Origin of the sequence: Burkholderia sp. IMCC1007, assembly GCF_027257875.1 — a bacterium.
In the GTDB taxonomy this organism is placed as follows: Bacteria; Pseudomonadota; Gammaproteobacteria; order Burkholderiales; family Burkholderiaceae; genus Burkholderia.
In genome coordinates this window covers 1-57,671 of sequence record NZ_JAPVQY010000017.1, presented here as the reverse complement: position 1 = coordinate 57,671, position 57,671 = coordinate 1, and the positions used below count along the sequence as shown (strand labels likewise).

Here is a 57,671-nt window from a genome sequence, read left to right as displayed (position 1 = left end):
ACGTCCGGCGCAATCCGCTCGAACTCGTTCAACAGCGCCGGAAGGATCCCCGAGTAGGCCATCGAGCTCGCATAGCTCACCTCGATGTGACCAACTTCGCCGCGCTGGGCGCGTATGGCCACGAGCGCCGCCCTTTCGACCTGGGCGAGCACCCCCCGTGCTTCGACGAGAAACTGACTACCCACGTGCGTCAGGCTGACGTTGCGCGGACCGCGCTCCAGAAGGCGTACTCCCAGTTCTTTTTCGAGCCGCTGGATGTGCTGCGTCAAAGCGGGTTGCGCGAGATGCAGCCGCTCTGCTGCACGGCCGAAATGGAGCGTGTCGGCAAGCATCACGAAGGAGCGCAGGCAGCGAAGGTCCATGGTCAATCCTCGGCTATCGATCACGATATCTTATCACTGAGCAGCATATTAATTATTGGACGCAATCGAACCGCTATCACATACTCGAATCATCAAAGAGGAAACGAACGCCATGCAAACTACGCAGGAGACACTGGCGGCCCAGAACGGCCGGCTCGCCAGCGACGATCATAGTGTTGCGGCGGCTGCCGTAGCAGCGAATCCAATGGAAACAGCACGTGCGCTCGATCGCAGGATCGCCTGGCGTATCGTGCCGCTCGCCGTGATCGGTTATGTGATCGCCCAGATCGACCGCACGAACGTCGCGTTTGCCAAGCTGCAGTTCATGAGTGATCTCGCGTTCGGGGAGGCAGTCTACGGGATGGGCGCAGGCTTGTTCTTTGCCGGCTATTTTTTGTTCGAGATGCCAAGCAATCTGCTGCTGGCTCGCATCGGCGCGCGTCTCACGTTCACCCGCATCATGGTTCTCTGGGGCGCGCTCTCGGTCGGGATGGCGTTCATTTCCACGCCGACCCAATTCTATGTAATGCGCTTTCTGCTGGGCGTGGCGGAGGCGGGTTTTTTTCCGGGCATCATCCTTTACTTCAGCTTTTGGCTGCCGAAGGAGATTCGTGGGCGCGCCACCTCGTTCTTCGCAATGGGCGCGTCGATAGCGGGCGTCATAGGCAGTCCCATCTCCGGCTGGCTGATGTCGCTCGACGGCTTGCACGCGTTGCGCGGCTGGCAGTTGATCTTCATCTATGAAGGCGTGCCGGCCATTCTCCTTGGCCTCTTCTGCTTCTTCTACGTCGACGACAAGCCGGAACATGCCCGCTGGCTTTCGCGTGACGAAAAGGATCTTCTGCTCGCCCGCCTCGCATCGGAGGCTCCGTCGCACCGCGGCGAGCATCGCTCGCTCGCGCAATTGTTCCGCGATCCGAACGTGCTTTTGCTCGCGCTCGCCTACCTATCGATCCTCGCAGGCACCCAGGCGGTCTCGCTCTGGACACCCACGCTGCTCAAGCACCTCGGTGTAGGCGTGACCATCATCGGCGCGCTCGCCGCGATTCCGCCCGCTGTTGCGATCGCTGCCGTCTTCTTCATCGGCCGTAGTTCCGATCGTCATCAGGAGCGCCGCTGGCACTTTGCCGTTTCGATGCTCGCGGCGAGCGCGAGCCTGGTTCTGCTCCCGCTAGCTTCGTCGAGCATGTTCTGGACGATGGCTTCGATGTCGGTTGTCGCGGGCGGCACGTGGGCCGCGCTCGCTGTGTTCTGGACCATTCCCCCCGCGTATCTCTCTCCTGCCGCGAAAGCAGGTGGAATCGCGTTCATCAGCAGCGCTGGCGCAATTGGCGGCTTTCTGAGCCCTGTCATCGTTGGCTGGTCCGGCGCGCTGACGGGCAGCCTCTTTGGCGGACTGGCCGTGATCGGACTCATGCTCGCCCTGTCCGCGCTCGCACTCGTCATCAGCGTCGGCCGCACCCGTGTGAAATCCGCTTGAACGTTGAATGCTGCAGGCGGCACAACATCCATTGAAGGTGATTACATGAATATCGTTTCGATCGAATCCATCATCGTCGATCTGCCGACCGTGCGTCCGCACAAACTGGCAATGGCGACGATCAACAGCCAGAGCCTCGTGGTGGTGCGCGTGCGGGATGCTGACGGCAACGAGGGCGCCGGCGAGGCCTCCGTCATTCCGCACTACGGCGGCGAAACCGTGGAAGCGATCAAAGCCGTGATCGACGGATACCTCGCTCCCGCCGTCATGGGCGCCAATCCCGCGGACTTCGGGCTGCTTCATCAGAAGATGAACGCATCGCTGAAGGACAATCACTACGCGAAAGCCGCAGTCGAGATGGCCTGCGTCGACCTCGCGGCACGCCGTCTCGGCGTGCCGGCCGCGATGCTGTTCGGCGGCGCCGTGCGCGATCGTCTGCGGGTGCTGCTCGTGCTCGGCAACGGCGAGACCGCGCGTGACATCGAGCTGGCCGAAGAAAAGCTTACGGCCCGAGAACACGATCTCTTTCTGGTGAAGCTCGGAAAAGGCGAACCTCGCGACGACGTGGCGCGCGCCGTGGCTATCAAGGCCGCGCTCGGCGATCGCGCCCGCGTGCATGTCGATGCGAACCAGTGCTGGGACGAAGCAGTCGCCACATGGGCGATCGAGCGGCTCGAAGCCGGGGGAATCGCCGTGGTCGAGCAGCCACTGCCTCGCGCGGATCTGGAAGGGATGCGCCGACTGACCGAGAGGTTTGCGATCCCGATCATGGCCGACGAAGCCATCGATACCGTGGAAAGCGCGCTTGATTTCGCGCGCTGCCGCGGGGCCGACGCATTCTCGATCAAACTGACCAAGCACGGCGGCATGCTGCCGACGCGCAAGGTCGCAACGATCGCCGAGGCCGCCGGCATCTCGCTTTTCGGCGGAACGATGCTCGAAAGCGGCATTGGCACGGCCGCTTACGCTCAGCTTTTCGCCACCGTTCAGAAGCTCGACTGGGGCTGCCAGCTATTCGGACCACTGCTGTTTGCCGATTCGATCACGATCGAGCAACCCCAATATCGCGATTTCCATCTCATCGTGCCGCAAGGCCCTGGCTTCGGCGTGCGGATCGACGAGGACAAACTCGGCTACTACCGGCGCGACGGCGGCCAATATCGCCGCGCGGCCTGACTGGAGGACACAACATGCCATATGTAATCGAAACGTGGGACAAGGCCGATTGCCTGCCGCTGCGGATGAAAGCGCGTCCCGATCATCTCGCGTTTCTCGCAGACAATGCGGCCATGCTGCTCGCTTGCGGCGCGAAGCTGAACGATGATGGAAAGGACTTAGGCGGCGGTCTCTATGTCGTGGACACGGACATACGAAGCGAAGCGCAGGCATTCATCGAATCGGACCCGTTCTTCAAGGCGGGGCTCTTCGCCAGGGTGCAAATTACGCGGTGGCGCAAGGCCTATGTGGCGGGGGAATGCTTTCTTATTTGATGCGGAAGCGGCTATGCGGCGCAGAAGAGCCCCAAGTTAAACTACGAAGGCACTATCTCGCTGCCACGTCCATCCCGACGCAGGGATCTGCACGCGACAGCGAATGGCGGTTTGGGGCGACGCGAACGACTCTGAACGGCCCAGAGCGCCCCTTCAAATGGATGTCCGGCCGACGGCCGCGTCGATGCACATAGCGGCCGTTCCCCATCTCATTCGTGGATGGTCGCCATGGGACTGCGCGAGACCGACTTCTTTCGGACAATCTAGGGAATCGCTGATTAATAGGCGATCGCGCGAGGTGGACGGCGACGCCGACGCGGAATGGCCGGATACCGGAGCGAAGCGCCGCCCATTCGGAGAAGTTTGACGGGCGGATGCGCCTCATTTCTCGCATTTCTCACACGCATGACGGACTTCTCCCATGAATCGACCGCAGCCGGTTTCGCGCGATCACCAGATTCGCCAAGGCGAACAGACTGAACAGTTGCGCCGTGTTCTTGGCCAGCCCCTTGTAGCGCACCTTGCGATGACGGAACAGATTCTTGACGACATGAAACGGATGCTCGACCCGCGCACGGATTTGCGCCTTGGTTCGCTCCAGCGCGATCACCAGATCCTTCAGCGGGCCGTCCTGCATCGCCTTGATCTTTCCGCGCTTGGCCGCCACGCGCCACTTCACCGACTTGCTCTTCATTTCGTCGCGTTTGTCTACGCCGATGTAGCCCGCATCGCCGAACGCTTCCTCTTCAAGCCCGTGCAGCAGCGCATGGGCTTGCGAAACATCCGACACGTTGGCAGACGTGCCGACCACGCTATGAACCAGTCCCGAATCTGCATCGACGCCGATGTGCGCCTTCATGCCGAAGTGCCACGCGTTACCTTTCTTTGTCTGATGCATTTCGGGGTCGCGACTCTGCTCGGCGTTCTTGGTCGACGGCGGTGCTTCGATGATCGTCGCATCGACCAGCGTGCCTTCCTTCATCATCAGTCCGCGTTCGCACAGCGAGATGCCAATCTCGTCGAACAGCTTGCGCGTCAGGTCATGTTCGAGAAGCAGGCGTCGGAACTTCAGCAGCGTGGTCGCATCCGGCACGTTTTCGACGGCCAGATCAATCCCGGCAAACGCCCGCATCGCGATGCTGTCGTACAGCGCGTCCTCCAGCCCTTCGTCCGACAGGCTGTACCACTGCTGCAGGAAGTAGATTCGAAGCATCCGTTCCAGACCGATCGGCGGGCGGCCGCGCTCACCCTTCGGGTAGTACGGCTCGATTGCCGTCAGCAATCGCGACCACGGCACCAGCTTCTCCATCTCGTCCAGGAAACGCTGGCGCCTGGTCACGCGCTTCTTGCCCGCGCTTTCCGCTTCCGCAAAGCTCATTTGCCGTTTCATCATCGTGGGCTCGTTCCGTGAACTGTCTTCTACAACGTCCTCGGCTGCGTCAGCGATGACCGCCGAGCCGGATAAATCAGTGTTTCCCTAGATCAGACATGTACCGGGCAATGGCGTCCGGATCGGCGGTCATTCCTTCAATGACGTGAGCATTGATAGCGAAAGCAGTCAGTCCCGATTGCGTACCCGCCCTAACCGGCGCAGACACCGCCCAGAAGCGGCCCGATCTTACGCAGGCTTCTGGCAGATCACGCCATACCAACCCAACCCGCGATACGTCTCGTAGCCTGGCGTCGCGGCGAACGAGACAATCGCTCCGTCTGCTGCCCGATAGAAGCCTGTCCGCCTGCCCTCGGCCTGCAGGCGGAAGCGCTCGGTCAGGAGTCCTCGTCCGTCCGAGGCGGCGATCACGCGAAAAGCCGAATCGACGATCATGCAGCGAGTGCGTGTCCATTCATCGTCGCTCAGGCGTACACCCTTGACGACAGCGCCAGCTTGCGGTGCCCAGTCGAAGAAAATAACGAGTGCGCCGAGCACGCGGCCGCTCGCACGACCGCCCTCGCGGATCGCCGTCGCGTAGGTCGCCACTTGGGCATCATGCATCAAAGGGAGCGCCTCGACGTCGCACGCGACATAGTCCGCGCCCGAGCTGGTTTTCATCGCGGCCTTGAACCAGGCCGCTCCAACTACGTTCTGCCCGCGCACGGAATACAGACCAGGCCGGCCGTTCGTGACGACGAAGCCGCGTTCGTCGACTACCCAAATATCACGGTAAACCGTATAGCTGTCGAGAATCACCGATAGCCGCTCGCCGGCATGCTTCACCGAAGCAGCGTCGTTGCTCTGGAGACAGTCCACGACGGCCGAGTCGGTTGCCCACCAGCGCACGTCACACGAACGCTCGTAGAGGTTGCGGTCGATGACATCGATCATGTTGAGCGCGAGATCGGCACAGCGCTGGCCGTCGTGGGAGCGCAGGCGTTCGATCATGCTGTCGCCGAGCTGCGTAAGCGTGGACAGCGAGCCAGCGAGATCCTTGTTCAGAGCCGTGGTGATTTCCGAGATGCGGCTGGAAACGTGCTTGACCTGGTTTGCGACTACGGCAAAGCCTTTGCCCGCGTTGCCGGCGCGCGCTGCTTCGATGCGTGCATTCAGTGCGAGAAACGTGGTCTCGCGATTGATGTCGTTGATGTCGCTGATCTTGCTCGTTGCGATTCGTTTGACTTCATGCGTGAGATCGACGATAGCCTGGGGATTCGACATGCAGCAGTTCCTGTGAACGTTGCCCGATCTGCGGGTTATGCAAACTTTGGGCCAGTTCGAAAGGTGCGATGGCTCCTGAACGCAAACGTTGTCTTCCCGCCAATGGGGCAGCGCGGCCTGTGGATATGACTCATGTTGGCGTCCCGACGCACCGGATGCGGGCATGGGAAGTCGCGCGCAGCATTGGCGCTTTTCCGGTACATCCGAGACTCACGGCTGAAGTTGGGTGGTTACGACGGCTGCGTCATCGAATACGAGGTTCACGGGACCATCCTCGCGACGGGCGCGAAGTACAGCAATCGATTCTGCTCAATTATCAAGATCGAAAACCGAAAGATCGTGCACTGGAGAGACTACATGGACTCGCTTGCGGGTAACGAACGCACTTCAGACGGGATTGAAGCGGGCCCCGCCACGCTCTTAGACTCGGCTCAAATCTCGAGCGAGGTCCACATGTCCAGTCAAACACCGGAGGAGATCCAGGCGCAAGTCACTCGCGCCTCGCTCCCGCAAGCACTTTGCAGCAACCTCAAGCAGAGGCCGCGTCACGCGTACCACGCTACGCCGCCGCGCCATCATTCGCACGCAGCGTGATACCGGTCCACGTGCCGTTTTCCGCCAGCTCGCCGATCAGCTCGACGATCGTTTGCCGCACGGCGAGCGTCGCGGAATTGACGGGCGACGTATTCGACCAGCACAGGCTCGCGGGCCGTCGAATCTCGGGATCGACGATCCGGCGCATTTTCGGCCGGTTCGACGGTTCGCGCAGCGCCAGCGCGGACGCAGGCAGAATCGTGCACGCATGGCCCGACTGCGCGAGCGAGATCATCGTCGGCAGCGAGTCGACATCCGCGATGATGTTCAGCGGCACCTCCTCGCGCGCGAACGTGCGCTCGAGCAACAGGCGCAGCCCGTTCTGCACGCCCGGCGCGACGAGCGGCACGCCGGCCAGCGACGCGAGGCGGCACGTACGGCTGCGCGGCGACACCGCGCCGCCCGGCTCGCCGAGCAGATGCAGCACTTCGTCGAACAGCGGCAGCGCGGTCACGCCCGTGGTGTTCGATTCGCGGAACAGGATCGCGAGGTCGAGCCGCCCGTTCGCCAGCAGCTCGCTGATGAAGCCGCTCATGCTTTCGATGTACTGCAGGCGGATGCCCGGATAGCGCGCTCGCACACGCTCGAACAGCGGCACCGCGAGGATCGACGTCATCGTCGTCGGGAAACCCACCGCAACGGTGCCCGACTCGCTGCCCGCGCCTTCGCGCACCTCCTGGCGCAGTTGCTCCATCTGACGGAGCACGAGCCGCGCATGCCGGTAAAGCGCCTGCCCGGCCGCCGTCGGCTTCACGCCCTGCGGGCTGCGCACCAGCAGCGTGACGCCGACGTCGGCTTCGAGCTTCGCGATCTGCTGGCTCAGCGACGGTTGCGCGACGAACAGTTTTTCGGCCGCTTTCCCGAGGCTCCCGTATTCAACGATGCTGACGAAATAACGGAGCTGGCGGACGTCCATGGCGGGGCGATTGACGGGAAAGTCATAGGATACCCCTATGGCCGGCACATTCAAACGGTATTTCCGCTGCGGGTGCGCTTCACCTAAAGTCACTTCAATCGAAGTCGAATCAGCCGGCTTGACCGGCGATGGAGGTGACAATGAATGCAACCGGGTCGCAGGCCAGCAACGATGTCAAACAGGTCCAGACCGATCTGATCAGCGCCGAACGTGCGGTGGCCTTCGCCGCCGCGCTCGATCATCCGATCGTTCCCGCCGCCGGCGACGCGCTGCTGCCCGCATGGCACTGGCTCTATTTCTGGTCGATTGCACGGCAATCCGAACTCGGCCCGGACGGCCATCCGCGCAAGGGCAGCTTCCTGCCCGATCTCGGGTTGCCGCGGCGCATGTGGGCCGGCGGCCGGCTGACGTTCGAGCGCCCGCTGATCATCGGCGCGCACGCGACGCGCACGTCGAGCGTGCTGTCGATCGAACGCAAGGAAGGACGCAGCGGCACGCTCGGCTTCGTCACCGTCGAGCACATGATCGAATCCGCCGGTGAAATCGCGATCCGCGAGGAACACGACATCGTCTATCGCGGCGCGCCCGCACCCGGCGCGGCCGAGCCCGCACCGAAAGCGGCGCCTGGCGACGCGCAATGGCAACGCGACATCACGCCGGACGAAGTGCTGCTGTTCCGCTATTCCGCGCTGACCTTCAACGGCCATCGCATCCATTACGACCGCACCTACGTGCGCGACGTCGAAGGCTATCCGGACCTCGTCGTGCACGGCCCGCTGATCTCCACGCTGCTGCTCGATCTCGTGACGCGCTCGCTGCCGGGCGCGACTGTCGCCGAATACGCGTATCGCGCCGTGCGGCCGACCTTCGTCGGCAACACGTTCAGCGTGTGCGGCCGCGTCGCCGACGACGGCAAGACCATCGATCTCTGGGCGCAGGACCACGACGGCTGGCTGACCATGACCGCTCGCGCGACCCTCGCCTGACCCATCCGACGCTTTCCCCGATACGTACCATGACCCCTACCGACGCGTACCAAGACATCCGCGAAGCCGTTCGCGACCTGTGCGGCCAGTTTTCCGCGGAATATTTCCGCAAGATCGACGAGGAACGCGGCTATCCCGAAGCGTTCGTCGATGCACTGACCAAGGCCGGCTGGCTCGCCGCGCTGATTCCGCAGGAATACGGCGGCTCGGGCCTCGGCCTGACCGAGGCGTCGGTGATCATGGAGGAAATCAACCGCGCGGGCGGCAACTCCGGCGCGTGTCACGGCCAGATGTACAACATGGGCACGCTGCTGCGCCACGGTTCGGCCGAGCAGAAGCAGCGTTATCTGCCGAAGATCGCGAGCGGCGAGCTGCGCCTGCAGTCGATGGGCGTGACCGAGCCGACCACCGGCACCGATACGACCAAGATCAAGACCACGGCCGTCCGCAACGGCGACCGCTACGTGATCAACGGCCAGAAGGTGTGGATCTCCCGCGTCCAGCACTCCGACCTGATGATCCTGCTCGCGCGCACGACGCCGCTGTCGGACGTCAAGAAGAAGTCCGAAGGGATGTCGATCTTCATCGTCGACCTGCATCACGCGATCGGCAACGGGATGACGGTTCGCCCGATCCCGAACATGGTCAACCACGAGACCAACGAGCTGTTCTTCGACAACCTCGAAATCCCCGCGGAAAACCTGATCGGCGAAGAAGGCCAGGGCTTCAAGTACATCCTCGACGGGCTCAATGCCGAACGCACGCTGATCGCCGCCGAATGCATCGGCGACGGCTACTGGTTCGTCGACAAGGTGTCGCAGTACGTGAAGGATCGCGTCGTGTTCGGCCGTCCGATCGGCCAGAACCAGGGCGTGCAGTTTCCGATCGCGCGCTCGTTCATCAACGTCGAGGCCGCGAGCCTGATGCGCTTCGAGGCCGCGCGCCGGTTCGACGCGCACGAGCCGTGCGGTGCGCAGGCGAACATGGCGAAGCTGCTCGCCGCCGATGCGTCATGGGAAGCCGCGAATGCGTGCCTGCAGTTCCACGGCGGCTTCGGCTTCGCGTGCGAATACGACGTCGAACGCAAGTTCCGCGAAACGCGCCTGTATCAGGTCGCGCCGATCTCGACGAACCTGATCCTGTCGTACGTCGCCGAGCACATCCTCGGTCTGCCGCGTTCGTTCTGACGGGAGTGACGAGCATGCGCCCACTGGAAGGAATCAAGGTCGTCACGTTCGAGCATGCGATCGCCGCGCCGTTCTGCACGCGCCAGCTCGCGGATCTCGGCGCGCGCGTGATCAAGGTCGAGCGGCCGGGCGTCGGCGATTTTGCGCGCGGCTACGACGAACGCGTGTCGGGGCTCGCGTCGCACTTCGTGTGGACCAACCGCTCGAAGGAAAGCATCACGCTCGACGTCAAGCAGGCCGCCGCGCTCGAGATCGTGCACAAGCTGCTCGCCGATGCCGACGTGTTCGTGCAGAACCTCGCGCCCGGCGCGACGCAGCGCCTCGGCCTCGACTACGACACGCTGCGCGAACGCTATCCGCGGCTGATCGTCTGCGACATCTCCGGCTATGGGCTCGATGGGCCGTTTCGCGACAAGAAGGCATACGACCTGCTGATCCAGAGTGAATCCGGATTCCTCAGCATTACCGGTTCGGAAGGACAACCCGCGAAGGCCGGCTGCTCGATCGCCGATATCGCGGCCGGCATGTACGGTTACACCAACATCCTCGCCGCGCTGATCGAGCGCGGGCGCACCGGACACGGTCGGCACATCGACGTATCGATGCTCGAAAGCATGGTCGAATGGATGAGCTATCCGCTGTACTACGCGATCGACGGCCAGACGCCGCCGCGGCAGGCTGGCGCATCGCACGCGACGATCTTTCCGTATGGCCCGTTCAAGGCCGGCGACGGCAACACCGTGATGCTCGGGCTGCAGAACGAGCGCGAATGGAAGCACTTCTGCGAGACCGTGATCCGCATGCCCGAGCTGGCAGCGGACGAGCGTTTCGGTTCGAACAGCCGCCGTGTCGCGAATCGCGACGCGCTCGTGCCCCTGATCCTGCGCGCGTTCTCGACGCTGACCGCTGCCGACGTGATCGATCGGCTCGAACAGGCCGGCATCGCGAACGCGCAGATGAACGACATGCATGGCGTCTGGACGCATGAACAGCTCGCCGCGCGGCATCGCTGGACGCAGGTCGACACGCCTGCCGGCAAGATCCCCGCGCTGCTGCCGCCGGGCGTCGCGCCGCGCGACGAGCCGCGCATGGATCCGGTGCCGGCGCTCGGCCAGCACACCGATGGCGTGCTGCGCGAGCTCGGCTACACCGCCGAACAGATTCATACGTTGCATGCATCCGGCGCCGTCTGACCGGGCCTTGCCGCGCTGATTGCAGCGCGCCCCTCATCCAACTATCGAAGCGGCTCCGCGTCTGGTCGACAGACGCGAGGGTGCCACACAACTGGAGACATCATGGCGAACACAGTCAATGCCGCCGGCCGGCTCGACCGGCTGCCCATTTCACGGTTTCACTGGAAGATACTCGGACTGATCGCCGGCGGCGCATTCCTCGATGCGTTCGACATCTATCTCGCGAACGGCTCGGTCGCGGCGATGGTCAAGGACGGATTCACCGATCTGCGGCATGGCGCGATGTTCGTGTCGTCGACGTTCGTCGGGATGATGATCGGGGCGTTCGTCGCCGGGTATGTCGGCGATCGGCTCGGGCGGCGGTATTCGTATCAGCTCAATCTGGCCGTGTTCGGGCTCGCGTCGATCGCCGCGTGCTTCGCGCCCGATATCGAGTGGTTGATCGTGCTGCGGTTCATCATGGGCGTTGGCCTGGGCGCAGAGCTCGTGGTCGCGGCCGGCACGCTGGCCGAGTTCGTGCCGCCCGAAACGCGTGGCAAGTGGGTGTCGTTGCTGGCGATCATCACCAATAGCGGCCTCTTTGCGGCGCTCGCTGCCGGGTACTGGATCATTCCGTATCTCGGCTGGCGCTACATGTTTGCGCTGGCCGGTGTCGGCGCGCTGGTGGTCTGGTTCATGCGCAAACGGATGCCGGAGTCGCCGCGCTGGCTCGAATCGGTCGGGCGGCTCGACGAGGCCGAAGCGACGCTTGCCGCGATCGAGCAGGAAGTCGGCAAGCAGGTCGGGACGCTGCCGCCGGTGCGGCGCATCGTCGATCTGCATGTCGGGAAGGTGCCGCTCGCGGTGCTGTTCTCGAAGGGAATGCGGGCGCGGACCGCGGTGGCGGCATTGACTGCGATCGGCGTCAACGTGGGGCTTTACGGCTTTATCGCGTGGTTGCCGACGTTTTTCGTGACGCAGGGGCTGTCGGTCGTCAAGTCGCTCGGATTCGTGTTCCTGATGTCGATCGGGTCGCCGGTCGGCGGGTTGATCGGGTATCTGATCGCGGACCGGGTCGGGCGTGCGCGGGGGATCGTCATTGCGTCGATTCTCAGCATCGCGCTCGGGTGGCTGTATGTGTCGTTGCGCGATACCACGGCCATCATCCTGGTCGGGTTCTGCCTCGTCAGTACGATCTATACGATCACGACGCTCGGGTTGTTTGGCTATATTCCGGAGCTGTTTCCGACCGAGGTGCGGCTGCGTGGCACGGGTGTGGCCGGGATGGCCGGGCGGATGTCGTCGATCGGAACGCCTGCGCTGGCATTGGCGCTTTATCAAACGTTCGGGGTGTCCGGCGTGATCGCGATGGTCAGCGCGACACTCGGCGTGCTGTGCGTCGCGATCGGGTTGCTGCGGGTTGAAACAGGGCGGCAGGCGCTCGAGGAAGTGGCGCCGGGAACGAGTGACGCGGATGGTGCGGTGGCCAACCCAGGCGTTACGCAGACCTGATTGACGGCGACGTATCGGCAGAACAGCACAACGGCTTACCGGCTTACCGACCGCAGCGAACTTTCAATGTTCGATGCTCGCGGTCGGATGCCGGCATCCCAAGAACGTGCGGCGGCCGTTCTTGACGTTGCGTCGGCTTTCAGCGCCAATCGCCCGTGAACCGCCGCGGCTGATACGTTCCGTCGTTCCACGTAAAGCGCGCGGCCTTGCCCGATGCAGCGTTGCCCTTGGGGCGCACCAGCAGGTCATAGTGGCCGTTCGTCTTGTGCGGGCTGAACGACACCGCGTAGTGAACCTCCATCGTGTTGTCTGCATCGCACGCATCCTGCTGCGCGTCGCTCGCGCCCTTGCGCTTCCCCGCCAGCTTCTCCGTGCAATCGCTGGCCCCGTCCTTGTCATATGTCGACCAATCGGTCAGCGCGGTGAAGACAGGCGTCACGCACGCATCCGCATACCGATACAGGCTCAGCATCCCGGTCGTATCGCTATGTGCGGTTGACGTGTAGTTATTGTCGAAGCGCACACCGAAGGCGGTTTCCTGGTCACTGATTCGGTAAGGGACGAGAACGCATTTCGTGCCTGTTGTTCAACATAACTTAGGTATTTCCCGTCAACGGATCCCTCAGCCCGCCGCCAGCAACCCGGCCGGCTCACGCGATACTAACCTCTGCTCGAGAACAGATCGGCCACGACGGATCGCAACCACCGATTGCCTGCTTCGTGATGGTACTTGGCGTGCCAATGCTGCCGCACCGCGAACTGATCGACCGGGAACGGGCACGAGTGAACCGCGATGTCGTTGACTTTCGCGAGTGTTTCCCCGATGTTTCGCGGCAACGTGGCGATAAGATCGGTCGACTTGATGATCGACCCGAGCCCGAGCATGCCCGGAAGTTCAAGCACGACATTGCGTTCTATGTTCTCGCGCAGCAGCGCCTGCTCCAGCAGTTGCGCGCCCGTGCCGGCGGCGATGATCACGTGCCCCTCGCTGCAGTAGTGCTTCATGCTCAGTCGCGCGCGTACGCGCGGGTGATCCGGACTCGCGAGGCACACCCAGTCCTGCATATAGAGCTGTTGCTGATACATCCCGCTGCCGAGCCACGGCACATGCCCGATCGCCAGATCGGCCTCGCCGGATTCCAGCGCGCGCTCCGTGTTTCCGTCGATTCTCGCGGCTTCCAGCCGAATGCCCGGCGCATGCGCACGTACATGGGCCAGCATGCGCGGAAGCAGCGTGATATGGCTCGCATCGGTCATGCAGATGCGGAAGCGGCGCTTCGCCGTGCTCGGATCGAACGAAATCTCCCACGCCGAAAACCGGCGAAGCGACTCCAGGATCTCCCTGCACGGCCCGATCAGCGCGTCCGCCTGAGGGGTCGGCGTCATCCCGCCCGGCGTGCGGACGAACAGCGGATCCTGCAGATGGTCGCGCAAGCGCCCCAGCCAGATGCTGATCGTGGGCTGGCTCTGTCCGAGCTGCTCGGCCGCGCGCGTGACGCTGCGCACGTCGTACAGCAGGTCGAAGAGCTGCAGGAGCTTCAGATCGGGTAACTCGGACGTGTTCATGGCGGTATTGTCGAACGCAATGCCCCCATTGTATTCATTGCATTGCCCGCGCACGAGCATCCCCGTATCTTGGGTTCGGGCTCGACAGCCCCGCCGAGCCCGAACGGCCACGTTCGAGCCACCAGAGATGCAGCCGACGATGCTGCTCCAGTCAAACCAAGATCAGGAGACGTTCATGGACAACGGAATGCCGCGGCAAGGCGGCGGAATTGACGGGCTCATGGATGAAAGAGCCCGCAAACAGGCCCGCAAGGCGCGAGCAAGCGGCTGGATCGGTTCCGCGCTCGAGTACTACGACTTCTTCATTTACGCCCAAGCCGCGGCGCTGGTCTTTCCTCAGATCTTTTTCCCGAAAGGCGATCCGAAGATCGCGATCGTGGCCTCGCTGGCGACGTACGGCGTGGGTTACGTGGCGCGGCCGATCGGCGCGTTCGTCCTCGGACATTGGGGCGACACGCACGGCCGCAAGACCGTACTGCTGATCTGCATGTTCCTGATGGGTGCCTCGACGATGGCCGTCGGCGTGCTGCCGACGTATCAATCGGTCGGCATGCTCGCGCCCGCGCTCCTCGTCATCCTGCGCCTGGTTCAAGGTTTTGCCGTCGCGGGCGAGATTTCGGGCGCCAGTTCGATGATCATGGAACAGGCGCCATTCGGCCGCCGCGGCTACTTCGCGAGTTTCACGTTGCAAGGCGTGCAGGCCGGCCAGATTCTCGCTGCCGCCGTCTTCCTGCCGCTTGCATACTACATGCCGGAAGACGCGTTCGTTGCATGGGGCTGGCGCATTCCGTTCCTGTTGAGCGCGCTCGTCCTGATCGCGGGATTCATCATTCGCCGCGAAGTCGACGAAACCGCCGCATTCGCGAAGGAAGACGCGAGCGGCAAGGTCGCGCGCGCGCCCGTCCTCGAAGCGTTCAAGTACAGCTGGCCCGACATGCTGCGTGTTCTGTTCATGGCGTTCATGAACGTGATCCCGGTCGTCACCACCATCTTCGGCGCGGCGTACGCGGTTCAGCCGTCGTACGGCATCAACTTCCATGCGAGCGTGTATCTGTGGATTCCGGTGGTCGGCAACATCGTGGCGGTGCTCGTCATTCCGTTTGTCGGCAATCTGTCGGATCGCATCGGGCGACGGCCGCTGATGATCTTCGGTGCGCTGTCGTCAGGCCTCCTATCGTATGCGTATCTGTATGCGATCAGCGTGCACAACCTGCCCGTCGCGTTCGCGATGTCGATACTGATGTGGGGCGTGGTGTACCAGGGCTATAACGCGGTCTTCCCCGGCTACTATCCGGAACTGTTCCCGACGCGCTTTCGCGTCTCCGCGATGGCGATCGCGCAGAACATCGGCACGACCATCACCGCGCTGCTTCCGGCCCTCTTCGCCGCTGTCGCGCCCCCTGGGTCGCACAACGTGCCTCTGATGATCGGTTCGATCACGCTGGCCGCCACGATCGTCTCGGCGATGGCTGCATGGAGTGCGCGGGAGACGTATCGCGTGCGTCTCGGCGACCTCGGAAAGAAAGACGCCACGCCGATTCCGAAAGCGCAATACCACCGGCTCCGCGAAGAAGCATTGAGCGAAACGAGACTCGCGAAAGCGTCCATGCAAACGCATTGATTCGATGAACGGGCACATCCACCGATGTGCCCGTCCTGTCTTTTTAGCAAAGCAATCCCCGGAGGGATGCATGATCTCGGGCAATACGGCCATCATCGCGCACATCGGCTTTCCGACCCATTCGTTCAAGTCGCCTATGATCTACAACCCTTACTTCGATCGTGCCCAGATCGACGCGATCGTCGTGCCGGCGGGATGCAAGGCGGACGCGTTCCCGGCGTTTCTGCGGTCCGTTTTCACGCTCGAAAACATCCGCGGCGCGCTGATCACGATGCCGCACAAGGTCACGACCGTCGGCTTGCTGGACGAGGTCACGCGAGCCGTGAAGATTGCGGGCTCGTGCAACGCGGTGCGCCGCGCGGAAGATGGCCGCCTGATCGGCGACATGTTCGATGGTGATGGCTTCGTGCGCGGCGTGCGGCGCAAAGGCTGCAAACTCGAAGGCGCGCGCGTGCTCGTGGTCGGCGCAGGCGGCGTCGGTTCAGCCATCGCGGCATCGCTCGCTGCGGCGGGCGTTGCGTCGCTGTCGCTTTACGATGTGCGGCGCGAATCCGCGCATGGTCTTCGCGACCGGTTGGCGGCCTACTATCCCGAGCTCGAATTGATCACCGGCAACAACGATCCGGCGGGCTACGATCTCGTCGTCAACGCCACGCCGATGGGCATGAACGATGGCGACCCGCTGCCCGTCGATGTCACGCGGATTTCGCCTGAAACATTCGTCGGCGAAGTCGTGATGAAGGCAGAAATGACGGCGTTTCTGAAGGCCGTGCAGGCGCGCGGTTGCCGCTTTCAGATCGGCACGGACATGTTGTTCGAACAGATCCCCGCGTACCTCGAATTCTTCGGTTTTCCGAGCACGACGGCCGACGTTCTGCGCTCCGTCGCGACGCTCGCGTACTGACTGACCCTTTCCCACGACGCCCGGAACATGCCCGGTCCACAGTTGGGCAGGTGCGGGCCGCTGCATCAGGTGCCCCTCATACAGAAAGCGGGACTCGACTACATCCGAGCCCCGCTCGTGCCGCTTCATATCGACGACGATGCGTCGTTTGCGGCCGCAGGTTACCGCGGCCTGCGCGGCACCGAATGCCGCTTCAATGGCGATCCGGCCGCGTCGATGCGCCAAAGCGCGGCGCTACTGCGCCGCGCGTGGGCCGACGCTTGAAACATCAGGTCAGGCGGCGGCCGCTACCGCCGCCCTCAGCCCGAGCGAATAGCTGTCGAGACCAAACCCGCAAATCTGCCCCTTCACGATCTCGGCGAACACCGAATGATGGCGGAAGCTCTCGCGCGCGTGGATGTTGGACATGTGAATCTCGACGATGGGCACCGTCAGGATGGCGAGCGCGTCGCGGATCCCGTAGCTATAGTGCGTCCAGGCGCCCGCATTGATGAGTACGCCGTCGACCTTGTCGATGAACGCCTGATGGATGCGCAGACACATGTCGCCTTCGCTGTTCGTCTGATAGCTGTCGACGGTGACGCCAAGCTCCGCGGCCAGCGCCTGAAGCCGGGCGTCGATGTCGGCGAGCGTCGCCGTCCCGTATTGAACCGGATCGCGCTTGCCGAACATGTTGTGGTTGATGCCGTGCAGCATGAGGAAAGTTTTCATGATTGACCTGTATCGAGTTTCAGAGTGACGTCGTTTCGACGACTGCGCCGGTTTCCGCGGCCTTCACGATCGCCTCGGTGATGCGCAGATTTTGCAGGCCGTCACGCGCGGTGACGATCGGTGCGGCTTCGCCGCGCACGACGCGCCCGAAGTGTTCCATTTGATGCTCGAGCGGATCGTCGCGCGTCGTGTCGGCCACGCTGACATCGAACGGTTTCCACCACGATCGATCTTCGTCTCTTCCGTAGGTCTTGACACGCATCGTCGGAATCGACAAGGACCCGTAGGTGCCGGCGATTACATAGCAGTCCTCGTCGGAATACGATGCGTAGGCCTTGTTCTCCTGCGACGTCTGTTCCCAGCTACGCGCGCTGGCCGCCGTATCCGACAACAGGAACGTGCCGAGTGCGCCGCTCGCGAAACGCAGATTGATCGCGACGGTATCCTCGACGGCGAAGCCGCGCGGCGCGTCGCGCGCGACGAAAACGCCTGCACCGCGACGATGTCGCCGCACAGCATCCGCAGATTGTGAATCTCGTGAATCATGTTGAGCAGGATCGGCCCGGCGCCCGGTTCCTTGCGCCATGGCGCGTCCGCGAAATACTGATCGGGCTTGAAAAACAGTGCACTGCCCATCACGGCGACCAGCGGGCCGAGCCGCCCGTCGTCGATGATCGCCTTCGCGCGCGCCATGATCGGGCTATGTGCGCGATGATGACCGATCAACACGCTCGCGCCATAGCGGTCGACATCGGCGACGAGCGCTTCAGCCTCCTCCACCGTGGCGGCGATGGGCTTTTCGAGCAGTATCGGCACGCCGGCCTGCATGCTCGAGCGCGCGTGCGCTACGTGAAGCGTGTTGGGTGTCGCCAGGACCACACCGTCGGGACGATCTTTCTCGTAGAGTTCATCGAGCGAGCGGTAATGCGGCACGCCTGCCTTCGCTGCGATGTCCGCCGCCGCATCGGACGGGTCGATCACGGCCGACAGCGCGCACGTCGCACTTTCGCGAACCACGCGTATATGTTCACGCCCGATATAACCGGCGCCGGCTACCGCGATGCGCGTTTTCTGCATGTCACACTCCGTGGCTTGCGCGAGCGGCGTGAACCGCCCGCATCGAAACGAGGTTGAACACGATGCCGCACGCGACGACGGGCCAGGTCGCGCCGCCGCAATATGCGTGAATCAGCGCGGCGGCGAACGGTGCACGGCTTCCGATGACGACCGAGAGATCAGAGGCCCTTCCACGTCGCAGCGGCGATAGCGATAAGTCTCGGCTTGCATGCCGCGCTTCCTCGGCTCGTCACTCGAGCGGGACGGTCAACTGTTCGATGACGGCCTGCGTGTGCGGACGAACCCCACGCCACCAAGCGAACGCTTCGGCCGCCTGTTCGACCAACATGCCGACGCCATCGGCAATGCGTTGCACGCCTGCCTGACGCGCAAGCTGGAGGAACGGCGTGAGGCCCTTTCCATACGCCAGCTCGTACGCAGCGCCGGTCGCGCTGAAGACGCTCGACGGAACGGGCGGCAATTGCCCGGTCAGGCTCGCGGACGTTGCATTGACAACGAGATCGAACTGCCCCATCGATTCGAGTTCCGCATAGCCGCACGCGGCGAGCGTTGCGCCTGCCGCGACCTGTTCGACGAGCGCCTTCGCCTTGTCCACGCTGCGATTGGCTATCACGAGTCGCGCAGGCTGCGCCGCGATGAACGGCAGCAACGCGCCGCGCACCGCGCCGCCCGCGCCCAGCACGAGCACGCGCTTGCCCGCCATCGGCTGATGCAGGTTGATCTCGATGTCGCGCACGAGGCCGACGCCATCGAAGTTCTCCGCCACGATGCGTCCGTTCTCGAACTTCATCGCGTTGACGGCACCCGCGAGCGCGGCCCGTTCGCTCCGCTCGTCGGCCATCGCGAACGCCTGCAGCTTGAACGGCGCGGTGACGTTCATGCCCTTGCCGCCTGCCGCGATGAAGCCCCTGACCGTATCGCGGAAAGCACCGGCCGGCTCCAGCGGCCCTTCGATGGCCGTATACGTGATGTCCTGCCCGGTCTCCTTTGCAAAAAGACCGTGGATCAGCGGCGATTTCGTATGGCCGATCGGATTGCCGATTACCGCATATCGATCGCTCATTGCGCCCCCGGCTTCGAGAAGAGCACGCCGTCGGTCTGCATCGCGTCGATCTCGGCTGCGCTGAAACCCAGCGATTGCGCGACTTCCACGTTGTGCTGACCGAGATCGGGGCCGACGTCGCGGATCGACGTATCGCAGTCGGAGAAGCGGAACGGCAGGTTCGGCAGCCGCAGTTTTCCAAAACGCGGATGTTCTTGCTCGACGACCATGCCGCGCGCGACGATCTGCGGATCCGCGACAACCTCGTCGATGCGTTGAACCTTCGCGCTCGGCACATCGACGCTATCGAGCAACGCCAGCACGTCCGCGACGGAGCGCGCGGCCACCCACGGCTTCACGATCGAAAGGATCTCCTCGCGATTCGCGTTGCGCCCGTTCAGGTCATGAAACCGCGCATCGGCGCCGAATCCGGCCGGACCGCCGTGCTGCTCGACGACTGTTGCGAACCGCTTCCACGAATCATCGACCTGCGCGGCGATCACGAGATCGCCGTCGGCCGCGCGAAACACGCCATACAGCGTCGAGGTCGGCATGTCGTGACCCGTTTGCTCGGGCACCACGCCTTGCATCGTGTAGCACTGGACTGCATATTCATGCATCGAGACGAGCGTGTCGTACAGCGCCATGTCGATATGCTGGCCGCGCCCGCTCTTCACGCGACCGAGCAGCGCGGCGTTGATCGCCGCAACGGCGTGAATGCCGGTGTACATGTCGCCGAGCGAAATGCGCATCAGCGGCGGCGGCTCGCCCGGGTTGCCGATCATTTGCATGATGCCGCTCTTGGCTTCCGCGATGAGACCGAAGCCCGCGCGATGCGCGTCGGGCCCAGTGTGTCCGTACGCCGAAATCGAGCAGTAGACGAGGCCCGGATTGCGTTCCGACAACGCTGCATAACCGAGGCCGAGCTTGTCGAGCGCGCCGGGCCGATAGTTCTCGATGAATACGTCCGCCGAGTCGCACAGGCGCTGCATGAACGCCTTGCCGCGCGGATCCTTCATGTTGACGCTCACGCCCCGCTTGCCCATGTTGAGCTGCAGGAAATACGCGCTTTGCTGGTCGTCGAGAATGGTCGCGTGCTGGCGGCCGGCATCGCCGCTGCCCGGGCGTTCGACCTTGATCACTTCCGCGCCGAGTGCCGCGAGACACCGCCCGACATACGGGCCGGCAAGAAAGTGGCTGTAATCGACGACGCGGATGCCTTCGAGGGGACGGGCCTGCATCAGTTCGCTCCCGGACGGCGCGGGATCATCAGACGATGCTCGCCACGTTGAACGACTTCGCCGTTCTGATTGATCAGTTCCGACGGCAACACGACGATGCCCCAATCCGGACGGCTCTTGCTTGCACGCATGGTGCCCACCCGGAACTTCACATGCAGCACGTCGTTGACCTTGATCGGCAACAGGAAGTCCCACGTCCATCCGAGCGACATGCCGGGCAGGAAGCGATAGTCGCTTCGCGTCTTGAGGCCGTCGGCAATGGACAAGCCGAACAGGCCGTGCGCGACGATGCAGCCGAAGTGGCTCGCGTTCGCGTATTCCTCGTCGACATGAACGGGCGTGTGATCGCCGGTCAGATCGGCATACGCGAGGATGCGTTCTTTCGTGACCGTGTAGGTCGGGCTCACGCACTCGTCGCCTTCGCGCGCATCGTCCCAGTATTTTTCGGTGATGTTGATCGTGCTCATGCTCACGCCTCCGCGCGTGGGTTGATCGCCAGCGCCTGCGCGACGCAGGTGGCAGGCCGGGCCTGAATGAGTTCGACGGCGAGCCCGTCGGGCAGACGCAGCCAATTGCGTCCCTGCGGCATCTCGGTGACACCGAATGCTTGCGCGGCGGCAATCGCCGCTTCGAGGTCTTCGCACATCACGCCGAGATGCGCGAGCCGGCCTTCGGTCCCTTCGTGCTCCGGCGCGCTGATGAACTGCAGGCCGCCCAGCGTCCAGTACTGACGCGGTTCCTCGCGCGGGCCGTCGACTTCCCGCATCGTCATGCCGAGCACGTGTTCGAAGAAACGGATATGCCAGTGGATGTCCTTCACCCAGATCGCAACGTGTTCGAGATAGGCTTTCGATGCGCTCATGCCTGGGCTCCTTCTTTCTGGCGGTCCGTCAACGCGCGTTCGATGCCCTTGATGCAGGCGACGAGCGTCGAATTCACCGGCGTCGGCACGCCCAGCCGCTCGCCCCACCGCACGACCGCGCCGTTGATGAAGTCGATTTCGGTGAGCGACGACTTCTCGATGCTTTGCAGCATCGAGGTTTTGAATGCGGGTGAAAGGCCGTCGGCGGCCATGTTCCACGCGTCTTCGGCGTTTTTGATCGACAGCGTGATGCCGGCGGCTTTCGCGACAGTCATCGCTTCGTCGATGGCCGCGAGCGACGTGGCTTTCAGAACGGGCTCGTCGTAGAGCTGGCCGTAGGTGAGGCGCGTGATGCCCGTGATCGCGCCCGTCGCGACGTTGATGAGCAGCTTGTCCCACATCGTGCCGACGATGTTGTCGCTGACCGTGGTCGTCAGACCGGCGCTGTTGAACGCATCCGCGATCGCTTGCACGCGGCGCGTGATGCGACCGTCGAGTTCGCCGATGATCGTGAGCTTGCCCGTCACGCCTGATTGAATATGGCCTGGCGCACGCAGCACGCCGCCGACGTAGGTCTTGCCGGCCAGCACGCGTTCGCGTCCGACGATCTCGCTTAGCACGTCTTCGTGACCGAGGCCGTTCTGCAGCGACAGCACGACCGTTTCAGGCCCGATGAGATCGCGCGCGCCGCGCATCGCGGAATCCGTGTGGAACGACTTGACCAGCACGACGACGAGGTCGACCGGACCGACTTCGGCGGGATCCATCGTCGCGCGAACCGCGACGCGGCGCGTGCCGCGCTCGTCGTCGACCTGGAGGCCGTCGCGCGTCATGGCGTCGACGTGAGCGGCAAAGCGGTCCACGAGCCACGTCTCATGCCCACCTTCCGTCAGCGCGGAACCGATGGCACAACCCAGCGCGCCAGCGCCCAGAAATGCGATCTTCATATCTGTCTCCTTGAATGGAGACCAAGATACGGTTCCCGCCTACATGCTGGCAATGCAATGGGTTTAATGGCGCTATTGCGGTTGGCAATATTGACGCGGGTCCGGTCCGGTCCGTTACCGGACGGGGACGTTGTGCCTATGCGGCCGCAAATCGGTAAGTCGGGTGGTTCATATGCGACCCCACTTCAGGCACGCGCCGGCAGCACCGCTCGCCCGACGGCAGCCTTATCATGCGCACACTGGTTCCACAGGGCCATTCGACGACGCACGTCGAATGCGACGTGGTGCAATCTGTACCACGCCGCAAATCCCCATCTGTATTGGTTCAGCGCGATCCGCAGCGGACGGATCGCGCGGCGCTACGCACAGCTTCAGAAGGATTCGCCGGAGGACTGGAACACCTCGCCGGGCCGGCGCCCGAGCCGCTACAGCGGGCGCATTGCGCGCCCGCCCTCATCGTTATTCCGGCAGCCAGTCCGTCGACAACACTTGGTCGACGCCCCACGGGCATGTCTCCGGGAACGACCCCAACCCCGTTTCGCTCGCCGCCGCCACCACCGCATCGCCCCACGCATCCGCCCACCAGTCCGGATCCGCCAGCGACGCCTGCAGGCTCGGCGTCTTCGCCAGCCGCCGTTCGATTCCCGCGCGCTGCGCTTTGATCGTCACCTGCCAGTTCGCACCACGTCGGCCCGGCTGGTACTGCCACTTCAGCAGATGCGCCAACAGCACCGCCATCCGGCTCGCCAGTTCTCGCTGCTCGCTCTTGCCCACGTCTTCGATCTCCTCAGCGAGGTGTTCAATGTCCAGCTCAGAGAACCGGCCGCTGCGCAGCAACTGCGCCTGCTCCTGCGACCACGCAATCACATCCTTGTCATAGCGGCTTGCCTTCATCGTTGCCTTCTCCTTCGGATCCCTGTCCATACTCGATCCCGGTTCCACGTCACAGCAGCGCCTCCAGCCCCTTACGGTCAACCAGGTCAAGCAGCTTCAGCGACGGCCCGTTCGGTTGCTTCTGTCCCTGTTCCCACTTCTGCACCGTCGACGTGCTCGTGTTCAGGTACGCCGCGAACACCGCCTGGCTCGCCCTGCTGCGCAACCGCAGCCGGCGGATCTGCGCCGCGCTGTATGTCTTCACCGGCGGCAGGCTCAGCGCATCGAACTCGCGCAGCGTCACCGCCTCCATCGCGCCCGCCTCGTGCAGCCCCTGCGCTGTCTCGCTCAATGCCTTGAGTAGCTTGTCGCTCATCGCTTCCTCTCGCCTGCCTCTGCATCCAGTTCGCCGATCATAGCACTTCGTCCTATACGTCATCCGCCTCGTTGGGCTCCTCCCGCGCCTCGCGCTCCAGCTCCGTCAGCAGCAGCGTGATCGCTTCGCGCCAGTCCACCGGCCCTTGCCGCATCGGGTGCGTGCTCGCGTGAATTGCCTTCAGCTTCCCAATCGCCACGTGCGTATAGATCTGCGTCGTCGACATCTCTGTAGGTCGATGCCTCGAGGCCAATGGGTTCGTTGCCGTTCCTGTCGATCGCGCCCGAGCCCGGCACGATCAGCACGACCGGCGCATCGCCGCCAGCCGGGGGCAACAACGGTCACGGTCGGCGTTTGCCCGCGCCGCCAGCAGGTTTGGCGGCCGGCTTGCGTGCGCTCGCCGCCGGCTTGCCGGCGGGTTTGCTGCGCGGCTTCTGCACGCTGAACGGGCTACCGCTGAGAACGCTCGCGCCTTTCCCCGCGGTCGCAGCGCGCTGGCCCGCAGGCTTGTGTTTGCCTTCGCCACCTTGCGGCCGCGGCTTTTTGCCGGACGCCGGCATGGCGCTCGGCGCGGCCTGCGGCACTTTGGGCTTCTTCGGCTTCTTGGGTTTCTTGATGATCTGGCCGGTCGAGCTGGTTTCCGGCACGCGGTGTTCGGCTTCAAAACCCGGCTCTTCCTCGCGGCGCAGCGTCTGCCGGATCAGCGCTTCGATCGCGGCCAGTTGCGGCGCTTCGTCGGCACACACGAGGGACACCGCCACACCGCTCGCACCCGCGCGGCCCGTACGGCCGATACGGTGCACATAGTCTTGCGCGACGATCGGCAGATCGACGTTGATCACGAGCGGCAGGTCGTCGATATCCAGACCGCGCGCAGCCACGTCGGTCGCGACCAGCATCTGTACTTCGCCCGTCTTGAAGCGCTCCAGCGCACGCAGGCGCGCCGGTTGCGGCTTGTCGCCGTGAATCGTATCGACGGCATAGCCCGCGTCATTCAGCATGGCCGCCAGGTAATCCACGCCGGCGCGCGTCTTGACGAACACCAGTGCGTGCTCCCAGTTGTTCTCGGCCACGAGATGCATGAAGAGTTCAGGCTTGTTCCGCTTGTCCACCGGCACGACCCACTGCTTGATCTTGCTGGCCGTGGCATTGGGCGGGCTGACGCTGATATTGACGGGGTTGCGCAGAATGCTCGCCGCCATCGCGCGGATGTCGTCGGTGAACGTCGCGGAGAACAGCAGCGTCTGGCGCTGAGCGGGCAACGCGGCAAACACGGCGTTGAGTTCGCGCGCGAAGCCGAGATCGAGCATGCGGTCGGCTTCGTCGAGCACCAGCGTCTGCACCTGATCGAACTGCACGGCGTTCTGGCGATTGAGATCGAGCAAACGGCCAGGCGTGGCAACGAGCAAGTCGACGCCCTTGCGCAGCTTCATCATCTGCGGGTTGATGCTCACGCCGCCGTAGGCGGCGAGGAATCGCAGGTCGAGGCCTTTGCCGTATTCGACGAAGCTCTGCAGCACTTGTTCGGCCAGTTCACGCGTGGGCACCAGCACGAGAACGCGCGCGCGGTTGCTCGATACGGCCGGGCCGTGTTGCACCAGCCGTTGCAGCAGCGGCAGCGCAAAGCCGGCGGTCTTGCCGGTGCCGGTCTGGGCGGCGGCCATCACGTCGTTGCCACTCAGGACAACGGGAATCGCCTTGGCCTGCACCGGCGTAGGTGTCTGGTAATTGAGGTTCTGCAGATTGCGCAGCAACGGCTCGATCAGGCCAAGCGAGGCAAAAGACATGGAGGTGTTCCGGGCTGAAAACCGCAATTCTAGCGGGTAGCGGTGGGGTTGGGCCGTGAGTGGCGACCCGACGCGCCTACCGGCTACGCAACGCATCAGCCAGCGCGTCGCCCGCAGCCAGAATGTGCGCGGACAGGGCCGCGCATGCTGCGTCCACATCGCCGTCGCGTATCGCCCGGACGATGTTTCGATGCTCGTCGTTCGAGCGGCCCTGCCAGTCGAGTTGCTGCCACGTCGCGTACAGATGCCGTGAGCTGGTCCGATGCATGTCGTCGATTGCGTCGAGGAGGCGCGGCATTCCGCATCGCGCCGCCAAAGCGCGATGAAACCGCTGGTTCAGTGTGCCGAGCACGGCTACGCCGTGCGCCGCCGACTCCTGGTCGAGGATCGCATCGAGTTCCTCCAGCGCCCCCGCGTCGAGCGCGGGGATCGCCTCCCGCAGCGCGAGCGACTCGAAAGCGGCGCGCATCTTGGCCATTTCGAGTACGTCGGATGGCTCGAGCGGCGCCGCCCGCACGCCTCGTCGCGGTTCTACCACTGCCAACCCCTGCGCTTCCAGCCGTCTGAACGCCTCGCGTACCGGCACATGACTCGCGCCGAATTCGGCGGCGATGTGGTCCTGACGCAGCCACTCCCCCGGCGCAATGACGCCCGAGATGATGCGGTCCGCCAATGCGGCGGCGATCCGATCGGCCAGCGACGGTTCTCCCTTGACTTCCTGATTCATTCCGACCACCATTTATCTATTATCTATTAAATTGTAACAACACCGGAGCTGCGATGCGCCACAATCGTCCTGCCCGTCTCCAGCACATCGCCGGCATCGGCGTCGATCGCATGGGCTCGATCGCCGATCACGCCGACGTCGATCTATTGCGACTGGAAAATCTCGATACCGACATCCCGCCCACTATAGAGGCGCTCGCCTTCACCCGAGCGGCAATCGAGCGGGATTCGGCGAACTCCTATTTGCCGTTCGTCGGTCAGGATCGGCTGCGCGCGAGCGCTGCCGCCCATGTGTCGGCGCTTTCGGGGCAGCGCTTTACGGCCGACCAGGTGGTGATTTCGGCGGGCGGACTCTCCGGCATTCTGAATACGCTGCTCGCCACCGTCGAGATCGGCGACGAAGTCATCGTCACCGATCCGACGTACGCGGGGCTGCTCAATCGCATCCGCCTTGCGGGCGGCGTGCCCCGGCAAGTACCGTTCGACTTCACGCCGGGCGGCGAATGGAAGCTGGACCAGGCCGCGCTGCGGGCGGCAATCGGTCCGAACACGCGGGCCATGCTGCTGATGTCTCCGTCGATGCCTTCGGGCGGTTGCTTCGATGCGTCCGACTGGCGGCTGATCGCAAGGCTGTGTGTGCAGAACGATCTGCTGCTGATCCTCGACAGTGCGATGGAACGGCTGCTCTTCGATGGACGAACGGTCATCCATCCCGCGAGCCTGCCCGACATGGCCGAGCGTACGATCACGGTCGGTGCAGCGTCGAAGGAGCTTCGGATGATTGGCTGGCGGGTAGGCTGGATCGTCGCGCCGGAATGGCTGATTCCCGATCTCGTCGCAGTGTCGCTCGCCAATGTCGTGGTGCCGGTCGGCATTGCCCAGGAAGCCGCGGCGGTCGCGCTCGAGCATTCCGCATCCGATCTGCCTGGCTATGTAGGCGAACTCGAGCGGCGCCGCGACACGATCGCCGCCGAACTGTCGGGGCTGCCGTTCGGCATGCCGGCGGGCGGCTGGTCGATGCTGCTGCGCGTGTCCGACTTCGGCCTGACCGGAGCGCAGATGTCGGAACGGTTGCTGAGCCGCGGCGTATGTGCGACGGCGATGACCGGATGGGGCGTCGCACACGGCGAGCAGTACGTCCGGTTCGTGTTCTCGAACGAACCGGTCGAGCGGTTGCGCACGCTCGGAGACAGGGTGCGCTTCGCGCTGGACCGCGCATGACGGTCGCCCGCGAATTGTGCCGCCGCAAACATGCCTGTCCGGATCGACTGCATCAGCCTGGCTGCTGGAGAGGCGGCGGTTCTTCTTGTTCCAGGGCTCGCCCGTCAGCGTGATGGACGAGTCGATTACCGCCCAGCGACTTGGCGCGATACAACGCGAGGTCGGCTGACGCTAGCAGATCGGTAAGCGAAGCCGTATCGCGCCCGAATTCCGCCAGACCAATGCTGACGGTCGCGTAAATTGGCGCACCGTTGGCGTTGTGCGACAGCGTTGCAAACCGTTCTGCAACGCCATCGCCGACCTTTTTTGCGCTGTGGCTGTCGTGCCCGGGCAGCAGCGCCGCAAATTCTTCCCCGCCGATGCGCGCGAGAATCGCCTCCGCATCCGTAGCGGCTCGAACGGTTTCCGCGAACGACTTCAACACCTCGTCACCGGTCTTGTGCCCGTAGCGGTCGTTGATTCTCTTGAAGTGGTCGAGATCGAACGCAAGCAGCGTGACGGGGCGCCGATGCAGCGCGCAGTCGTTGATCGCCCGCTCGCCCTCTTCGAAAAACAGCTTCCGATTACCCACGCGCGTCAAATAATCCGTACGAGACTCCCGCAGCAACTCGCCATGAACTTCTTCCCGGGTGAGCCGAAGCAACGTCATCGGCAAAACCACCGAATAGAGCACGCCTTCGTACATGGTGATTTCGCTGGCAACCGCCAGCACGTGCGCGCCAAAGATCGGAGCAAGCCACGGCAGGACGAACGCCCTCGCGGCGTAAAACATCGCGTGGATACCCGTCACCGCGACCGCGACGCGGCGAGATTGAACCGACGGCATTCCGTCGTTTCGCATCAGCTCGAAGGCCGTCATGGCCGAAACGAGCGCGATCGGGAACGCACTGGCATAAAGCCATACGACAGCCTGCCAGCGCGAGCCGCCTACCATCCACGTCATCCCCATCAAGACCAGCAACCCGATGGAACCCGCGACATGCCGCCGGCCGTTGAACATGGCCACCGCGTGCAGAACGATCAGATAACCGGTCAGAATCACGAGATTGCTGACAGCAGCGCCAGCGGCGCCGAGCAGTTCGTTCCGGAATGCCGCCGTCGCGCAGCCGATCCCGAGCGTCGCATACCCGGCCGCAAGCATCCGCAGTTCCTTGCCGCGCTTGGGATGAGACGTGTGCTCCCAATACATCATCGCGGAACTGGACAACAGCGTTCCGATTATCAGAAAGTAAAGGGTTGCTAAATCGACTCTCATCGCCGGTGTCAGAGCGCGTCCTCGCCACGACGAGGGAAAGGTTCAGGATGAACTGAGATAACGGCAAATTCTGCGAATCCTTGAGAAAGGGCAACGGCGTGGCCCGTGCTCCCAAGCAGAACCCGCGGGTCGGGTGGGTTTCCGCCCCGGGTCACGCCGGAAAGAGCATCCGGCGCGAAATTCATCGCGTGTTTCCGACAGTCCGTCAGCAGAGCCGTGATTGTGCAGCACTTTCCGGCATGGAAGTCGAATAGTTGAAGTTGACCGGGCGCGGACAGCGGTGTCCGCGCGCCCGGATAATTCAATTCGCCCCGAAACGGAAGAAACGGGGACACATTGATGATCGAGGGCCGGCTTCTTCGTCGAAGCTGCGCTTCATATGTTCGAGCGATCAAGCCCGCCGCCGGTCACGGCGCCGCACTTCCTTGATTGCGGCGAGCGCTATCCCGCGAACACGCCGCGTCGCATCACGCGCCGGCCGCCCCGCTCGCCGCCACGCTGACCGACGCAGCCAGCGCCGCGATCCGCATGGCGCGCAACAGCACCGGCCGGTCGACCATCTTCCCGTCGACGGTCACCACGCCGCCGCTGGAATCACGCATCGCATCGAGAATCCGCTGCGCCCACCGGACCTCGTCCTCGCTCGGTCGGAAACACTTGTGCACGAACGCGATCTGTTTCGGATGAATGCACAGCTTCGCGCCGAATCCCAGCTGCTTGCCGTTGAACGCATCGCGCGCGATCCGCTCGCCGTCGTGAATGTCGGGCGTCACGCCATCGACCGGCGATTCGATGCCGGCCACCCGCGAAATCAACGCGAGTTGCGACCGGAAGTGATTGAGCGACACGCCGTCGTCCGGCATCCCCATGTCCGCGATGAAATCGAGCGTGCCGAACATCAGCCGCTCGACGTACGGCGCTTTCGCGATAGCGAGCGCGTTCCACACGCCGTTCGCGCTTTCGATCAGCGGATAGACGGGCACGCGCCGGCGCGCGAGCGCAATCGCGGCGCACACGTCTTCGGCACTTTCGGCCTTCGGCAGCACGATGCCGGCCACGCCCTTCAACGCGCCGAGCGCGGCGTCGGCCTCGAACCACGGCGTGTGCCGCGCGTTGATCCGCACGAGCACGGGATGCTCGGGCGAAACCCAGCGGGCGATCGCGTCGCGCGCGGCCGCTTTCGCGTCGGGTTCGACGGCATCCTCGAGATCGACGATGACCGCGTCGGCGCCGCTCGCAAGCGCCTTGTCGAACCGTTCAGGCTTGTTCCCCGGCACGAACAGGTATGACTGAGCCGGCGGCGGGCCGCCGAGGCCGCCGGACTGCGTCGTGGCGTCAGACGGCATTGACCACCTCCGGAACCAGCTCGAACAGATCGCCGACGAGGCCGTAATCGGCCACGCTGAAGATCGGTGCTTCTTCGTCCTTGTTGATCGCGACGATCACCTTCGAATCCTTCATGCCGGCCAAGTGCTGGATCGCACCCGAGATGCCCACCGCAATGTACAGCTGCGGTGCGACGATCTTGCCGGTCTGGCCCACTTGATAGTCGTTCGGCATGTAGCCTGCGTCGACTGCCGCGCGTGAAGCGCCGAGCGCTGCCTGAAGCTTGTCCGCCAGAGGTTCCAGAACCTTCGTGTAGTTTTCGCCGCTGCCCAAGCCGCGGCCGCCCGACACAATGATTTTTGCGCTGGTGAGTTCGGGGCGGTCCAGCTTCGTCACTTCACGGCTCACGAACTGCGACTTGCCTGCGTCTGCGGCCGCCTCGATCTTCTCGACCGACGCGTTGCCGCCTTCCGCTGCAACCGGATCGAAGCCCGTTGCACGCACCGTGATCACCTTGATCGGATCGCTCGACTGGACCGTCGCGATCGCGTTGCCCGCGTAGATCGGACGCTCGAACGTGTCGGCCGAATCGACCGCCGTGATGTCCGAGATCTGCGCGACGTCCAGCTTCGCGGCGATACGCGGCGCGATGTTCTTGCCGTACGCGGTCGCCGGCGCGAGGATGTGCGAGTAGTCCTTCGCGATGTTCAGCGCGGTCGCTTCGATGTTCTCTGCAAGACCGCTCGCTAGCTGCGGCGCATCGGCCAGCAGCACCTTCGACACGCCTGCGATCTTCGCTGCCGCATCGGCCGCGGCTTGCGCGTTGTGGCCTGCCACCAGCACATGGATGTCACCGCCGACGAATTTGCCAACTTCGGCCGCCGCTGCCACCGTGTTCAGCGTCGCCGCCTTGATCGACGCGTTGTCGTGTTCTGCAATCACCAGAATCGTCATTTCTTTGCGCTCCCTCTTACAGCACCTTGGCTTCGGTCTTCAGCTTCTCGACCAGCGTCTTCACGTCCGGCACCTTCACGCCGGCCGCGCGCTTCGGAGGCTCGACCACCTTCAGCGTCTTCAGACGCGGCGCGACGTCCACGCCCAGGTCTTCCGGCTTCACCGTTTCCAGCGGCTTCTTCTTCGCCTTCATGATGTTCGGCAGCGTCACGTAGCGCGGCTCGTTCAGGCGCAGGTCGGTGGTCACGACTGCGGGCAGTTGAAGTGAAAGCGTTTCCGCGCCGCCGTCGACTTCCCGTGCGACCGTCACGCGGCCATCGACGACCGTGACCTTCGACGCGAACGTCGCTTGCGGCAGGCCCGCCAGCGCAGCCAGCATCTGGCCCGTCTGGTTCGAATCGTCGTCGATCGCCTGCTTGCCGAGGATCACCAGTTGCGGCTGTTCCTTGTCGACCAGCGCCTTCAGGATCTTCGCGACAGCCAGCGGCTCGACGCTGTCGTTCGACTCGACCAGGATCGCGCGATCCGCACCGATCGCCAGCGCCGTACGCAGCGTTTCCTGCGCTTGCGCCACGCCCACCGATACCGCGATCACTTCCGTTGCCACGCCCGCTTCCTTCAACCGCACGGCTTCTTCCACCGCGATCTCATCGAACGGATTCATCGACATCTTCACGTTCGCGATGTCCACACCCATGTTGTCCGACTTCACGCGGACCTTCACGTTGTAATCGACCACTCTCTTCACTGCGACCACGATCTTCACGCGCTGCTCCTCCATAGAGTCGTTGGCATCTTCCAATATCGCGAGCCATTACACGCGCAATCCGGTGCGGCGACAACTATCGATTGACTCTGCCGGTCATAGCCCAAACCTATTGGGCGCACCTTTTTCGAGCGCCAGATGCAACACGGCCCGGAGGATCCGGGCCGTGTCGTCGATCAGCGCTGCGCTGCCAGTGTTTCTGTAATCGCGAGGAATCGCGCGATATCGTCCGGCGAATGACAATGCAGCGGCGATATCCGCACCGCGCCGCCGAGCCCGAACGATTTCAGCATCCGGCCCGAATACAGGCTCGACGCAACCCGCTCGTACACGATCACGCCATTCTTCTCGTATTCGCGCACGGCCTGCGTCGGTTCCAGATGCGCGAAGCCGATCCCGACGATCAGGTCGCGCTTCGTCAGGTCGTCGTGATCCCAGTAGACGTCGACGCCGTCGATCGCCCGCAGCCCGCGGCGCCCATCGCAACCGTCCAGCAACGCGGCCAGCAGCGCGCGTTCATGCAGTTCGATCCGCTCCATGCCCTCGACGAACAGCGCGCGGCGATCGTCCGAGTCGCGGAAATACCGGCCGATCCACGTGACGTAATCGACGATCGACGTGACGACCGCGAACTGCGCGGGCGCCGGGCTGCCGAGTTCCCAGACGCCGTTCTCCTTCGCGGCGAGCCGATGATGCGGCAACGCCGCCGCGCGCGGCGACAGCCACGAAATACCCGAGCCGCGGCACCCGAAGAACTTGTACGGCGCGAAATTGATCGCGTCGACCGGCGTGCGCCGCAGGTCGATGACGCCGTGCGGCGCATGCTGGACCGCGTCGACGACGATGAAGAGGTCCGGCTTCTTCTGCCGCGCACGCGCGACGATGGTCTCGATATCGAACTTCGCGCCGGAGATATTCGACGCAACCATCACGCTGAGCAGCGCGGTATCGGCGTCGACCAGCGACACGATCGCGTCGACGTCCACGCCGCCGGTCACCGGATCGCTCGGCGCGATGCGCAGCGTCTTGCCGGTGCGTTCCGCGTAGACCGTCATCGCGTCGTAGGACGACGGATGCTCGAGCACGGTCGTCACCGCGTTGGTGCCCGGCACGTTCTCCATGATCGCGCGCACCATGTCGAACATCGCGCCCGACGCCGTCAGCGACGCGAACACGGTGCCGACGTCGGCGTTCAGGATGGTCCGGACGTCGGCCTCGCCGCGCGCCTGGATCGCCTGCAGGTCGAGCGCACGTTCGTGAATGCGCTCGGGGCAATCGGGCAGCGCATCGATCCTTGCGTACGCATCGACCGCGTCCTTCAGCCGGAACGACCCGCCGGCATTGTCGAAGAACAGGCGCTCGCGTCCGTCGAGATCGTGATCGACGTGATGGAAGCGCGACTTGATCTGCTGCATCAACGCTTCGGGGAAAAGTGCTCCACGGGTACTGCTCATCTTCGATGCTCCTTTTTGCTTCGGAATACTGTGCGATGCATGCAGGGCGGCGTTCATCCGCGCAGCGATTCGACGTACGCGCGGCCCTTCTCAGCGTCGTACTGGCCTTCCCATTTCGCGATGACGAGCGGCGCGAGCGCATTGCCGACGACGTTCAGCGCGGTGCGGCCCATGTCCATGATCCGGTCGACGCCGGCGATGAATGCGAGCCCTTCGAGCGGCAGCCCGGCGCTGGCGAGCGTCGCGAGCATGATCACGAACATGAAGCCCGGCACGCCGGCCGCGCCCTTCGACGTGACGACCATGGTCAGCGTCAGCAGGATCTGCTGCTGCCAGTCGAGGTGCACGCCATAGAGCTGCGCGACGAACAGCGTGCCGATGCCGAGATAGATCGACGCGCCGTCGAGGTTGAACGTGTAGCCGGTCGGCACGACGAACGTCGTGATGCTCTTCGGCACGCCGTAGTCCTCCATCTTCTTCATCAGCTGCGGCAGCACGGTCGCCGAGCTGCAGGTCGAGAACGCGATGATGAGCTCGCCCTTGATCACGCGCAGCAGCGTGACGACGCGAAAGCCGAACAGCCGCGCGGTCACGCCGAGCACCGCGATCGCGAACAGCAGGATCGCGAAATAAGTCACGGCGACGAGTTTCAGCAGCGGCAGCAGCGATCCGAAACCGAAGCTCGCGACGGTCACCGCGATGAGCGCACACACGCCGACGGGTGCATAGCGCATCACCATGTTCGTCACCTTGAACATCGCGTCGGCCACACCCTTGAGCATCGCGAGTACCGGCTTGCGGTGTTCTTCCGGCACGGTTTGCAGCCCGAGCCCGAACAGCAGCGAGAAGAAGATCACCGGCAGCAGGTCGCCCTTGGCCATCGACGCGACGATGTTGTCCGGAATGATGCCGAGCACCAGCGCCATCAGCCCGTGATGACCTTGCTGTACCTGTTGCGTGGCCTGCTGGAAACGGGAAATGTCGGTGTGCCCGAGTTGCGACATGTCGGTGCCGACGCCGGGCTGCAGCACGTTGCCGATCACGAGCCCGAGGACGATCGCGATCGTCGTGACCACCTCGAAGTAGAGCAGCGTCTTGATGCCGATGCGGCCGAGCGACTTGCCGTCGCCGACGCCCGCGATGCCGATCACCATGCTCGTGAACACGATCGGCACGACGATCATCCGCACCAGCTTGATGAAGATGTCGCCGGCCGGCTGCAGCAGTCCGGACACGGCCGTGTCGCGCAACTGAGGAAACCGGTTCAGCACGAGCCCGGTGGCGATGCCGATAACGAGGCCGATGACGATCTGCCACGCGAGACCGACGCGTGGCTTGCGTGCCGCGCCGGCGACGGGCGGGGAGTCGATGACGGTGTCCATGCAATCTCCAGGAAATGGGGGCGATTGAACGCTGCGTGCGATGCGGCGCGTTTTCTGAGGAACGCACTCGCCGGGCGACGCAACGAGAGCACCTTAAACAGCCGAAATATGTAAAAAAAGCGATTTTTTGACATGAGAACATATCGCTTTTCTTCATCTATCGAGTGAAACGCGATGCTCACGTTCAAGCAGATGGAAGCGCTGTACTGGATCGTGCAGCTCGGCTCGTTCGACGCGGCCGCGACGCGCCTCAATACGACGCAGTCGGCCGTGTCGAAACGGATCCAGGAACTCGAACGCGCGTTCGACCTGACCGTGTTCGACCGCGCGCACCGCAGCGCGCGGCTCACCGACAAGGGCGCCGAGCTGTTCGATCACGCGAAGGCATTGCTCGAGCAGCGCGATCGCGTGGTCGAGCGGATGAGTTCGAAGGAAGCGCTGGTGCGGCACGTGCGGATCGGCGTGACCGAGCTGACCGCGTTGACGTGGCTGCCGCGCCTGATCGCGGCGATCCAGGCCGCGTATCCGCGCGTGCAGGTCGAGGCCGAGGTCGACTTGACCGCAACGCTGCGCGACCGGCTCGCGGCCGACACGATCGATCTGATCGTGGTCCCACAGATTCATCCGACGGATTCGTTTACGGCGACGGTGGTCGGCGAGGTCGACAACGCGTGGATGTGCGCGGCCGGATTCATGCCGAAGTCCCGGGCCGCCGTGTCGTTGACGGACCTCGCGCGGTTTCCGCTGATCCTGCAGGGAAACCTGTCGGGCACCGGGCACCTGTACACGCGCTTTCTGCAGGAACACGGCGTCGCGACTCAGCGCGTGCTGTCGAGCAACAGCCTGCTCGCGCAGATCGGCCTGACGCTGTCGGGCCTGGGCATCAGCTATCTGCCGAAGGCGTGCGTCGCGCACCTCGTCGCTTGCGACGCGCTCGAGATCGTGCGCACGCAGCCGGCACTGCCGCCGGTGCGCTACGTCGCGCTGCATCGCGGCGAACGCGCGCATTCGCTGACCGCCGAGATCGTCCGGCTCGCGGCGCAGGCGTGCGATTTCAGCACGAGCCTGCTGGATCCCCGCGCGCATGATCAGGGCGGCAGCGGCCCGGCACGCCCATGACGCGATGCGCCCGCATCCGCCGCACCGCCGCACGCGGTCAGATCTTCAGCGTCGTCGACAGATGTTTGAATACGGTCGACACCCGCAGCAGATGCCGCGACTCCCGCGCGTGGCGCGGCACGTTGAAACCGCAACGCAACATCGTCGGTCGGTTCGCGCAGGACATGGGCAACGAGCGCAGCGCTGTTACCGCAATGCAGGGGCCGTCGGCCACGCGTCATGCTGCTCCGCACCAATCGGTATCCGGTTGCGCCGGCGTGCACGCACGAAGCGCCACCGGCGCAATCGCGGTCGCCCGATCGGCCGAAACACAGCGCTAGCGCAAACCCGAATCCGGTTGCACTGTTCATCGCGATTCTGGTCCTGTATCGTCCTTCCATTCCCGCTTGCGAAACCGCTGCATGGGAGGCTCACGATGCGAAAGAAGAATGCTGCAGCCGTCTGGATCCTGATCGCGATGGTGGCAGGCATCGCGATCGGCTACATGGTCTTCACGAGCTTTCCGGACAAGAAGGCCGCCGCCGAAGTCGCCGGGTACATCTCGCTCGTCTCCGACGTGTTCCTGCGCCTGATCAAGATGGTGATCGGGCCGCTCGTCTTCTCCACGCTGGTCGTCGGCATCGCGCACATGGGCGACGCGGCATCGGTCGGACGCGTGTTCGCCAAATCGATCACGTGGTTCGTCACCGCGTCGCTGGTCTCGTTGCTGCTCGGGCTGCTGATGGCGAACCTGCTGCGGCCCGGTGACAATCTGGGCTTGCCGCTGCCCGACATCGGCGCCTCCGCGAACCTCGCGACCTCCAAGTTCACGCTGAAGGATTTCGTCGGCCACATGGTGCCGAGATCGTTCGCCGAGGCGATGAGCAATAACGAAATCCTGCAGATCGTCGTGTTCTCGATGTTCTTCGGCGTCGCGCTGTCGGCGCTCGGCGAGCGCGGCAAGATCCTGATCGCCGCGATCGACCAGCTGTCGCACGTGATGCTCAAGATCACCGGCTACGTGATGAAGCTCGCGCCGCTCGCGGTGATGGCCGCGATGGCCGCCACCGTCGCGGTCAACGGGCTGTCGGTACTGCTGAAGTTCGCGGTGTTCATGGGCGACTTCTACCTGAGCCTGTTCCTGCTGTGGGGCGCGCTCGTCGCCGCCGGCTTCGCGTTCCTCGGCCGTCGCGTGTTCAAGCTGCTCGCGCTGATCAAGGAAGCGTTCATGCTGTCGTTCGCGACCGCAAGCTCCGAAGCCGCGTACCCGAAGATCCTCGACGCGCTCGACCGCTTCGGCGTGCTGCGCAAGATCTCGAGCTTCGTGATGCCGATGGGCTATTCGTTCAACCTCGACGGCTCGATGATGTATTGCACGTTCGCGTCGCTGTTCATCGCGCAGGCGTACAACGTGCACCTGTCGCTCGGCACGCAGATCACGATGCTGCTCGTGCTGATGCTCACGTCGAAGGGGATGGCCGGCGTGCCGCGTGCGTCGCTCGTCGTGATCGCGGCCACGCTGCACCAGTTCGGGCTGCCGGAGGCCGGGCTGCTGCTGATTCTCGGCGTCGACACGTTCCTCGACATGGGCCGCTCGGCCACCAATGCGGTGGGCAATTCGATCGCGAGCGCGGTGGTCGCGAAATGGGAAGGCCAGCTTCTGTCGGAAGCGGAAGCCGAAGCCAACGCGGCGCGCATCGAAGCGGAACAGGAAGCGACGATCGCGCATCCGACGCAAGCCTGACGGAGGCCCCGCGATGAAGATGCAGCGATTCTGGCGTGCGCTCGCGCTCGCGGGCCTGCTTGCCACGGGCGCGACCGCACACGCGGAAGATGCGCCGTCGACGCTGCCGCGCGTCGAGCCGTTCGCGCCGGCCCAACTGACCGGCACGCTCGCGAAGGTGCGCGCCAGCGGCACGATCGCGCTCGGCTATCGCGACGCGTCGATCCCGTTCTCGTACCTGAACGCGCGCAACGAGCCGATCGGCTATTCGATCGAGCTGTGCAAGGCGCTCGTGTCGTCGATCGAGGACGCGATCAACCGGAGCCTGACGATCCGCTGGGTGCCGGTCACGTCCGACAACCGCATCGACGCGGTGGTCAGCGGGAAGGTCGATCTGGAATGCGGCTCCACGACGAGCAACCTCGAGCGCCAGAAACGCGTGGCGTTCTCGCCGATCTTCTTCGTGGCCGGCACGAAGGTGATGGTGAAACGCGGCGCGCCGATCCGCTCGTTCCGCGATCTCGCGGGCAAGAAAGTCGCGGTGACGGCCGGTACGACCAACGAGAAGGCGCTGCGCGACCTGAACGACCGGTTCCGGCTCGGGATCCAGCTCCAGGTGGTGCCGGACCATGCGCAGGGCTTCGCGCTCGTCGCGAACGGCGGCGCCGACGCGTTCGCGACGGACGACGTGCTGCTGTACGGCCTGATCGCCGAGAATGCGAGCAAGGGCGGCCAGTACGACGTGGTGGGCGATTTTCTGTCCTACGACCCGTACGGCATCATGTTCCGCAAGGACGATCCGCAGCTCGCGCAGGTCGTGAAAAGCACATTCCAGGAACTGGCCGCCGACGGCGAGATCGCGCGTCAGTACAAGCGCTGGTTCATGCGCCCGCTTCCGTCTGGCGTGAGTCTGAATCTGCCGATGAGCGCGCACCTGGAGACCATCATCGAGACGATCGGCGTGAAGGGAGAATGAGTGCGGCGACATCGTTGACATGAACGACGCAACAAGCGCGGCCCCGATGAACGACGCAACAAACGCGGCCCCGATGAACGACGCAACAAACGCGGCCCCGATGAACGACGCAACAAACGCGGCCCCGATGCCTCACCGGGCACCGGGGCCGCCCGCCGGATGCACCGCGTTCAGCCGACCCGCGCCGCGCCCGGCTGCTGCTCCGCTTCGGCGGCTTCGCTCGCCGTTCGTGCCAGCACCGGCTTCAGCGCCTGCCCGGTATGGCTCGCCTTCACCTGCACGAGCCCTTCCGGCGGCGCCGCTCCAACGATCGTGCCGCCGCCCACGCCGCCTTCCGGCCCGAGATCGATGATCCAGTCGGCTTCCGCGATCACGTCGAGGTCGTGCTCGATAACCACGACGCTATGCCCGCCGTCGACGAGCCGGTGCAGCACGCGAATCAGCTTCGCGACGTCCGCCATGTGCAGGCCGACCGTCGGCTCGTCGAGCACGTACAGCGTGTGCGGCGCCTTCTGGCCGCGCCGCGTGATGTCGTCGCGCACCTTCGTCAGCTCGGTGACGAGCTTGATGCGCTGCGCCTCGCCGCCGGACAGCGTCGGCGACGGCTGCCCAAGCGTCAGATAGCCGAGCCCGACATCCTTCATCAGCTGCAGCGGATGCGCGATGTTCGAGATCGGCGCGAAGAACTCCACTGCCTCGTCGATCTCCATCGTCAGCACGTCGCCGATGTTCCGGCCGCGCCACGTGACCGCGAGCGTTTCCGGGTTGAAGCGCTGCTCGTGGCACACGTCGCACGGCACCTTCACGTCGGGCAGGAAGCTCATCCCGATCGTGCGTACGCCCTGCCCTTCGCAGGCCGGGCAACGCCCGTCGCCGGTGTTGAACGAGAAACGCGACGCCGTGTAGCCGCGCGCACGCGCCTCCAGCGTATCGGCGAACAGCTTGCGGATCGTGTCCCACACGCCGATATAGGTGGCCGGGCACGAACGCGGCGTCTTGCCGATCGGCGTCTGGTCGACTTCGAGCACGCGATCGATCTGCTCCCAGCCGCTGAGCGACTCGCAGCCCTGCCACGCATGCGTGACGTTCAGCGACGGCCGCGGCGCGCTGCGCGCAAGCACGCTCGAACGGCGATTGGTGGCCGGCGCGTCCTGCTGCGCGGCCTTGCGCGCGCGCCGCGTGGCCGGCGAAGACAGCACCGAGCGGCCGACCGCGTCGAGCAGGTTCGTCATCAGCACGTCGCGCGCGAGCGTCGACTTGCCCGAGCCGCTGACGCCCGTCACCGCGACGAGCCGCGCGAGCGGAATGCCGACGGTGACGTCGCGCAGGTTGTGCAGCCGGGCGCCATGCACGGTCAGCCAGCCTTCCGGTACCGCCTCACCGCCCTTCTTGCCCGGCAGGCTCACGCTGCGGCGCGGCTGCAACGGGTGCGTCATCGGCTGCGCGAGCAGCCGCCCCGTCACCGAATCCGGCTGAGCGGCCAGATCGGCGACCGCGCCCTCGGCGACCAGCGTGCCGCCGCGCTTGCCGGCGCCGGGGCCGACGTCGATAATGTGATCGGCGCGGCGGATCGTGTCCTCGTCATGCTCGACGACGACGAGCGTATTGCCCTTGTCGCCGAGCTTGCGCAATGCATCGAGCAGGATCTGATTGTCGCGCGGATGCAGGCCGATCGTCGGCTCGTCGAGCACGTAGCAGACGCCCTGCAGATTGCTGCCGAGCTGCGCGGCCAGCCGGATCCGCTGCGCTTCGCCGCCTGACAGGCTCGGCGCCGCGCGATCGAGGCTCAGGTAACCGAGCCCGACCTCCTCGAGGAACGCGAGGCGGCTGCCGATCTCGCTGACGATGTCGCGCGCGATCTGCGCGTCGCGCCCGGTCAGTTCCAGCGCGTCGATCCAGCGGCGCGTGTCGGACACCGTCCATTGCGCGACCTCGACGATCGGATGCGCGTCGAACGTGACCGCACGCGCGGACGGGTTCAGCCGCGTGCCGTGGCAATCCGGGCACGGCTCGTTGCCGACGCCTTCCGGCTCCTGCTCGTCCGACGGCAAGGTTTGCTCGCGGCCGCGATCGTCGCCGGCGAGCACCGTGTCGTCGTATGCGGCGCGCTGTTCGCGCGTGAGCGTGACGCCGGTGCCGACGCAGGTCGTGCACCAGCCGTGCTTGCTGTTGTACGAGAACATCCGCGGATCGAGCTCCGGGTAGCTCGTGCCGCATACCGGGCACGCGCGCTTGACCGACAGCACCTTGACCTCGCCGACGCGCGCGGTCGAATGATCGTTCTGCATCGCATGATGCAACCCGTCGAGCGGCGCGAGCAGGTGCATCACGCCCTTGCCGAGTTCGAGCGTTTCGTCGAGCAGACGCCGCAATTCGGCTTCGTTGTCCGGCGACACGACGATATCGGCCACCGGCAGCTCGATCGTGTGCTCGCGGAAGCGATCGAGCTTCGGCCACGGATCGACCGGCACGAACTCGCCGTCGACGCGCAAATGCGTGCTGCCGCGCGCCTTCGCCCACTTCGCGAGATCGGTGTACACGCCCTTGCGATTGACGACGAGCGGCGCGAGAAAGCCGACGTGTTCGTCGCGATGGTCACGCAGCAGCTGCGCGGCGATCGATTCGACGGTTTGCGACGTGACCGGCGTGCCGTCGTGGATGCAATGCTGCAAGCCGAGCTTCACGTACAGCAGCCGCAGGAAGTGCCAGACTTCCGACGTAGTTGCGACCGTGCTCTTGCGCCCGCCACGCGACAGCCGCTGCTCGATCGCGACCGTCGGCGGAATGCCGTACACCGCGTCGACCTCGGGGCGCCCGGCCGGCTGCACGATCGAGCGCGCATACGCGTTCAGCGATTCGAGGTAGCGGCGCTGGCCTTCGTGGAACAGGATGTCGAACGCGAGCGTCGACTTGCCGGACCCCGACACGCCGGTGATCACGTTGAACTTGCCGTGCGGGATGTCGACGTCGAGCGCCTTCAGGTTGTGCTCGCGCGCGTTGACGATCCGCACGACGTCCTCGCCTTCGATCGCACGGCGCGCGCGCGCGGCGTTCAGCACGGCCTGCAGCGGCACGCCGCCGTCGGCGCGCGCCGCTTCGCCATCCATCTCGCGGTCGTACTGCAGCAGCGCCACGCCGGTATGCGATTCGGCGCAGGCCTTCACGTCGTCGGGCGTGCCGGCGCACAGCACGAGGCCGCCGCCGTCGCCGCCTTCCGGGCCGAGATCGATCAGCCAGTCGGCCGCGCGGATCACGTCGAGGTTGTGCTCGATCACGATCAGCGAATGGCCGGCCGCGAGCAGCTTGCCGAACGCCTGCATCAGCTTCGCGATGTCGTCGAAGTGCAAGCCGGTGGTCGGCTCGTCGAACATGAACAGCTTCGCGCGGGCGATGCGCGCCTCTTCCGTCGCAACCCGGCGCCCGTTGGCCGCCGCCGCCGACTCGGCGAGGAAGCCCGCGAGCTTCAGGCGCTGCGCTTCGCCGCCCGACAGCGTCGGCACCGGCTGGCCGAGCTTCACGTATTCGAGGCCGACGTCGACGATCGGCTGCAGCACGCGCAGCACTTCCGCGTCAGCCGCGAAGAATGCGGCCGCTTCGCTGACGGTCAGGTCGAGCACGTCGGCGATGTTCAGCGCACGGCCGCCGCGCTCGATGCGCACTTCGAGAAGCTCGGCACGGTAACGGCTGCCGTCGCAATCCGGGCAACGCAGGTAGACATCGCTCAGGAACTGCATTTCGATGTGCTCGAAGCCCGAGCCGCCGCAGGTCGGACAACGGCCGTCGCCCGAGTTGAAGCTGAACGTGCCGGCGCCGTAGCCGCGCTGCAGCGCGAGCGGCGCCTTCGCGAACAGCTTGCGGATTTCATCGAACGCGCCGACGTAGCTGGCCGGGTTCGAGCGCGTGGTCTTGCCGATCGGCGATTGATCGACGAACACGACGTCGCCGACCTGGTCGGCGCCGGTCAGATTGCGGAACGCGCCCGGCGACTCGGTCGCCTTGCCATGATGCCGCGCCATCGCCGGATACAGCACGTCCTGCAACAGCGTGGATTTACCGGAGCCGGACACGCCCGTCACGCAGACGAGCCGCTGCAACGGAATCTCGACCGTCACGTCGCGCAGGTTGTGCTCGGTCGCGCCTTCGAGCACGATGCGCGGCGTGCTCGCATCGACCGGACGACGTGCCCAGTTCGACGCATGCGCGACCTGCTTGCGGCCGCCGAGATACTCGCCCGTCAGCGTGTGCGCCGACCGGATGTCGCCCGGCGTGCCGTCGTACACGATCGTGCCGCCTCGCTCGCCCGGGCCGGGGCCCATGTCGATCAATCGATCGGCCGCGAGCATCACCGACGGATCGTGCTCGACCACGACCAGCGTATTGCCCGCGTCGCGCAGCCGCTGCATCGCCTCGACGATCCGCGTGAGATCGCGCGGATGCAGCCCGATGCTCGGTTCGTCGAGCACGAACAGGGTTTTCGTCAGCGACGTGCCGAGCGCCGTCGTCAGGTTGATCCGCTGCACCTCGCCGCCCGACAGCGTGCGGCTCTGCCGGTCGAGCGTCAGGTAGCCGAGCCCGACGTCGCACAGGTATTTCAGACGCGTGCGCACTTCGGCGAGCAGCAGCTTCAATGCGTCGTCGAGCAGCGCGCTCGGCAGCACGATGTCGTCGAAGAAGCGCCGGATGCGCTCGATCGGCAGCAGCATCAGGTCGTGCACGGTCAGGCCCGGCAGCGCTTCGAGCTGCGCGCGGCTCCAGTCGACGCCGCGCGGCATGAAGCGATCGGCCGGCGCGAGCACCGCATCGGCGTTTTCCTTCGAGCCGAGCCGCCACTGCAGCGATTCCGTCTTCAGGCGCGCACCGCCGCACACGTCGCACGGCGTGTAGCTGCGGTATTTCGACAGCAGCACGCGGATATGCATCTTGTACGCTTTCGATTCGAGATACCCGAAGAAGCGTTTCACGCCGTACCACTGGCTCTGCCACTTGCCGTTCCAGTCCGGCGAGCCGTTGACGACCCAGTCGCGCTCGGCGTCCGTCAGCTCGGACCACGCCACGTCGCGCCGGATACCGGCCTTCGCCGCGTAGCGCATCAGGTCGTCCTGGCACTCTTTCCAGGCGGGCGTCTGCATCGGCTTGATCGCGCCGCCGCGCAGCGTCTTGCGCGCGTCGGGAATCACCAGGCCGAGATCGACGCCGATCACGCGGCCGAAGCCGCGGCAGGTTTCGCACGCGCCGTAGGCCGAGTTGAACGAGAACAGCGCCGCTTGCGGCTCCGCGTAGCGCAGGTCGCTGTCGGGGTCGTGCAACCCGGTGGAGAAGCGCCAGATCACCGGCTCGGCCACCGCGTTTTCCGCTTCGGGCGCGAGCACGTACACGTTCACGCGGCCGCCGCCGCGCTTCAGCGACGCCTCGATCGCCTCGACCACGCGCACCTTGTCGGCCTGCTGCACGCGGAAGCGGTCGGCTACCACGTCGAGCAGCTTGCGCGGCCCGGTGGGCGACGCGACTTCGCGCTGCGCCTGCACGCGCGTGTAGCCGCTCGCCGACAGCCATTGCGCGATTTCCTCGTCGGACACCGCCTCCGGCAATTCGACCGGGAACGTGACGACCACGCGCGGATCGTCGGCGCGCGTGCGCTCGACCAGCTCCGCGTAGATCGTCTCGGGCGTGTCATGCCGCACCTGCCGCGCGGTCTTGCGGTCGAACAGCTCGGCCGCGCGCGCGTACAGCAGCTTCAGGTGATCGTTCAGTTCCGTCATCGTGCCGACGGTCGAGCGCGAGCTGCGCACCGGATTGGTCTGGTCGATCGCGATCGCGGGCGGCACGCCGTCGACGCGCTCGACCTGCGGGCGATCCATCCGGTCGAGGAACTGCCGCGCGTACGCGCTGAAGGTTTCGACGTAGCGCCGCTGCCCTTCCGCGTACAGCGTGTCGAACACGAGGCTCGACTTGCCGGAGCCCGACGGGCCCGTGACGACCGTCATTTCGCCGGTGCGCAGGTCGAGATCGAGATTCTTGAGGTTGTGCTGACGTGCTCCGCGAATGCGGATCAGATTGCTGGATGACAATTTGCCTGCCCGTCTGAATGAGTTAGCCAGAGTTCACGGTGCCGGAATGCTGCGGTGGGATGCCCGCACGCGCGGCGCACGCGTCGCACGAGTCATGCCCGTGCGGCTCGAAGTTCGACGGATACTATACTGTATATTCATACAGTTTTCCACGAACCGGGCAAAGTCGGAAAAGCGGGCGGGATCCCATAAACCGGCTCAACCGCCGGCCGCCATCGCACGCGCAATGCAGGTCCGCGCAAGCACGTCGGTCGGATCGACGAGCGTCGCTCTGCCGCCGTTCGGCGTCACATATTCGCCGCGAGGCAGCAGAAGCGGCAACTCCGTACATCCGAGCACGATCACGCTCACCCCGTCGGCAATCAGTGCGTCGATCGCAGCGCCGATATCTTCCTCGCACTGTCCGGTCGTAAAACCAGCCTTCACACCGTGCTTCCCGTAGATCGCGTCCATCACGCGTGCCTGCAGCGCCGGCTGCGGCGCCACCTGCTCGAGCCCGTGCGACGCCAGCGCCTTCTGGTAGACGCCGCTTGCGATCGTGCCGGACGTCGCGAGCACGCCGACCCGCCGCAGCGACGGATAGGTGTCGCGCAGATACGCGGCCGTGACGGTCAGCATGTTCACGATCGGGATCCCGAGGTACGGCTGGATCCGCTCGACGAACGCATGCGCGGTGTTGCACGGAATCGCGATCACGTCGGCGTCGCCGTCCTCGAGCTTCTTGCATGTCGCATACAGCGAGATCGTCGGGTCCGTGCCGGAGCCCACCAGGTTCTCGGTGCGATCGGGAATCTGCGGATTCTGTTCGATCAGCAGCTTGATATGCTCCTGGTCGCGCGACGCCGGCGTGTTGCGAACGATCTTGTTCAGAAAGTCGACCGTCGCGGCCGGCCCGACACCACCGACCACGCCGATCTTGAACGTCGCGGCACGCGAGCCGGCCGGCCCCGTCACCGCGTATTGCGCGTACGCGAGGTTCGAATCCACGAGCGGCACGCGCTGCGCGCCGATTTCGTCGGCAACGAGCGCGATCTCGGTCAGCCCGGGAACGATCACGTGTACGCCCTGATCGGCCAGGTCCTCACAGGCGCGGCGCAACAGCTCGACCGGCCGGCCCCGCAGATTGCCGCGCTTGATTCCATCGGCGCCGTAGATGGCTTCGGTCACGAGGTCGAGCCCGTCGTGCAAGCGCGGATGAACGATCTTGAATTGCGGCGACGGGAAATACGCGTCGAAGAGCCCGCTGTTGCGTACGTAGTCGGAAACCAGCACGCCGATGCGCGTTGCGTCGGGATACTTGCGCTGCACGTGGTATCGCACGGCCTCGACGATATCGACGATCTGCAGGCGCGTATTCGCCTTCAGTTCGTCGATGAACGTGTGGCTCAGGAAGCACGGCAGCACGACGGTGGTCACGCCGCGCTTCTCGAACGCGCGAATCATGTCGAACACGTACAGCTTGCGTTCGGTGGTCGCGGCGCTGCCGGAGCCCGAACCCTTGAACGGATATTGCTCGAAGATCAGATCGACATGATCCTCGTCGGACGAAGCAGGCGTCGCCTTCACCATCTTGAAGAACACGTCGGCGCTGCCGAGCGGCCCGAGCCCGCCGACCACGCCGAATTTCCGCCGGGCGTTCACGAGATCCGCGCGCGTCATGCATTCAGCTCCGGCTGGTCGAACACCGCGCCTTGCGTCTTCGCCGCACGTGCGCTTTCCCATTTCGCGATCACGGCCGTCGCGACGCTGTTGCCGATGACGTTCGTCATCGTGCGGCCCATGTCGAGAATCTGGTCGATTGCGAGCACCATCGCGACGCCCGCAACCGGCAGATGGAACATCGGCGCGACGGCCGCCACCACGACCACCGAGCCGCGCGGCACGCTTGCCATGCCCTTGCTGCTCAACATCAGCACCAGCAACATGAAGATCTGCTCCGACAGCGGCATGTGCACGCCGAACGCCTGCGCGATGAAGATGGCCGCGAACGCCTGATACATCATCGAACCGTCGAGGTTGAATGCGTAACCCAGCGGCAGCGTGAAGCCCACCACCTTCTTGTCGACGCCGAACTGCTCGAGCTGCTCGGTCAGGCGCGGATAGGCCGCCTCGCTGCTCGCGGTCGAGAACGCGATCAGCGCGGGTTCGCGCACGGCTTGCAGCAGGCTGCCGACGCGTCGCCCCAGAAACACGTAGCCGGCGCCGACGAGCATCGTCCACAGAACCAGCAGCCCGAGGTAGAACGCGCCGATCAGCTTGCCGTACGTGTAGATCACGTCGAGCCCGCGCAGCGTGACCGACGACGCGATCGCACCGAATACGCCGAGCGGCGCCGCACGCATCACGTAGTGAGTCAGGCGCAGCATCACCGGCACCATGCCGTCGATCGACTGGATCACCACGCCGACCCGCCTGTCGTGCTTCAGCGCGCTCAGCCCGATGCCGAGAAAGACCGAGAACACGAGGATCTGCAGGATGTCGTTGCGCGCCATCGCATCGAGCAGGCTGGTCGGGAACGCGTGCGTGATCACGTCCCTGGCGTTCAGCGCGGCGGTATTCAACCCGGTGTTGACCTCGCCGGCGGTTTCCGTGAGATTCAGCCCGGCGCCCGGCTGCAGCGCGTTCGCCATGAGCAGGCCGAGGCTCAGCGAAATCAGCGACGCGCAGACGAACCACCCGATCGAGCGAAGGCCGATGCGCCCGACGTCGTCGCCGCTGTCCATCCCGGCCAGGCCCGAAACGAGCGTGACGAAGACGAGCGGCGCGATGATCATCTTGATCAGGCGCAGGAAGATGTCGGTGACGATCGAGAAATAGCCGGCGACCGCCTTCAGCGTGCCGGGGTCCGAGATGTTCGCGTGACACGCATAACCGGCGATCACGCCGACGATCATGCCGATTGCGATGCTCAAGGTAAGGCGATTTTTCATGTCCATTCGTCCTTGGGTGGCACCGCGGCGCGCCGAGGCGGCGCACGCGCGCTGCGAAGAGGGCCGCGCGACGCCGGTCACGCGTCGCATTGGCCGTTGGAACGAATGGTAGGGAGCGCCGATCAATCGGTGATGCCGGTACTACATGGCCGCATGCGAGTCTCGCATAAGCCGGGAAAACCCTGGCCTGCTAGAGCCGCGAAGGCTCCGCGCGCAGATGCTGCCAGAGCTTGTCCAGGAATTCGCTGCGGTTGGACGCGTCGCGATACACGCGCAACTCGACGTCGAGGTTCCACGCTGCCGGCCCGGCCGGTACGAGTTCGCCGGCCGCCAGTTCGGCGGAGATCGCGCTGCGGGGCAGCCACGCCACGCCCTCGCCCTCCATCACCAGTTTTTTCAGCACTTCGGCCATATCGGACTCGTAGTGCAGCCGCAACGCCGGCGCATCCGCTGCACGGTCGAGCAGCAGCGCGAGGCACCGGCCGAAGTAGCTGGTCTCCGTGTACGAAATGAGCGGCAGCGGGTTCTGTTTCGTGCCGGGCAGGCGGAACGCGGGCGCCGAGCGGCGGTTCGGCCGGCACGCCGGCATCAGCGTATCGATGCCGACGGTCACGTGCTCGTACTTGGCCGGGTCGAGATGAAGCGGAAGCTCCGGATGGTGATACGCGAACATGAGCTCGCAGTTGCCGTTGACGAGCATCAGGATCGAGTCGTGCACGTTCGTCGGAATGACGCGCGCGCGCACCTCGCCGAAATGCGGCGCCAGCGCCTTGAGCCAGGTCGGCAGGAAACTCAGCGCGATCGTGTGGCCGGCGGCAATCTGCAGGCTCTTGCCGGCGATCCGCTGCTCGGTGCGGATGATCGCGCGGGTGTCGAACAAGCGGCTGAGCACGTCTTCCGCGGTTTCGCGAAACAGCCGGCCCGCCGGCGTCAGCACCGGCGGAAAGCTGCTGCGATCGATCAGCTCCGCGCCGATCCACTGCTCGAGCGACTGAATGCGGCGGCTGAACCCCGACTGCGTGACATTGCGAAATTCAGCCGCGCGGGAAAAGCTCTGATATTGAGCGAGGGCGAGGAAATCCTCGATCCATTTGATTTCCATGTTGGCCTTGGACGTGCGCGGGTGGACCGGCCCGCGCATCAGCCGAATCATGGCGAAGCGCGTGCCGACGGACGCCTCCATTGTATGGGCGCAATCCCCGGTCACGCGCGGCCATCAGCGCTCGCCGCGGCGCGCGTCGCCACGGCCCCTCACGCGTCCTGGCGCTCGATCAGGAAACGCTCGCGGCGCTTCCCCCTGATCCACGCGGGCTCGCGCCCACGGCCCGTCCACGTCGCGCCGGTGCTCGGATCGCGGTACTTCGGCGGGATGGCCGACACGGGCTTCGCCGGGCTTCCCGCATTGCGCAGACGGCCGAATAGCTGCTTCGGGGTCAATCCGTATTCTGCGATGCGCGCGCGGACCTCCTGCAGAACGGCCTCGAGTTCGGCCAGTTTTGCTTCCTCGGCACGTTTCATCAGCTCATCGGCTTGCGCCTTCAATTCGCGATAACCCGACATCCGTTCTTCTCCAGATTTTTCCAAAACCATGAAATCCGCACGGGACGCTCGCCCCGGACGGTTCGTTATGTTGTCGCCGGGTCGTGCGGTGTTCGTGCGCGCGGCGCAGCGACGGACCTCGACCCGGACTTCGACCCCGACATACCGCACGCGTCGACGATACGCGCGTCCGTCGGTCAGAACGGCAGCTTGGCGTCCGGCTTCGCGGCCGTCAGCACGCGGCGGAAGTCCGCCTGGATGCGCTCGAGCCCTTCCTGCGTCTCGGCTTCGAAACGCAGCACGACCACCGGCGTCGTGTTCGACGAACGCGCGAGGCCGAAGCCGTCCGGATATTCGACGCGCAGCCCGTCGATCGTCACGACTTCGTCCGCGCCGTCGAACTTCGCTTCCTTCTGCAGCTTCTCGATCAGGCGGAAGTTCTCGCCTTCGTCGAGCTTGAGCTGCAGTTCGGGCGTGCTCATCGCATCCGGCAGCGCATTGAGCACCGCGCTCGGGTCGGCCGTCTTCGTGAGGATCTCCAGCAGGCGCGCGCCCGTGTAGAGGCCGTCGTCGAAGCCGTACCAGCGATCCTTGAAGAACACGTGGCCGCTCATCTCGCCCGCGAGCGGCGCGCCCGTCTCGCGCAGCTTCGCCTTCACGAGCGAGTGGCCCGTCTTCCACATCAGCGGCTCGCCGCCCTTCGCCTTCACCCATTGCGCGAGGTGACGCGTACACTTCACGTCGTAGATGATCTGCGCGCCCGGGTTGCGCGACAGCACTTCCTCCGCGAACAGCATCAGCTGGCGGTCCGGATAGATGATCTGGCCGTCCTTCGTGACGACGCCCAGGCGGTCGCCGTCGCCGTCGAACGCGAAGCCGAGCTCGGCGTCGGTGTCGTTCAGCGCGTGGATCACGTCCTGCAGGTTTTCCGGGTGGGCGGGATCGGGATGGTGGTTCGGGAACGTGCCGTCGATGTCGGTGAAGCGCTCGACGAGCTCGCAGCCGAGCGCCTTGAACAGGCGCGTGGCGAGCGGGCCCGCGACGCCGTTGCCGGCATCGACGACGAGCTTGATCGGGCGCGCGAGCTTCACGTCGCCGACGATGCGCGCGACGTATTGGTCCGCGACGTCGAATTCTTCGAACAAGCCGCTGCCCGTCTCGAAGCGCGCGTCGACGATGCGGCGGTACAGCGCCTGGATCTGCTCGCCGTAGATCGCCGCGCCGCGCAGCACCATCTTGAAGCCGTTGTAGTCGGGCGGGTTGTGGCTGCCCGTGACGACGATGCACGAATCGATGCGGCGCTCGCCTTGCTTCAGCGCGAGCGGCACGCTTGCCGCGAAATAGCCGACCGGCGTGGGCACCATGCCGACGTCGACGACGTCGACGCCCGCCGCACGCAGCCCATCGGCGAGTGCGCCGACGAGCTCGGGCCCCGACAGGCGGCCGTCGCGCGCAACGACGACCGCATCGCCGCCCTGCGCGCGCACTTCGCTGCCGAACGCGCGGCCGATCGCGCGCGCCGTGTCGGCGTCGAGCGTCTTGCCGACCACACCGCGAATGTCATATGCCTTGAAGATGGATTGGGAGATCATCGGTTCTCTGTCGGTTGCGTGCTGGGGAAACTTTCGGTCTGGCGCGTCACCGCGCACTTCGTTCGGGCTCGAGATCCCGGCGGCCGGCAAGGGCATGCGAATGTCGACGGGGCCGCGTCGGTGCCGCGACGCAAACACCGCTCGACCGGTTCACGCACGCCCCGGGGCAACCTCGTCGCGAAACGCGCAAAACAGTTCGCCGCGCGCGGCCAGATGATCGATCTGGGCCAGCGTCAGCGCGGCGATTCGCGCCGCCGTCTTTTCCGAGACGCCCAGTTGTCGGATGGCCTCGTCGCGGTTCGCGAGGAGCAACCACTTCGCAAGCATGAGATACGATCGATTGAATTCGGTGATCGCATCGGAAATATCGTGTTGTTCAGCCATGGTCGGTTCAGAGTAGCCGGCACGGGCACATTGCCGATCGATTCGCCCGACTACGTTGATGGAGCACCCGCCGGACCTTCGATGACACACTCTACGTCGCGAACCCCGCGCGGGGCGGACAAAGCTCTGAACGGATCCGCCAGCACGCGCCGCGACGACGACGCCGGCGTGCGCGTCGTTTCATCCGAAACGGCACTGGGTGCATCCGAGCGAATCCGTTCAGTTCGGTTCCGCGAGATACGGCGACGTGAACGCACGCGGCGGGAACGACGGCATGCCCACTTGCGGCGTGAAGCTGTAACGCAGATAGACGGCCGCCGTCCACTCGCGATACTGATACGCGTTGCCGAACGATGCCGTCGTGCCGACGGCGAGCTGCGGCGCGACCTGGTACTCGCCGCGCGCGGCGAGCGAATACGCAATGCCGGTCTTGCTGCGTGCCGGATAGACGGCCCCGGCGTCCAGCCCCACGGCCTGGCTCGCGGCGGCGTTCGCGGCCGCTTGCGCCTGCATGCCGGCATCGAGCGGGAAATACGGCACCGCGTTCTGCCGGTAATGCTGGACGCCGAACGAGCCGTTCAGATCGTACGCAAATGCCCCCGTTCGCCCCGCATACTCGATCGGGATATTCAGGATCACGTATTGCTGAGGACTGAAATAGCCGCCCTGACCGTACGTGAAATACGACTGGTTCTTGCTGAAACGCATCCACGTCGCATTGACGCCCACCGTGAGCGTCCGGTCGGCGTCGGCCAACAGGCGCGTATAGGCGCCGCCGCTGCCCTTGCCGGAGAAGTTGCGTTCCACGTGATGGCCGTCGTAGTAGTCGAACGCGCCCTCGACGTACGTGCCGCTCGTGCCGTCGTCCCAACTCAGCGCACCACGCGCGCCGCTGCGCGTCACGCCGCCCCATTTGAGGCCGGCGCTCGCATCGCGTGCGCCCGCGAACGACAGCAGGCTGTCGGTCACCGCGCGGCGCGTGACGGCCAGCGTGTAGGCCGCCCGATCGGTGATCGCGCCGGTGTAGCGCACGCCGCCAACGACATCGTGGTAAGGGAAGCCGACCGGCGTCGCGCCGATGTCGGCCTTCAATTGCTTGCCTTCATAGCCGATGGAAAGCCCGACGCCACTCGCCGTCTGGGAACCCGGCGAGCCGCCGCCGGCCGCCGTCGCGAGCCCCGCGCCAAAACGGGCGAGGGTCGGCACGTCCGTGCTCGCGCTGGACGCGTCGAGCATGACGGGCGTCGCGGTCACGACAACGTGACCGTTGCCTGCCTTGATCCGCCCTTCCAGCGGCGCCTCGATATCGGTGACGCCCGACAGCCCGGCTTCGCCCGTCCGGTTTCGGAACACGAGGCCGCCGGTCGCCGCGCTGCTCTGCTCGCGATTCACCTGCGCAAGCTCCGACGCGACATCGAGCATCGGTCCGTTGGCGCCCGCATCCGCACCCGGCTGCGGTGATCGCGGCGCGGCCTCGCTTTGCGCATAGCCGGCCGGCGGTTGCGGGATATAGCGGGACGATCCATCGGGTTGCCCGTATGCCGACGCAAGAACGGACGACCGCGCCGCCGGAGCGTTGGGGCCGCCGCGCGACGATCGGCTCGCCCGGGACGCCGACGTGGACGCCGCCGGCGAACCGGTCATCGTCGCCGCGCGCGACGCGGGCGACATCGGCCACGGCGTGGCGACATAGCCGGCGCACGCGTCGGTCGAATCGGCCGGCGACAGGCATTCGTCGGACACTGCCGTCGCCGGAACCTCGGCGACCGGTGCTCGATACGCGCGATACGCTGGAGATCGCCGCACCGTTTTGGGCCGCCCCGATTCGCCCGCACCGGCAGCCTCCTCGCCGTAACCGCCGGGATCCGGCGCGACCGCAAGCAATGGAGCGGCGGCCGGCGCCGTACGCGCGTCCGGCACGGCGGACGGTGTGACATAGGTCGCGGGCGGCGCGGGCGGCATCGTATAGGGCACGGTGGGAGCGGAAGAAGACGGGTTGGACCAGAAAGGCACGCCCGGCGGCGGTGCCGCGGCGCCGAAACCGGTCGACGGCCGCGCGACATCGACGGCGGTCTTGCCTTCGAACGGATTGGTACCGGGCAGCGGGTTCGCGCCGATGCGACGCATCGCGTCTTCCCAGCCGCGCGGAACGTTCGACCGCGCCGGCCGGCTGCCCGCTGGCGGCGTATTGGCCGCCAGCAGCGCACGCTGCAGATACTGTGCGGCGAGCGCGAGATTCCCCTCCGCGCGATACAGGCGGCCTGTCGCCGCAAGCAGCCCGGGATCGTCGGGGGCGATACGCAGTGCGGCAGCCGCGAACGCTTCGCCGTCGTGCCATGCCTTCGCACTGGTTGCCGCATAGATTGCCGCGACCAGCAATCCCGCATCGTCGGGGCGGCGCGCCAGCGCGACCCGATAGCATTTCAGCGCGTTCGGCGCATCGCCGGCCGACGTATACAGCCGTGCGAGCGACGCCTGGAGCTCGGGGCTGTCGGGCATCGCGGCCAGCCAGGGCGCGATGACTGCGTAGCCGCCGGCCAGGTCGCCCGCCTGGCGGACCGCATCCGCCCGGCGCACGACGATCTCGAGGTTCAGGCGTTCGAAGTCGCCGCGCTGCGTGGGCGACAGCGGCATCGCGGCAAGCCGGCGCATCGCATCGCCCAGCAGCGCATCGTCGCGGGCCGCCAGCAGAATCCGCGCATATTGCAGCAGCACGCCGGCGTCGCCCGGTTCGCGGGCAAGCGCCTGCTGCACGATCCAGCGCGCACGCGACAGGTCGCCCGCTTCAACATAGCCCGCCGACAGCTGCGCCGCGAGGGCCGGCACCGACTGACCGATGGTCTCCGCGTCGTGCAGCACGCCGAGCGCCTGCGCGCGTTGACCGTCGCGCACCATCCGTGTCGCGAGTGCGACCTGCTGGCCGACCCAGAGGCGGTGCTGCAACGTCGTCATCGCCGCCGTGCGCTGCGCGGGCGCGATGCGCTCCAGCCGCCGCAGCCCCACGCTCCAGTCCTGCGTCTGCTCGGCCAGCAGCGCGCCGGCGTAGAGTGCGTCCGGCATGTCGGGCCGCTCGGCGAGCAAGCCGTCCATCATGCTGCGTGCCGACGCGATCGCCCCTTGCCGCACGTACACGCGCGCCAGGTCCAGTCGCAGCCACGGATCGTCCGGGCTGCCGGCGAGCGCATCCTCGAACAGGCTGCGCGCCGCGCCCAGGTCGCCGCGCGCTTCGGCCTGCCGTGCCTGCGCCGCCTCGGCCGTACGGCGCAACCGGTCGAGGCCGCCGGCCTTCGATTGCTGCTCGGCGCTCAGTTGCGTCGCGAACTGCAGCGCTTCGTCGCCGCGCCCTTGCGCGGCCAGCGCGCCGACCAGGCCGCGAATCGCGTCCGGGTTGTCGGACTGACGCCGCAGCGCCATCCGGTACGCCTGCTCGGCCGCACCCGCATCGCGATGCTCGAGCAGTGCGTCGCCGAGCAGCACCTGTGCCGTCACGTTCGACGGGTCGGCCAGAATCGCGCGCTCGAACAGCGCTTTCGCTTGCGCGAAGTCGCCGTTGCTTTGCGCGCCGAGCGCGCCGCTCGTGTACGACCAGTACGTCGCACTGTCGAGCGCCGAGCGCCAGCGCGCCGCGTTCCCGCCGCGCGACGCGCGCTCCAGATCGCTGCGTGCCTGCGCGAAGCGCTCCTGCTTCAGTTCGACGATCCCGCGCCCGCCCAGCGCGTCGCCGTCGCTCGGCGACTTGTCGAGCACGGCATCGAAGCGGGCCCGCGCCACGTCGAGATCACCGCGCTCGAGTGCCGCGAAGCCTTCGTCGATCGCGCGGCCGCGCGCTTCGTTCGCCGCGTCTCGCTGATCGCCCGCGCGCCCCGGTTGAGCCTGTCTGACCATGCTGTCGTAGCGCGCCTTGACCGGCGGATCGTCGGGCACCACCTTCAGGTAGGCGAGATAGCGCGCCTGGTCAGACGGCCTCGCCGCGAGCCACAGCAGCGCCTGGCGCCAGGCCTGGCGTGCCTCTTTCCCGACCTTTCCGTCGGCGGACAACTGCTCGAGCCGCGCGATGCCGTCGCGGCGCGTCGCGTCGCGATAGGTCAGATGTTGCGCATAGGCGAGCGCGTAGCGCGGATCGTCGGGGTTGTCGCGCGCGAGACGTTCGAGGCCGCGCCGCGCGTCGCTCCATCCGCTCGGCGTGGCCGCGAGTGCCTGGAAGTACTCGAGCTGCAGCGCCGGCGACGACGGCGCGCCCTGCAGCGCGCGCTGATACTGCCGCGCGGCCAGCACGCTCTGCCCGGTTTGCGCGAGGCGGCGCGCATCGCCGATCTCGCCGTCCCGCGCGCTCACGTCGCCCAGGCGCCGGCCAAGCTCGTCGATCGGCGCAAAGCCGGGGGCGATACGGCGCAACTGTTCGAGGTAGCGACGCGCACCGTCGACGTCCTTGCGATCGGCGAGCACCATGCCCATGCCGAACAGCGCGTCGGGCTGATCCGGATCGACGCCCAGCACCTTCTTCCACGCCTGTGCCGCGAGATCGCCGCGACCGTGCGCCTGCCAGTACCGGCCCTGATCGACGAGTACCTTCAGCGGATCACTGCCGGCGGCCGCCGCGTGCGTCACTGCCAGCGCGAGCAGCAGGCTCGCGACACCGGCCGCCCGGGCGATGCCGAGCCCGCGTAACCGTCGGTTGCCCATGTCACTCCTTCAGCCGGCGCGCCGCACGTGCACGCAAAAAGCGATAGCAGAGCGCCGCCGCCGCGAACGCGGCCAGCACGCTGAACAGCGCAAGCAGCAGCGGCCGGCCCGACAGGACCCAGCGCAGGTACGTGATCGGCGGCAGCGCGCCGACGTGGTACGACGTTTCGTGCGACGTCACCGTGACCGTGCGATCGCGAATCACCACCATCGCGCCCTGGATCGACGTGAGCATGTCGTCGTCGAGCAGCACACGGCCGAGCGCGTCGTCCGCTTGCCCCGTCGCGCCGATCAACGCGACAGCACTGCGCGCGTTGCGCAACGGCGACTCGAAGCCCGCAATCAGCGCGCTCGCGCCGTCCGAGACGAGCGAGAGGCCGGCACGCACGCGTTCGCGTTCGGCACGCGGCGACCGCGCTGCGTCGGTAGGGCCGGCGCTGCCGCCCGGGTCGGCGCCGAACGGCATGCGTGCCGCCCAGCGGGCGAGCAGCGGCTGGGTGTCCGGCGCGCCTAGAATCAACAAGTCCTTGGACGCGAACGCGCCGACACCGCCCGCGTCCGTCACCGTCACGCCGCTGACCGGATAGCCGGTCGACACGCCCATGCGGCCCATCGCGAGCAGGTACAAGCCGTAGACGTCGGGCGTCGGCGCGGCGGGCAGCACGACGGCCGTGTCCGACAGGTCGGCCATCCGCGTGAACGGAAAGCCGCTGTTCGCGAACGCGGCGAGGTCGGGCAACGCCTTGTAATGCGGAAACGACGACACGTCGATCGTCGAGTCCGGATCGATCGAACCCGCGACGTTCTGCAGCAGCCGTCCCGTGCAGTTGCCCATATCCGGGATCTCGTAGAAGAAGTTCAGCTGCAACTGCGTGCGCGGCGTGAGCAGCGACGGCGGCACGTGCAGCGTCGCGCGGTCGATACCGCTGCGGACGAACGGCAGGTAGCGACTCAGGCTCCAGCGGGATGTTTCCCCGGGCGGGATCGGCAGCGCCTTCACGAACGTGTCGCCGACGCTCAGGTTCAGCGACGACCGGCTGGCGCGCAGCGTCGGCGTGTATCGATAACGCAGGTCGATCGGCGCGCCGCGGGTATCCCACGTGAACAGGTCGGGCGCAACGCGCAGGTCGATCCGCACGGCGCCGGCGTCGTATCCGGACACGCTGAGCCCGCGCCGGTCGACCAGTTCGCCGATCTTCACCGGGCGGGTCGACGACTGCCAGTTCGGCGCGTCGTACGGCACGCGCGGCGCGACGTTCGCGAGTCGACCCACCGTCGCCTGCGTGCCCGCAAGCGCCTTGCTGTCGAGCGCAAGCGCGAGCGCGGCTGCCTTCACTTCGTCCGGCGTTCGGCCGAGCACCAGCAACAGCTCGCCGTGAGCCGGCGCCGGCCGCTCGGCGACGGCCAGCGTCGGCCCGTCGATCGCCGGCAGCGTCACGCCGTCCAGGCGATCGTCGGCCGACGCGAACACCACGGCATTGCCCGATTCGGGCAGGCTTCCGGGCCACGCCGGAAAGCGCGCGCCGCGATACGCGGCCAGCGCGCCGAACCACGAGGCGACGATGCCCGCCGCTTCCAGCGTCTGCCGCGGCGGTCGAGCGGCGAATACGAACGGCAATTCCAGGCGCCGGACGTCCCGCGCATCAAAGAACGGCGCGGGCAACACGCCGAGCTCCGGCCGCTGCGGCAGCGTGGCGTAGGTCAGGTCGAGCCGGCTCGCGTTGCTCACCGTCGCCCACAGCGACGAGCTGGCGGGATTCTCGCAGCCGTTCGTGTAATGCGCGATCAGCTGGATGTTCAGGTGGTTGTATTCGGTGACGAAGCGCGGGTCGATCAACACATCGCGCGCGACCGTCATCCCGGCCTGGGCGGCCGGCAACGGCAGCGTCGCCGCCACTTCGCCGTTGACGAGCACCTTGAGCTGCGACAGATCCGGCAGCAGCGCGGGCGAGTAGCTGTAGACCAGATGCAGCGTCGCGCCCGTGACGACCTCGTCGCGACGGACCGAGAACGCGATGCCGTTCTGGCCGTCCGTGCCGCGCAACTGCAGCGGATCGCGCGCGCCGAGATCCGCGAACGTCAATGCCTGGCGTCGGCCGCCCTGCACCAGCGTGCCGGGGTCGGCCGTGGTCGGCAGCATGCCGAAGCGGCGGCGCTCGCCGCCGGCCGCCGGCACCGGCTCGGCCAGCAGCGGCGGACGCGCGATGGCGGGCCCGACCGGCGTGGCCGGCGACG

General features: G+C 65.6%; 47 protein-coding genes and 2 pseudogenes (1 of these 49 running past the window's edge). 14 read left to right on the top strand and 35 right to left on the bottom strand.

From position 1 onward, the window contains the following. Nucleotides 1-362, bottom strand: partial view of a LysR substrate-binding domain-containing protein gene (locus O1Q03_RS17100; protein ID WP_269504916.1) — the 5' portion only. It extends 562 nt beyond the left edge of the window; the window shows 362 of its 924 coding nt (coding positions 1-362); its start codon is at nt 360-362; the stop codon falls past the left edge of the window. Between the two features lie 55 nt (nt 363-417). On the opposite strand from O1Q03_RS17100, the gene O1Q03_RS17095 reads away from it, so the two are divergent. From O1Q03_RS17095 to O1Q03_RS17085, 3 genes are read left to right on the top strand one after another with little or no spacing between them, the layout of a single operon-like run. Then, nucleotides 418-1,842 (top strand): MFS transporter, encoded by a 1,425-nt coding sequence (locus tag O1Q03_RS17095; protein WP_269504914.1) that lies wholly within the window; start codon nt 418-420, stop codon nt 1,840-1,842. 45 nt (nt 1,843-1,887) lie between these two features. Continuing rightward, nucleotides 1,888-3,018: a muconate cycloisomerase family protein gene (locus O1Q03_RS17090; protein ID WP_269504911.1), complete on the top strand. Its 1,131-nt coding sequence runs from the start codon at nt 1,888-1,890 to the stop codon at nt 3,016-3,018. Nucleotides 3,019-3,032: 14 nt separating this feature from the next. Next, nucleotides 3,033-3,332, top strand: a complete 300-nt coding sequence (locus O1Q03_RS17085) for a YciI family protein (protein WP_269504910.1) — start codon at nt 3,033-3,035, stop codon at nt 3,330-3,332. Between the two features lie 397 nt (nt 3,333-3,729). Here O1Q03_RS17085 and O1Q03_RS17080 read toward each other — a convergent pair whose 3' ends face one another. The 3 genes from O1Q03_RS17080 to O1Q03_RS17070 form a co-directional block, all read right to left on the bottom strand. Beyond that, nucleotides 3,730-4,722: an IS5 family transposase gene (locus O1Q03_RS17080; protein WP_269505008.1), complete on the bottom strand. Its 993-nt coding sequence runs from the start codon at nt 4,720-4,722 to the stop codon at nt 3,730-3,732. A gap of 228 nt (nt 4,723-4,950) precedes the next feature. Further along, nucleotides 4,951-5,985, bottom strand: coding sequence for a methyl-accepting chemotaxis protein (locus tag O1Q03_RS17075; RefSeq protein WP_269504908.1), 1,035 nt, complete (start codon nt 5,983-5,985; stop codon nt 4,951-4,953). Nucleotides 5,986-6,544: 559 nt separating this feature from the next. Further along, a complete protein-coding gene (locus O1Q03_RS17070; protein WP_269504907.1) occupies nt 6,545-7,495 on the bottom strand; it encodes a LysR substrate-binding domain-containing protein in 951 nt (316 codons plus the stop codon). Nucleotides 7,496-7,635: 140 nt separating this feature from the next. Here O1Q03_RS17070 and O1Q03_RS17065 point away from each other — a divergent pair, with 140 nt between their 5' ends. The 4 genes from O1Q03_RS17065 to O1Q03_RS17050 all read left to right on the top strand — a co-directional run bounded on the left by O1Q03_RS17065 (nt 7,636) and on the right by O1Q03_RS17050 (nt 12,352). Then, nucleotides 7,636-8,481: an FAS1-like dehydratase domain-containing protein gene (locus tag O1Q03_RS17065; protein ID WP_269504906.1), complete on the top strand. Its 846-nt coding sequence runs from the start codon at nt 7,636-7,638 to the stop codon at nt 8,479-8,481. Between the two features lie 29 nt (nt 8,482-8,510). Further along, complete coding sequence (locus O1Q03_RS17060; RefSeq protein WP_269504905.1) at nt 8,511-9,668, top strand: acyl-CoA dehydrogenase family protein; 1,158 nt, start codon at nt 8,511-8,513, stop codon at nt 9,666-9,668. A gap of 14 nt (nt 9,669-9,682) precedes the next feature. Continuing rightward, nucleotides 9,683-10,861 carry a CaiB/BaiF CoA transferase family protein gene (locus O1Q03_RS17055; RefSeq protein ID WP_269504903.1) on the top strand — a complete coding sequence of 393 codons (1,179 nt, stop codon included), beginning with the start codon at nt 9,683-9,685 and terminating at the stop codon, nt 10,859-10,861. Between the two features lie 102 nt (nt 10,862-10,963). Beyond that, entirely contained in the window at nt 10,964-12,352 is a 1,389-nt protein-coding gene (locus O1Q03_RS17050; RefSeq protein WP_269504900.1) for an MFS transporter, read from the top strand. Nucleotides 12,353-12,491: 139 nt separating this feature from the next. On the opposite strand, the gene O1Q03_RS17045 is transcribed toward O1Q03_RS17050, so the two are convergent. Both O1Q03_RS17045 and O1Q03_RS17040 read right to left on the bottom strand, forming a co-directional pair. After that, nucleotides 12,492-12,875 carry a hypothetical protein gene (locus tag O1Q03_RS17045; protein WP_269504898.1) on the bottom strand — a complete coding sequence of 128 codons (384 nt, stop codon included), beginning with the start codon at nt 12,873-12,875 and terminating at the stop codon, nt 12,492-12,494. 137 nt (nt 12,876-13,012) lie between these two features. Continuing rightward, nucleotides 13,013-13,918, bottom strand: a complete 906-nt coding sequence (locus O1Q03_RS17040; RefSeq protein WP_269505007.1) for a LysR family transcriptional regulator — start codon at nt 13,916-13,918, stop codon at nt 13,013-13,015. Nucleotides 13,919-14,138: 220 nt separating this feature from the next. Here O1Q03_RS17040 and O1Q03_RS17035 point away from each other — a divergent pair, with 220 nt between their 5' ends. From O1Q03_RS17035 to O1Q03_RS17025, 3 genes are all read left to right on the top strand, one after another. Beyond that, nucleotides 14,139-15,539, top strand: a complete 1,401-nt coding sequence (locus O1Q03_RS17035; RefSeq protein ID WP_269504897.1) for an MFS transporter — start codon at nt 14,139-14,141, stop codon at nt 15,537-15,539. 70 nt (nt 15,540-15,609) lie between these two features. Further along, a complete protein-coding gene (locus O1Q03_RS17030; protein ID WP_269504895.1) occupies nt 15,610-16,443 on the top strand; it encodes a shikimate dehydrogenase family protein in 834 nt (277 codons plus the stop codon). Nucleotides 16,444-16,470: 27 nt separating this feature from the next. Further along, on the top strand, nt 16,471-16,707 hold the full coding sequence (locus O1Q03_RS17025; protein WP_269504893.1) for a hypothetical protein: 237 nt from the start codon (nt 16,471-16,473) through the stop codon (nt 16,705-16,707). A 9-nt stretch (nt 16,708-16,716) separates the two neighbouring features. Here O1Q03_RS17025 and aroQ read toward each other — a convergent pair whose 3' ends face one another. The 13 genes and pseudogenes from aroQ to O1Q03_RS16965 all read right to left on the bottom strand — a co-directional run bounded on the left by aroQ (nt 16,717) and on the right by O1Q03_RS16965 (nt 26,086). Next, a complete protein-coding gene (gene aroQ, locus O1Q03_RS17020) occupies nt 16,717-17,154 on the bottom strand; it encodes a type II 3-dehydroquinate dehydratase (RefSeq protein WP_269504891.1) in 438 nt (145 codons plus the stop codon). A 19-nt stretch (nt 17,155-17,173) separates the two neighbouring features. Beyond that, nucleotides 17,174-18,231, bottom strand: a pseudogene (locus O1Q03_RS17015) (Gfo/Idh/MocA family protein). Nucleotides 18,232-18,460: 229 nt separating this feature from the next. Continuing rightward, entirely contained in the window at nt 18,461-19,294 is an 834-nt protein-coding gene (gene aroE / locus O1Q03_RS17010; protein WP_269504889.1) for a shikimate dehydrogenase, read from the bottom strand. Next, a complete protein-coding gene (locus O1Q03_RS17005; RefSeq protein WP_269504887.1) occupies nt 19,291-20,514 on the bottom strand; it encodes a CaiB/BaiF CoA transferase family protein in 1,224 nt (407 codons plus the stop codon). The genes aroE and O1Q03_RS17005 overlap by 4 nt, the downstream gene beginning before the upstream one ends. Then, a complete protein-coding gene (locus O1Q03_RS17000; RefSeq protein ID WP_269504886.1) occupies nt 20,514-20,981 on the bottom strand; it encodes a MaoC family dehydratase in 468 nt (155 codons plus the stop codon). Before O1Q03_RS17000 ends, O1Q03_RS17005 begins: the two co-directional genes overlap by 1 nt. A 2-nt stretch (nt 20,982-20,983) precedes the next feature. Further along, nucleotides 20,984-21,376, bottom strand: coding sequence for a VOC family protein (locus O1Q03_RS16995; protein WP_269504885.1), 393 nt, complete (start codon nt 21,374-21,376; stop codon nt 20,984-20,986). Next, entirely contained in the window at nt 21,373-22,323 is a 951-nt protein-coding gene (locus tag O1Q03_RS16990; protein ID WP_269504884.1) for a ketopantoate reductase family protein, read from the bottom strand. Before O1Q03_RS16990 ends, O1Q03_RS16995 begins: the two co-directional genes overlap by 4 nt. A 459-nt stretch (nt 22,324-22,782) precedes the next feature. Beyond that, nucleotides 22,783-23,247 carry a DUF29 domain-containing protein gene (locus O1Q03_RS16985; protein ID WP_269504883.1) on the bottom strand — a complete coding sequence of 155 codons (465 nt, stop codon included), beginning with the start codon at nt 23,245-23,247 and terminating at the stop codon, nt 22,783-22,785. 19 nt (nt 23,248-23,266) lie between these two features. Further along, nucleotides 23,267-23,572: a helix-turn-helix domain-containing protein gene (locus O1Q03_RS16980; protein ID WP_269504882.1), complete on the bottom strand. Its 306-nt coding sequence runs from the start codon at nt 23,570-23,572 to the stop codon at nt 23,267-23,269. A gap of 52 nt (nt 23,573-23,624) precedes the next feature. Then, nucleotides 23,625-23,798: a hypothetical protein gene (locus tag O1Q03_RS16975; protein WP_269504881.1), complete on the bottom strand. Its 174-nt coding sequence runs from the start codon at nt 23,796-23,798 to the stop codon at nt 23,625-23,627. A gap of 1 nt (nt 23,799) precedes the next feature. After that, nucleotides 23,800-23,910 (bottom strand): annotated as a pseudogene (locus tag O1Q03_RS40205) (alpha/beta hydrolase); the annotation flags it as partial. 3 nt (nt 23,911-23,913) lie between these two features. After that, nucleotides 23,914-25,359 (bottom strand): DEAD/DEAH box helicase, encoded by a 1,446-nt coding sequence (locus O1Q03_RS16970; protein WP_269505006.1) that lies wholly within the window; start codon nt 25,357-25,359, stop codon nt 23,914-23,916. A gap of 76 nt (nt 25,360-25,435) precedes the next feature. After that, nucleotides 25,436-26,086: a GntR family transcriptional regulator gene (locus tag O1Q03_RS16965; RefSeq protein ID WP_269504880.1), complete on the bottom strand. Its 651-nt coding sequence runs from the start codon at nt 26,084-26,086 to the stop codon at nt 25,436-25,438. Between the two features lie 53 nt (nt 26,087-26,139). Between O1Q03_RS16965 and O1Q03_RS16960 the strand changes: the two genes are divergently transcribed. Further along, on the top strand, nt 26,140-27,306 hold the full coding sequence (locus O1Q03_RS16960; protein WP_269504878.1) for a pyridoxal phosphate-dependent aminotransferase: 1,167 nt from the start codon (nt 26,140-26,142) through the stop codon (nt 27,304-27,306). Nucleotides 27,307-27,358: 52 nt separating this feature from the next. Here the strand turns inward: O1Q03_RS16960 and O1Q03_RS16955 are convergent, their stop codons facing one another. The 6 genes from O1Q03_RS16955 to gltP form a co-directional block, all read right to left on the bottom strand. Beyond that, nucleotides 27,359-28,561 (bottom strand): GGDEF domain-containing protein, encoded by a 1,203-nt coding sequence (locus O1Q03_RS16955; RefSeq protein ID WP_269504877.1) that lies wholly within the window; start codon nt 28,559-28,561, stop codon nt 27,359-27,361. Nucleotides 28,562-29,028: 467 nt separating this feature from the next. Then, complete coding sequence (locus O1Q03_RS16950; protein WP_269504876.1) at nt 29,029-29,907, bottom strand: HpcH/HpaI aldolase/citrate lyase family protein; 879 nt, start codon at nt 29,905-29,907, stop codon at nt 29,029-29,031. Beyond that, entirely contained in the window at nt 29,897-30,841 is a 945-nt protein-coding gene (locus O1Q03_RS16945) for an electron transfer flavoprotein subunit alpha/FixB family protein (protein WP_269504875.1), read from the bottom strand. The genes O1Q03_RS16950 and O1Q03_RS16945 overlap by 11 nt, the downstream gene beginning before the upstream one ends. A gap of 16 nt (nt 30,842-30,857) precedes the next feature. Continuing rightward, a complete protein-coding gene (locus tag O1Q03_RS16940; RefSeq protein ID WP_269504874.1) occupies nt 30,858-31,607 on the bottom strand; it encodes an electron transfer flavoprotein subunit beta/FixA family protein in 750 nt (249 codons plus the stop codon). 176 nt (nt 31,608-31,783) lie between these two features. Further along, nucleotides 31,784-33,061, bottom strand: a complete 1,278-nt coding sequence (locus O1Q03_RS16935; protein WP_269504873.1) for an aminotransferase class V-fold PLP-dependent enzyme — start codon at nt 33,059-33,061, stop codon at nt 31,784-31,786. Between the two features lie 53 nt (nt 33,062-33,114). Next, nucleotides 33,115-34,443, bottom strand: coding sequence for a glutamate/aspartate:proton symporter GltP (gltP, locus tag O1Q03_RS16930; protein WP_269504871.1), 1,329 nt, complete (start codon nt 34,441-34,443; stop codon nt 33,115-33,117). Between the two features lie 174 nt (nt 34,444-34,617). On the opposite strand from gltP, the gene O1Q03_RS16925 reads away from it, so the two are divergent. Further along, nucleotides 34,618-35,562, top strand: coding sequence for a LysR family transcriptional regulator (locus O1Q03_RS16925; protein WP_269504869.1), 945 nt, complete (start codon nt 34,618-34,620; stop codon nt 35,560-35,562). Nucleotides 35,563-35,599: 37 nt separating this feature from the next. Here O1Q03_RS16925 and O1Q03_RS16920 read toward each other — a convergent pair whose 3' ends face one another. Next, nucleotides 35,600-35,776: a hypothetical protein gene (locus O1Q03_RS16920; protein ID WP_269504868.1), complete on the bottom strand. Its 177-nt coding sequence runs from the start codon at nt 35,774-35,776 to the stop codon at nt 35,600-35,602. 201 nt (nt 35,777-35,977) lie between these two features. On the opposite strand from O1Q03_RS16920, the gene O1Q03_RS16915 reads away from it, so the two are divergent. Together O1Q03_RS16915 and O1Q03_RS16910 are read left to right on the top strand one after the other, a co-directional pair. Beyond that, complete coding sequence (locus O1Q03_RS16915; protein ID WP_269504866.1) at nt 35,978-37,285, top strand: dicarboxylate/amino acid:cation symporter; 1,308 nt, start codon at nt 35,978-35,980, stop codon at nt 37,283-37,285. Nucleotides 37,286-37,298: 13 nt separating this feature from the next. Beyond that, nucleotides 37,299-38,240, top strand: a complete 942-nt coding sequence (locus O1Q03_RS16910; RefSeq protein ID WP_269504864.1) for an amino acid ABC transporter substrate-binding protein — start codon at nt 37,299-37,301, stop codon at nt 38,238-38,240. A 170-nt stretch (nt 38,241-38,410) separates the two neighbouring features. On the opposite strand, the gene uvrA is transcribed toward O1Q03_RS16910, so the two are convergent. The 9 genes from uvrA to bcsB form a co-directional block, all read right to left on the bottom strand. Further along, nucleotides 38,411-44,308 carry an excinuclease ABC subunit UvrA gene (gene uvrA, locus O1Q03_RS16905; RefSeq protein ID WP_269504863.1) on the bottom strand — a complete coding sequence of 1,966 codons (5,898 nt, stop codon included), beginning with the start codon at nt 44,306-44,308 and terminating at the stop codon, nt 38,411-38,413. A 198-nt stretch (nt 44,309-44,506) separates the two neighbouring features. Then, entirely contained in the window at nt 44,507-45,967 is a 1,461-nt protein-coding gene (locus tag O1Q03_RS16900) for an amino acid racemase (RefSeq protein ID WP_269504862.1), read from the bottom strand. Next, nucleotides 45,964-47,238, bottom strand: coding sequence for a dicarboxylate/amino acid:cation symporter (locus tag O1Q03_RS16895; protein WP_269504861.1), 1,275 nt, complete (start codon nt 47,236-47,238; stop codon nt 45,964-45,966). The genes O1Q03_RS16900 and O1Q03_RS16895 overlap by 4 nt, the downstream gene beginning before the upstream one ends. A 190-nt stretch (nt 47,239-47,428) precedes the next feature. After that, nucleotides 47,429-48,340 (bottom strand): LysR substrate-binding domain-containing protein, encoded by a 912-nt coding sequence (locus tag O1Q03_RS16890; protein ID WP_269505005.1) that lies wholly within the window; start codon nt 48,338-48,340, stop codon nt 47,429-47,431. A 149-nt stretch (nt 48,341-48,489) separates the two neighbouring features. Then, on the bottom strand, nt 48,490-48,798 hold the full coding sequence (locus O1Q03_RS16885) for an H-NS histone family protein (RefSeq protein ID WP_269504860.1): 309 nt from the start codon (nt 48,796-48,798) through the stop codon (nt 48,490-48,492). A gap of 176 nt (nt 48,799-48,974) precedes the next feature. Next, a complete protein-coding gene (locus O1Q03_RS16880; protein WP_269504858.1) occupies nt 48,975-50,369 on the bottom strand; it encodes a phosphomannomutase/phosphoglucomutase in 1,395 nt (464 codons plus the stop codon). Between the two features lie 150 nt (nt 50,370-50,519). After that, the gene (locus O1Q03_RS16875) at nt 50,520-50,753 is read right to left on the bottom strand and encodes a flagellar transcriptional regulator FlhD (protein ID WP_269504857.1); all 234 of its coding nucleotides are present in this window, start codon (nt 50,751-50,753) and stop codon (nt 50,520-50,522) included. Nucleotides 50,754-50,972: 219 nt separating this feature from the next. Then, on the bottom strand, nt 50,973-55,436 hold the full coding sequence (locus O1Q03_RS16870) for a cellulose synthase subunit BcsC-related outer membrane protein (protein WP_269504856.1): 4,464 nt from the start codon (nt 55,434-55,436) through the stop codon (nt 50,973-50,975). A 1-nt stretch (nt 55,437) separates the two neighbouring features. Continuing rightward, the coding region (gene bcsB, locus O1Q03_RS16865) for a cellulose biosynthesis cyclic di-GMP-binding regulatory protein BcsB (protein WP_442865809.1) at nt 55,438-57,671 on the bottom strand (2,234 nt) is incomplete at its 5' end.

What these genes read in the sequence shown, in the direction of transcription:
- O1Q03_RS17090 (WP_269504911.1), top strand. Translation starts at nt 1,888, where the DNA reads ATGAATATCGTTTCGATCGAATCCATCATCGTCGATCTGCCGACCGTG.
- O1Q03_RS17085 (WP_269504910.1), top strand. Translation starts at nt 3,033, where the DNA reads ATGCCATATGTAATCGAAACGTGGGACAAGGCCGATTGCCTGCCGCTG.
- O1Q03_RS17080 (WP_269505008.1), bottom strand. Translation starts at nt 4,722, where the DNA reads ATGAAACGGCAAATGAGCTTTGCGGAAGCGGAAAGCGCGGGCAAGAAG.
- O1Q03_RS17075 (WP_269504908.1), bottom strand. Translation starts at nt 5,985, where the DNA reads ATGTCGAATCCCCAGGCTATCGTCGATCTCACGCATGAAGTCAAACGA.
- O1Q03_RS17070 (WP_269504907.1), bottom strand. Translation starts at nt 7,495, where the DNA reads ATGGACGTCCGCCAGCTCCGTTATTTCGTCAGCATCGTTGAATACGGG.
- O1Q03_RS17065 (WP_269504906.1), top strand. Translation starts at nt 7,636, where the DNA reads ATGAATGCAACCGGGTCGCAGGCCAGCAACGATGTCAAACAGGTCCAG.
- O1Q03_RS17060 (WP_269504905.1), top strand. Translation starts at nt 8,511, where the DNA reads ATGACCCCTACCGACGCGTACCAAGACATCCGCGAAGCCGTTCGCGAC.
- O1Q03_RS17055 (WP_269504903.1), top strand. Translation starts at nt 9,683, where the DNA reads ATGCGCCCACTGGAAGGAATCAAGGTCGTCACGTTCGAGCATGCGATC.
- O1Q03_RS17050 (WP_269504900.1), top strand. Translation starts at nt 10,964, where the DNA reads ATGGCGAACACAGTCAATGCCGCCGGCCGGCTCGACCGGCTGCCCATT.
- O1Q03_RS17040 (WP_269505007.1), bottom strand. Translation starts at nt 13,918, where the DNA reads ATGAACACGTCCGAGTTACCCGATCTGAAGCTCCTGCAGCTCTTCGAC.
- O1Q03_RS17035 (WP_269504897.1), top strand. Translation starts at nt 14,139, where the DNA reads ATGGATGAAAGAGCCCGCAAACAGGCCCGCAAGGCGCGAGCAAGCGGC.
- O1Q03_RS17030 (WP_269504895.1), top strand. Translation starts at nt 15,610, where the DNA reads ATGATCTCGGGCAATACGGCCATCATCGCGCACATCGGCTTTCCGACC.
- O1Q03_RS17025 (WP_269504893.1), top strand. Translation starts at nt 16,471, where the DNA reads ATGCCCGGTCCACAGTTGGGCAGGTGCGGGCCGCTGCATCAGGTGCCC.
- aroQ (WP_269504891.1), bottom strand. Translation starts at nt 17,154, where the DNA reads ATGAAAACTTTCCTCATGCTGCACGGCATCAACCACAACATGTTCGGC.
- aroE (WP_269504889.1), bottom strand. Translation starts at nt 19,294, where the DNA reads ATGAGCGATCGATATGCGGTAATCGGCAATCCGATCGGCCATACGAAA.
- O1Q03_RS17005 (WP_269504887.1), bottom strand. Translation starts at nt 20,514, where the DNA reads ATGCAGGCCCGTCCCCTCGAAGGCATCCGCGTCGTCGATTACAGCCAC.
- O1Q03_RS17000 (WP_269504886.1), bottom strand. Translation starts at nt 20,981, where the DNA reads ATGAGCACGATCAACATCACCGAAAAATACTGGGACGATGCGCGCGAA.
- O1Q03_RS16995 (WP_269504885.1), bottom strand. Translation starts at nt 21,376, where the DNA reads ATGAGCGCATCGAAAGCCTATCTCGAACACGTTGCGATCTGGGTGAAG.
- O1Q03_RS16990 (WP_269504884.1), bottom strand. Translation starts at nt 22,323, where the DNA reads ATGAAGATCGCATTTCTGGGCGCTGGCGCGCTGGGTTGTGCCATCGGT.
- O1Q03_RS16985 (WP_269504883.1), bottom strand. Translation starts at nt 23,247, where the DNA reads ATGGACAGGGATCCGAAGGAGAAGGCAACGATGAAGGCAAGCCGCTAT.
- O1Q03_RS16980 (WP_269504882.1), bottom strand. Translation starts at nt 23,572, where the DNA reads ATGAGCGACAAGCTACTCAAGGCATTGAGCGAGACAGCGCAGGGGCTG.
- O1Q03_RS16975 (WP_269504881.1), bottom strand. Translation starts at nt 23,798, where the DNA reads ATGTCGACGACGCAGATCTATACGCACGTGGCGATTGGGAAGCTGAAG.
- O1Q03_RS16970 (WP_269505006.1), bottom strand. Translation starts at nt 25,359, where the DNA reads ATGTCTTTTGCCTCGCTTGGCCTGATCGAGCCGTTGCTGCGCAATCTG.
- O1Q03_RS16965 (WP_269504880.1), bottom strand. Translation starts at nt 26,086, where the DNA reads ATGAATCAGGAAGTCAAGGGAGAACCGTCGCTGGCCGATCGGATCGCC.
- O1Q03_RS16960 (WP_269504878.1), top strand. Translation starts at nt 26,140, where the DNA reads ATGCGCCACAATCGTCCTGCCCGTCTCCAGCACATCGCCGGCATCGGC.
- O1Q03_RS16955 (WP_269504877.1), bottom strand. Translation starts at nt 28,561, where the DNA reads ATGAGAGTCGATTTAGCAACCCTTTACTTTCTGATAATCGGAACGCTG.
- O1Q03_RS16950 (WP_269504876.1), bottom strand. Translation starts at nt 29,907, where the DNA reads ATGCCGTCTGACGCCACGACGCAGTCCGGCGGCCTCGGCGGCCCGCCG.
- O1Q03_RS16945 (WP_269504875.1), bottom strand. Translation starts at nt 30,841, where the DNA reads ATGACGATTCTGGTGATTGCAGAACACGACAACGCGTCGATCAAGGCG.
- O1Q03_RS16935 (WP_269504873.1), bottom strand. Translation starts at nt 33,061, where the DNA reads ATGAGCAGTACCCGTGGAGCACTTTTCCCCGAAGCGTTGATGCAGCAG.
- gltP (WP_269504871.1), bottom strand. Translation starts at nt 34,443, where the DNA reads ATGGACACCGTCATCGACTCCCCGCCCGTCGCCGGCGCGGCACGCAAG.
- O1Q03_RS16925 (WP_269504869.1), top strand. Translation starts at nt 34,618, where the DNA reads ATGCTCACGTTCAAGCAGATGGAAGCGCTGTACTGGATCGTGCAGCTC.
- O1Q03_RS16915 (WP_269504866.1), top strand. Translation starts at nt 35,978, where the DNA reads ATGCGAAAGAAGAATGCTGCAGCCGTCTGGATCCTGATCGCGATGGTG.
- O1Q03_RS16910 (WP_269504864.1), top strand. Translation starts at nt 37,299, where the DNA reads ATGAAGATGCAGCGATTCTGGCGTGCGCTCGCGCTCGCGGGCCTGCTT.
- O1Q03_RS16900 (WP_269504862.1), bottom strand. Translation starts at nt 45,967, where the DNA reads ATGACGCGCGCGGATCTCGTGAACGCCCGGCGGAAATTCGGCGTGGTC.
- O1Q03_RS16895 (WP_269504861.1), bottom strand. Translation starts at nt 47,238, where the DNA reads ATGAAAAATCGCCTTACCTTGAGCATCGCAATCGGCATGATCGTCGGC.
- O1Q03_RS16890 (WP_269505005.1), bottom strand. Translation starts at nt 48,340, where the DNA reads ATGGAAATCAAATGGATCGAGGATTTCCTCGCCCTCGCTCAATATCAG.
- O1Q03_RS16885 (WP_269504860.1), bottom strand. Translation starts at nt 48,798, where the DNA reads ATGTCGGGTTATCGCGAATTGAAGGCGCAAGCCGATGAGCTGATGAAA.
- O1Q03_RS16880 (WP_269504858.1), bottom strand. Translation starts at nt 50,369, where the DNA reads ATGATCTCCCAATCCATCTTCAAGGCATATGACATTCGCGGTGTGGTC.
- O1Q03_RS16875 (WP_269504857.1), bottom strand. Translation starts at nt 50,753, where the DNA reads ATGGCTGAACAACACGATATTTCCGATGCGATCACCGAATTCAATCGA.
- O1Q03_RS16870 (WP_269504856.1), bottom strand. Translation starts at nt 55,436, where the DNA reads ATGGGCAACCGACGGTTACGCGGGCTCGGCATCGCCCGGGCGGCCGGT.